Here is a 46,525-nt window from a genome sequence, read left to right as displayed (position 1 = left end):
GTCAAGTGACTCTGGAACTCCGCGATCGTTCCTTGGGCTATGCGTACATCCACCACCTGCCGACCGCGGCATGGTCGCCCTGGCCGCCAGCGGTAACCTCGCGCAGTTCGACGACATCCTTGCCTCGGCCGCGCCGAAGCTCGCCAGTCACGTCCAGGCCGGGCGTTCGGCGCAGACACCGGCCGCCTGGACGTCGCCCCCGACGCCCCGGCCTACGGTACGAAGCTGCGCTGGAGCGCGCCGAAGCTGGTCGCGGCCGCCCACGAGAAGGTGCGCGGCGCGAACGTCCGCACGCTGCACGCCCTGGCGCCCGCACGCGTGCAGGCTGACTCCGCCACGGCGGCCGCCGACCCGGCTGCGCTGACCGTGCCCGCCGCGCCGGTGCAGCGACGGACCCCGCCGGACGGCTACCGCCGTGCCAATTGAGGCGCACCGCCAGGCCGTCCGGCCGTCGAGGGTCGACTCGGCCATCGCGGAAGCGGTGAAGCGGCAGACCGCCACGATGCGGGAGCTGAGCCGCCGTGCGTTCCCCGAGCCGGACGTCGTCGCGGACGATGCGCCGGCCTCGATCGAGGCGACCCGGACACAGCACCGCCGCCAGGCCGCGGCCACCGAGGCCGCCGCCTGCGCCGGACCCGGCAAGAGCGCGCGGCCCGGGACTCCGGGACGCCGGCCTCCGTCCCCCGGTCGGCTGCACTGCGGCGAGGCCGCATCATCCGGGAGCAGCACACCTACAAGGTCCGCATCCCCGCGGGCATCAAGGACGGACGGAAGATTCGGATCCGCGAGCTCGGCGGCCTCGGTAAACACGGCGGTGCGCCACAAGACCTGTACGTCACCGTGCACGTCGACGGCCGATCCACCCCGCGGTATGGGCCAGCCTCGCGAGCAGCGGCCATGCCGTACCCATCTGCCCACCGACCGTACCACTGAGAAGTGAGGACACCGACCATGAGCGGTATCTACGACGACGGCGCCACCTACGGCACTGACCCCGACGCACAGACCACACCGACACACCCGCCGACCTAATCTACGCGACGGCGCCGCGTACGGCACCGACCGCGACGACAAGTGAGGAAACTGACCATGGCAGCGAACCCGCTCACAGCGCTCGTTCGTCGTCCTGGCTGCGGAGGAGCTGGCCTCGCTTGCCCTCCACCCCAGCCGCGCATATGAGACGTGAGGCTCCGCCAGGAGGCTGGCCGCGCACTCCGCATGATGGAGTCCGGCAACGTCGAGTCGGCCATCACACTACTGCGGCGCCTCTCCCTCAGCACCACCGATAAGGGAGGGAACCGACATACTCACCAGCTAGGCGGACAGTTGGCCGCACGGTCACCGAGCCCGTGCGGATCAGGGCCATTTGTCCGCACGGAGCCGTTTGGGTAGGCCCTGCACACCGGGCGTGGTCCGGCGCGCCGAGACCATCGCCGAACTCCGCAAGAAGCTGCGCGAGGCAAGGGAGCAGGCCGCAGCAGCGGATCGAGGGACCCGTCTTCGTCGAACACCACACCTCCGAGACGTTGATGACGGGGGACGGCGGTTCAGGCAGCACGCCTGAACCGGGGACGGCGGGTGCCTGCGGACAGAGCCAGCAGCTCATGCAGTGCGGTGCCGTTCTCCGCCCAGCGCCGGAGTCTGTCCCGGTCGACCCAGTGGACGCCGTGCCGGTCGCCCCAGGCCATGGCGTCCCGGGCGTGATCGGCACGGTGGGCCGGGCCGGCCGGGAATGTCGAGATCGCACGGATGCTGGGGGTCAGCGACGAGAGCGTGCGGCGGTGGAAACGGGTGTGGGAGGAAGGCGGCGTCGATGCCTTGCGGCGACGCCCGGCTACCGGTCGTCCGCCGAAACTGGACGACGTCCAGGTCGAGCAGGTGCGGATTCCGCTGGAGCGGGGCGCCTAGGCGCCTGGTTTCGAGGCTGATCTGTGGACGCTGGAGCGGGTCGGTCTGGTGGTCGAGCGGGTGACGGGAGTAGTCCTGTCGCGGGCGTCGGTCTGGCGCCTGCTGACCAGTCGGCTGGGATGGAGCCTGCAGCGGCCGGAGCGTCGGGCGGTAGAGCGGGACGAGTCCAATATCGCCCGGTGGATCGCCCATGAGTGGCCGCGCATCAAAAAGGGGCGATGAACAAACGTGCCTAGATCGTCTTCCTCGACGAATCAGGCGTCTCGCTGCTGCCCCAAATCCGACGCACTTACGCACCCCGCGGCCGCACTCCGCTTTTGCGGCACCGGCTGAACTGGAAGCGCGCCTCGATGGCCGCCGCTCTTGGCTACCACGCCGCCGAGCCCGACCGCGGGCCTCGCCTGTGCTTTCACCTCAAGCCCGGCAGCTATGACACCGTCCGAGATGCCCGACCTCTCCCCCATCGGCGCCGCATGGCTGGGCTCCAGTCTCTGCGCCCAGTACATCGTCCACCATCTCGGTGACCTTCACGAGGTGCCGGCGTTCTGGACCCGCGAAGCCACCGGGGAGGAATACGCACCCTGGCTGCTCTTCAGGCACAAGCACGACTACCTGCAGAACGTCGCCGATCGCTTCGCGGGACCAGGGAGCGCGCTCGGTCGCGCGTTCTGCGTCCCCTAGCCCGTCGTTCGATCAAGCGAGACTTATGAGCGAATTCTCCTGTTCCTCACGCTCGCCATGATGGAGATGTACGGGGTCACGGCGTGGCTGACCGCGGAGCAGGAGTACCAGGAGGTCGAGGGGTTCGTCCTGGCACGCAACCAGGCCATCCTGGCGAACTGGGTACGCGGGGAATCGTCTGGCGGGTCGCTACCACTAGCGCGCGACGGGAGGTGGCTCCCTATCAGGAGGTGATCGGCCACGTACGGGCCCACAGCCTGGTCGACGGGCCGACCCCGGCGGCGCGGCTGGCGGCCCTGGCCGACTACCTCGACCTGGACTGGGCCTGGCTGACCAGCCGGTGCCGCGGCCGCCTGGAGTACGGGTACATCGGGCCCGACAGTCTCGGCCGGATCTTCGACCAGCCGCCGTACCCGCACCTGGGGCGTGCCGCACACACGGTCGAGCCCGCGTTCCTGTGAGGTCCGGCAGCAGTGGGCCGCCGTAAGCTCGGTGGGCCTCCACTCCGCAGTGACCTGAAGGTTTACAGAAGCAGCCACACCAGCCTGCTGCGCGCGCATAGCCATACGCCCGACCTGCCTGAGCTACCTGAGCCACCTGAGCTACCTGATACGGTCTGGCAGGAGTCACGGCGCGGTTCGGTCCGGCTGATCCCCGCCACAGCCTCGTCGCCGACATGGTCGTTCGAGACGGCTCAGCCGTGCGGTGAGCATCACATGCACTCGCTGCCTCGGCATCACGTGCGGGGCACCTGATCAGGCGCCCCGCACATCGATCGTGAGTCAGCGGGCGGTCACCGTGAAGCTCTGTGCGGCCGAGCCGTCACAGGTGCGCTGGGTGAGCTGCGCACTGTTCGTGGCGGCGGTCGCCGCAGCCAGGCACTTGCCACTGTGGCGGGCGGTGAAGTGGTAGCGTCCGGCGGCTTCCTTCACGGGGAGCCACTGCTGGTTCTGGCCGCCTCCGTATGCCCACAGCTGGAGCGGCGCGTCATCAGCGATCGATACGTCGGTCACGTCGATGACCTGTTGCGGATTCGGGCGCACGCCGATGCGTCGGTATCCGCTGTCGGTCGCGGCGAGCCGGAACTGTTGAGCCTGGGTGTCGTTGCAGGTGTATTGCTGGATCGCGGTGCCGTTTGCGGTGGCGGCGGCGCGGGCGTCGACGCAGGTGCCGTTGCCGACGTTCTTCAGGGAGTACCAGGACGTCTCGGAGAGTGTGTCGTCCGGTGGGGTGGTGCCGTCGGCGCCGCCGAGCCATTTGAGCCCGTCCAGCAGGAACCGATTTTGGGTGGCGCTGGCGAACGTCGATGACGTGCGGGTGTTTGTGTCGTAGTTCATTGCGTTGTGACCGAAGTTCGCGTACAGCATCTTGTACTTCGTGTTGGTCCACAGGATTGGGTAGTAGCCGCTGTACCAGGACTGGTTGGGGTCGGTGCCCAGGGGGAAGCTGCTGGGGTCGATCGAGGCGAGGATCTTGATGTCCGGGTTCTGCCTCAGGTCGTTGGACCAGCTGTACCACTCGCTGACCGCCGAAGTGAATGTGGCGGGCAGGTTCGCGGTGGACGGGTGCGTTCGGTCCTCGACCTTGAGGGTCGCGGACGTCGGGCCCCAGGTGTTGGACTTGAAGTTGCCGCTGCCCAGGAACTGGTTGTGGTACCAGGACCAGCTCGCCGCGTCCGTGGTGAAGGCGGCGACGTGGAAGCCCATCCAGGCGCCGCCGCCGCGCATGTACTGCTCGAATCCGGCGCGCTGGGCGGCGGTCTGCGGCAGGTCGTCGAGGAACAGGACGACTTGGTAGGCGTTGACGCCACCGTTGGCGAGGAGGTTCCAGTCGTTGCTGGCGGTGTAGGTGAAGCCGTTGGCGGCCGCCTGCTTGGGCAGCCAGTCGTTGGCCTCCTTTTCGAAGTCGATGTGTGCCGCGTCCCATGTGCCGCTGTAGAGGCCGAGCACTTTGAAGGGAGTCACCGCGGTACCGGCGTGTGCGGAGGGCGGTGATGCGATTGCGAGGAGGGCCGCGAGTAGGAGGAGGATCCGCAGGGCGGTGCGGGCGCTTCTCGATCTGATGGTGTGCGTCGGGTGCATCTGCCGATCGGTCCCTTCGCTTCGGTTTACGGGTAGTCGGTGAGGTAGGCGACATTGCTGCTGGCGTTGGAGGGTCCTCCCGTGTTGTTGATGACGTGGCTGATGGTGCCTGTGCCGCCAAGCGAGACGGTGACCATGTCGTGGAACCTGACTGCTGTGGTGTTCGGCACCTCGAAGGCGTGGTCGGCGGCGACTGCGGGGTTGGTGCTGAAGTAGCAGTAGCTGCCGAGTCCCCACGCCTCGTGGCTGGTGACTGAGTCGGCGACCTTGTATGCGGGGTAGCCCTTGTTGCTGCCGTTCATCCAGGCGGCCTGGTTGGGCGGGTCGTAGGGCATTTCGTTCTGGAAGAAGTACGTTCGGCCGCCGTTGCCGTTCCAGAGGACCTGGGTCTTTTGGAAGTGCTCGACGAAGAGACCGTATGCGGTCACGTTGGCGCCGTTGACGACGAGGCCGGTGTCGGCGGTGTTGGTGGTCCAGCCGACGGTGCCGCCGTTGCCGTGGTCGGCCCGCCAGATCCATGTGTGGTCGATGATCGTGTTCGCGCTGTTGACTACAAGGGAGTTGGTGGCCTTGCCGATGGTGGCGCCGCCGATCCGGATGAAGAAGTCCGAGAGCTGGATCGGGTCGGCCGCGTGGTTCGTGGACGCTCCGTTCGGTCCGATCCGCACCAGCGTTTGGGAGTCGGTGGTGCCCGCGTCGATGAGCAGGCCGGCCAGCTGGATGCCTTCGACGTCGGCGGTGTTGATGGCGGTGATCCCGCCGTCCGGTACGAGGGTGGCGAGGCCCATGCCGAGGACGACCGTGTCGGGGCGCGTGATGTTCAGCGTCTGGTCGAGGTGGTAGACGCCCGGGGTGATTAAGAGGTTCTTCCCGGATGCGAGGGCTGCGTTCATGTCGGCGGCGGTGGCGCCTGGCTTGACGATGAAGAATTGGTCGAGTGGGAGTGACGTGCCCGCCGGTGTCTTTCCGCTCCATGTGGTGCCGGTGGCGTTGGCCCGCAGCGCGGGCACGAACACCTTGTAGGCGCCCGCCCCGTCCACGTAGAGGAACGGCTTCTCGCGGATCGTCGGAGTGCTCGCTACGTTGGTGTACGTGGGGAAGGACTGGGCGGGTGCGCCCTGGTCGCCGACGAAGACCATGTTCCAGTTCGAACCCGACCAGCTGCCCATCTGGGAGTTGCGGGTGAGGAACTGCTGCTGGGAGCCTGAGCGGATCTGCCCATCGACCTTGGTGTCGGAGATGAAGCCGCCGCTGGACCAGCCACCGTCGTCGAGCGCGAGGTTGCCGCGCACGTGCATGCGCCGGTACGGGGCGGCCTGCGAGACAGCCCAGCGGTCGGTGCCACCGGTCGGGTTGACCGACAGGTTCTCGGCCGCGCGCCAGAAGTTTTGCGTGGCGTTGCCCTGGAACCAGTCGGCCTCCGCGTGCACGGCGCCGTTGATGGTCACGTCGTCCGGGGAGAGGCCGAGGCCGGCGACCTGGGTGTAGAAGCCGACGTTGGCGTTGGCGCTGTAGGTGCCGGGTTTGAAGAGCAGGGCTTGGCGGGCCGAGCCGAACTGGTTGGTCTGCTGCTGGGCGAAGACCGCGTCCAGCTTCGACTGGATGCTGGATGCGGACATCGACGGGTCGAAGACCGTGACGTTCGGGCCGAGGTCCGGGGTGCCGGGCGGGTTCGTCGTGCCGCCGCCGAGTGTGAAGGACTGTGCGGCGGTGCCGTTGCAGGTGTACTGCGCGAGCTGCACGCTGTCCGCCGTGGAGGCGGCGGGGACGTCCAAACACTTGCCGCTGTTGCGGTTGACGAAGTGGTACGAGCCGTCGGCCTCGGCTACGGGCAGCCACTGCTGGTGGGCACCGCTTGAGTACGACCACAGTTGGACGGGCGCGGAGTCGGCGGTGGATACGTCGGTGACGTCCCACGCTTTTGTGGCATCGAGGTTGCTGTTGATGCGGTAGTAGCCGCCGCTGGTGGCCACTAACTGCCAGTTCTGGGCGGTGCTGGCGTTGCAGCTGTACTGCTGGACGGCGGTGCCGTTGGCGCTCGCGGCCGCGCGGGCGTCGACGCACTTGCCGCTGCCCTTGTTGATCACGGTCGTGTAGCTGGTCGGGATCGCGGCGGCCACGGTGGGCTGCGCGCTCGCCGGCGTCTGCACGGCGAACTCGATGCCCGTCGCGGTCGTCGCCATCAGCGCGACCGCGGTGAGGGCTCTCGGTATCCGGTGTCTGGGCGCGGATACGGGTGCAAATCTGAACACGGAGGTCTCCTGTAGGGGGTGGGCCGTCAGAGCAGTCGCGGCCGTCAGGGCCGTCAGCCCGTGTACTTGGCGAAGATGCCGGTGAACTGCCAGGCGCTCTGGGACACACCGGAGCAGGTGTCGTCGTTCGGATAGGCGCCGGAGCAGGGTCGGTCGCGGTTGGCCGACCAGAACGTGAGGCGCGCGAGGTGGTGCTGCTGCGCGTAGCCGAGGATGGACTGGAAGTCGGCGGGGCTGACGGTCTCGTGGTCGTCGGTGATGCCGTTCATGGACGAGATGCCCATGCCTCGGTACGCCTGGTCTTCGCTGTAGCCGTAGGCACTCTTGAGGGCGTTCTTGAGGCCCTCGGCCGCCTCAATCGTGAGCATCCCCATGTTCTGGCCCGCGCCGCCGAAGTCGAACGGCATGATCGTCCAGCTGTCCACGGTGAGACCGGAGTTCGCCGCTCGGTTGATCAGACTGGTGTCGGGCCCGGACTGGCCGGTGCCGATGGTGACGTACACCTTGAGGCCCGGGTTGTTGGCCTTGACCGTCTTGAGCGCGTCGACCGTGCGCTGCTGCACGGTCCCGTTGCTGTACGCGTCGGCCTCCAGGTCGATGTCGATGGCCTTGAGCCCATAGGCGTCGATGACCTTCTGGTACGCGTCGGCGAGCGCGGAGGAGCTGGCACAGGAGCTCTCCAACTTGTTGCCGCTGTAGCCACCGAACGAGGGGATGACGTCACCGCCGTTCGCCCGGATGGTGTTGACGGTCTGCTGGTCGACGCCGCCAGTGAGCGGACGGCCGCCGTCCCATTGCGGGTTGCAGGTGCCGTTGCTCAGGACGAAGGCGAGGGTGAACCACCTGACGCCGGTGGCGTTCATGATGGTGACCGGATTGGGCGGGCTGCCCCAGCCGTTGTAGAGGTAGGGGGCGACGGCCATCGGCGCGGCTGCGGGGGACGTACTGCCGCCGGTCGGCGCAGTCCATTTCTGGTTGGCGGCGCCGGTGCAGCTCCAGATCTGTATCGGGGTGCCGTTCGCCGAGGTGTTGCCGGTGACATCGGCGCACTTGCCGGACTGCTGGCCGACGAGGTCACGGGCGGCGGTAACGGTCCACTTCTGGTTGGCGCTGCCGGCGCAGTCCCATATCTGGAGTCTGGCTCCGTCGGTGGTCGAATTGCCCGTGACGTCCAGGCACTTGCCTAGGACGCGGATCAGGCCGTCGGTGCCGACGGTCCACTGCTGGGCGGCGGTGCCGTTGCAGTCATAGAGCTGGACGGCCGTGCCGTTGGCGGAATTGGCTCCCGCTACGTCGAGGCATTTGCCGCCGAGTCCGGTGATGGTGCCGGTGGCCGCGGCAGCGGGGGCCACGGCGAGTGCGCTCGCCGATCCGGCGAGCAGCGCGGTGGCGAGCACGGCACGCAGAGCGGTCTTGCGGGCGAGGACAGGTCTGGGCAGGGGGGACATGGGGGTTCACAGCCCTTCATGGAGGCCATCGGTGGGGGGCGAACGACGGGTGCACTCGTGAAGCTGCGGCGAACGGGAACCTAAAGGTCTGCACCAAAGTCGTCAAGAGATGAAACAAGATGGCCGCCATCGGATCAGCATTCGCGAGGACTTGAACACAGCTGAGCCCCAGGTGGGGCCCCTTAGGCTTCGACAGCACTTAATTCAAGTCTTGTTCAGAAGGGTGTTGTCACACTTCGTGCGCGCCGGGCGCCGACGACGCGCCCTGGCTTGGCCCGACCAGTACGCCTCCTCATCGTGGGATGCGTGAAGTGCTGCCTCTGGCAGCTGTCCGCGCTGGTGCGAGCAGGGGCAGGCCCGGTTACCCGTGAACAGGACATTTCCGCGGCTGTCGGATGATCTTGTGCCTGATGACTTGTGGGATCGTGTCGCTCCGCTGCTCCCGCCTCGCCCGCCGCGGCGTCGGCGGTATCCGGGCCGGGCTGCCGACGGATGACCACGCGGCTCTGCGCAGGATCGTCTACGTGCTACCACGGCTGTGACCTGGGCGGATGTGCCGGTCGAGACAATCGGCTGCAGCGGGGTGACGTGCTGGCGGCGCCTGCGGGACTGGACCGAGGCCGGTGTCTGGCCCCGTCTGCACGAGAACCTCCTCGCAGAACTCCGCAAGGCCGGACGGTTGGACATGGAGGACGCCGCGGTCGACGGCTCGCACGTCCAAGCCCTGAAAGGGGGCTCACACCGGACCTTCGCCGGTCGACCGCGGGCGCCGGGGCAAGCATCATGTGATCACCGACCGCCACGGAACGCCCCTTGCGGCGTCGTTGACCAGTGGAAATCATCATGACGTCACCCAGCTCATGCCCCTGCTGGACGCCATACCCCGCATCCGCGGCCTGGTGGGCAGGCCACGTCACCGACCACGGCGGCTGTTCGCCGACCGCGGCTACGACTACGACAAGTACCGGCGTCTCCTCCGCGCTCGCGGCATCACGCCGAAGATCGCCCGCAAGGGCACCGCCCACGGGTCCGGGGCGGCTTAACGAGCTCGTGCACGGTAGGCAGGGAGGCGTCGAGACATCGGTCGTTCTGATGTCAGGTCCGCGGTCTGCTGGTGGGACAGCAGACCGGCGATGGCCTGGATGGTGTGACTCATGTGCTCGCGACGGCCGAGGTGGCGGGTCAGAGCACGCCAGTTCTTCAGGTGGGCGATACCGTGCTCGATCCGGATCCGCCTCGAGGAGTGCGCCTTGCGCTGCCGCTCGTGCATCTCCTCGTACCAGTCCGGGGCGTTCTTCTTGAACTTGCGGTGCGGCGGGGTCACCACCCGGCCGCCGGTCTGCGCGCCCAGGCCCTGGTAGCCGGCATCCGCGAGGATCTCGGCTGCCGGGCCGCCCTCCAAGAGCCTGACCAGCCCTAACTGGCGGGCATGGGTGATGTCCGCGCAGCTGCCGTGCTGAGTCGGGCTGCAGAAGAGCACCCGGCCGTCGCCATCCGTGACGACCATGGTCTTGACCGCGTTCTGCTTGCTCTTGCCGGAGACGAACTTGTCCCGGTCTTTGCGTCTGGCAGCCGGCCGCCTGACTCGAATCTCGGTGCCGTCGATGATGCCGGTCTTCCCGCTGGCGCCGAGATGGTCGATGACCTCGGCGAGTGTCCGCAGCCGCACTCCGCGGCTGATGGTGCAGCCTCGCTCGGCCAGCAGAGGCCGCACCTCACCGATGGCCCGGGTGATGGTCGAGCGGTCGACGCCGAACCAGCAGGCCAGCACGTCGTGCGTGACGGCGTGACGGAGATGCACCAGCGTGGCTAGGAGACGGTCGACGAACACCAGCTGGTGCTTCGCGCCGGCACCCACCGCCCGCCTCCGTGGCCGGGACGCGAGCTTGGCCTGTTCGAGCACATCGACGAACGAGTGGAGCGGGCGACTCGACGGGCCGCAAAGGAGCCCTGACTGCCTACAGGGACTCAACCCTATTCAAGACATCTATGGATGGGGCCTGCGCGTCTCCGAAGCGTCCGGCCTGGACGTCGTGGACCTCTACCGGAACGCGAAGGCTCCCCAGTTCAGCAGCCGGCTCACGACCCGTCTGCGGAACATCGGCCTCCCGTCCGAAGCCGGACGATGCGCCGCCCTGCTCGACCTTTGCACACAGATGCCACCGGCCGTGCTGCAACGGCTGCTCGGTATCAGCCCTATGGCGGCCGTGTCGGCCGGCGCGGTCAGAATGGCCAAAGCAGCCGAGGTGGCCCGTCGATCGTGAGCTGCACGCTCTCGGCCGCCATCAGGCTTCAATGCGAAGCCACGTGTCGCCAGCGCGAAGCCATAGAAGACCGTCGCGACCCTGACAGCAGCGCATGACCACCCGTCCGGGCACTCGAATCTTGCGCCGCTCGGTCACACTCCAGGTATCACCATCCAACTCGGCTCGCACCAGTTCGGTTGAGCGCCGGTTGTGAACGCGCTTGGCCAGGACCGCTCGATGGTCGCGCACGGCGAACCCGTCCGGGTTACGTACGGGACGGGGCCAACTGGTCACCTCACCGGTCGACGGGGTGATCCGCGTCAAGAACGTGCCTCCCCGCCCACTGCCGGAACACCAGATCAGCCAGACCCGGTCCCCCTCGGTGGCAGCGGTGCATCCCTCCAAAGGAACATCAGGAAGGCGACCTCCCGGGGCCCAGATTGCCTGACCTTCGGCACTCCAGCTGGCAAGACCGGCCGCAGACTCCGGATGCCCTCCGTAGATGCCTTCGTCTCCGTAAGCCGTCCAGATCGACCCCCCGCGATCGGTCACCAGAGCAGGGATGTCGTCGCCGATGCAGAAGGTGGCCTCTTGGTCACCATTTTCCAGAGAGAACACCACGGCGTTCGGGCTCCACGTTCCCGACTCCTCCTTGCCCGCTCGACCGCTTGCTATGAGGATTCGGGACTCCGGGAGAAGAGCGATGTGGCTCGGCCTGACCGGGACGTCCTTGATCGGTCGACGTTGAAGCGACCCGTCAGCCTGGCGAATCACGAGCACCGCATCGAATGGGACCTGCGGGCCCCATCCCACCCATCCCTTTACGTAGCGGCTTCGGCGTAGGCACTGACGATGGACGAGTAGAACAGCCAGCTCCCCCGTCGGGCCAGCGGTCCACCACAGAGGGCGTCGTCCCGCCCAGAGGTCCGTTACGGACGGCTTCCAGACCCTCTGCACGTCGACTGTCGACATCACATCCCCCTGCTTTCAGCCGCAGCACCCGAACGTGAGTGCTGATGAGAGGAGTGTATTGATGCCAGGAACCGCCCCCGCGTCGTCCGACTGTCCCGCGGTGGGCTCACGAACGCTGTTCCGTACAGTCGAATATCCGAACCTGCCGATACTCGCGGAGAAGGCCGGCAAGTCCGGCTACATCAAGCACGCCACCGTCGTCCGCAAGGCCGGCGGCGAGGGCACCGAGCACCCCAAGGCCGTCCAGGACGTCTCCGGCCCCGGCACCGCGCTGATGGAGCTGGACCTTTTCTGCACTATCAGCTTGGCCAGCGCGGCAGGTGAGTGCAGCGGATCAGAAGTGCGTAGTGATCCCGAATGCCTCGCGGAGCTGGGCCATGTCGTGGCGATCCCGGTCGCTGAGCTCGTAGCCCTGGTGAAAGTAGACCTGCTGTTCAGCGGACAGGCAGGGAACGGTGCTGTGCTGAATTGTGCCGGTGACGAAGCAGGCCGCCGGATAGACGAACGGGCGCCCTGGTTCCAACGAAGCCTGGGTGGCACTTCCATCGGGTGTGAAGACCAAAGGATGCAGGTCGATTTCGCGTCCCGTCAAATCCGCGACGACGAAACGCACGGGGCGCCAGTCGAGCGATTCGGCGAAGCCGACTTCGGCAAGAGCCGCAACGACAGTCCGCTCTTGCTCATGGCGGTGCATAAGATCCAGGTCCCGGTGAGCGCGGGTCTGCCTCCCCAGCAGGGCATCGATGCCCCAGCCCCCACCGATCCAGACATCCGTGCCAGCCTTTCGGAGCGCGTCCAAGATCTCCAACACATCATCGCCAGTCACGGTCGGCATTCCTTTCGCTCTCCTGAGGCGGAGAGCCTATGGAGCCGTCCCCGTCCCGTGCATGGTGTTTTCGGCGGTGCCCGATGAACCAGATCGAGCAGGTCGCGACGCTGGCGACGTTCGGAGCGGTCTGGGCAGTCCTCGTTGTCGGCCACAACTTAGCGGACCATGTGTTCGGGCAGAGCTACAGCCAGGCGGCGACCAAGGGAGCGCAGTCAGTGGCCAAGGTCGCCGATGGCGTGAGCCCGCGGCGGGGCTGGGGCGCGTGCCTGGGGCATGTCGCCCAGTACCACCTGGTGATGGCCGTGGTGCTGGCCCTGGCCTGGGCAGTCCTTCCGCTCCAGACGTCCTGGACCGGCCTGGTGGCCGGGCTGGTCGTCTCGGCGGTGACCCATGCGTTCTTCGATCGCCGGTGGCCTGTGCGCTGGCTGTTGCAGCACACCGGCTCGCCGGACTTCGCGGAACTGGAGACGGCCGGGATGAACGGCATGTATCTGACCGATCAGGCCCTGCACCAGGCCGCCCTGCTGGTCTGATCACCCGGTTGTGATGGGCGCCGGGGATGCGGAAACCCGAGGTCGACCGGACCGCTTCCTTGGAAGCGGCGGGTCTGTTCCCGTTTAGGGCGACGAAGTTCGGTCCCGATCGCGGGGTGTGCAGGGCGAGGGCGGCGTTCAGTTCGGTCTCGCGGCGAAGCCGTTCAAATGCCGGCAGGAGCCGGCCGGCCCAGGCTCGCGGCAGCGGCCGGTCCTGTCCGGCGAGTGAGCGCAGCAGGAAGCAGAGGTCCATCGCGGGCGACAGTGCGAAGCGGCTGCGCAGCAGGTCCTCGACGGAGACTTCGAAGCGGAGCACCGCGTCATGCTACCGAAGGACGTCTGTTCCGATTCGTCCAGCGACGAATCATTGGTGAGCGGCGTGGGCGCACGGCGAGGCTGCGTGTCATGACCTCAACCGCCGAGCCCGCGCAGGGCAACCACCGTGCCACCTACCGGGAGGTGTTGGCCGAGCCACGGTTCCGGCTGCTCTTCTCGACCCGCACCGTGGCGATCACCGCGGACGCGCTGCGGATCACCACCTTCTCGGTTCTGGTCTTCTCGGCCACCGGCTCCGCGCTGCTGAGCGCACTGGCCTTCGGCATCGGCTTCATTCCGGAGCTGTTCGGCTCGTTGCTACTGGGCTCGCTGGCCGACCGGCTGCCGGCCCGCGCGCTCATCACCGGCGGCTACGCCTTGACGTGCGCCGCCGCACTGCTGCTCGCCCTGGTGCGGATGCCGATCGCGGCAAGCCTTGGTGTCGTGGCGCTGGTCGCCTTCGCCACACCGGTGTTTCACGGCGCGTTGAGTCGGCTGGTCGCGCAGTCACTGGACGGCGACGCCTATGTGCTGGGCCGTTCGCTGAACAACATCGCTGCCTCCGGCGCGCAATTGTTCGGTCTGGCGCTGGGAGGTGCGGCCGTCGCGGTACTCGGCCCGTGTCGGGCGCTCGCGGTCAGCGCCGCCTTCTACCTCGGCTGCGCGCTCGCAGTCCGCATCGGGCTGCCCCGGCTGCAGCCGGGAGAGTTCGGTGGCGCACCCGGCAGCGCTCGGGGCGATGACGGGGCGGTCCGGGCGAGCCTGCGCGGTGCCGGGCTGCTGCTGCGCGGACAGTCGGTGCGGCGGTTGATGCTGGCCCAGTGGCTGCCGTGCGCGTTCGTAGCGGGCGCGGAGGGTCTGATCGTCGCCTACGCGGGAGGACGCCACTTCGCGCCCGGCTGGTACGCGGTGCTGATGGGCTGTCTGCCGGTCGGCATGCTCGTCGGTGACCTTCTGGTGGGCCGACTCCTACGGCCGCCCACCCGGGAGCGACTGGTGGTCCCGTTGATTGCGCTGATGGGCCTGCCGCTGGTCGGCTTTGCTGCCGAGCCCGAAGTGGGTGTCTCGTCGTGTCTGCTGCTGCTCTGCGGCTTCGGATTCGCCTACAGTCTCGGCCTGCAACGGCCGTTCCTGGACGCCCTGCCGCCAGATGGGCAGGGCCAGGCCTTCGGTTTGCTCGGCTCCAGCAGCATGACGCTGCAGGGCGTCGGCCCGGCCTGCTTCGGCGTGGTGGCCGCAGGCATCGGAACAGGCGGCGCAATCGCCCTGGCGGGGGGTGCGGTGGCGCTTACCGCCGGCTGGATTCTCACCTGGCACCCGCCCACCCGGGTTCCCGTGGGCGCGGCACGGTGAGCCCCAGGTCGAGGCGCTTGTCCATGTCCAGGCGGAAGGTGCCGTACGGGTTGACGTTGGACCAGAACAGCGCGGTCAGCCCCGGCCGGTCCTCATCGCTCAGCTTGTGCTCCCCCAGCCAGTCAGCCGTGATGGTGTCCACGTCGGTGAGGCCCCGCTCGTAGACCCGCGGCTCATCCGGCCACTGCTCGGTCAGCTCCTTGACGCCGTCAGGCGGGAGCAAGTGGTGAAGGGACATTCCCCCTCCTCCTTGAATCCAGGGAGGTCACGGTGGACGGAAGGGGGCGCGGGGCGGCGGCCCCGATGGGGCAGGGCAGCTCCTGGTGGAACAGGTTGGGGCAGCACACCACGGAGTAGGACACGAGCATGCGCGACTGCGTCCAGTAGCCCCAGGTGACGTCTCCGCCGCGCGGGAGGGCGTCCAGGGCGCACATCGCCTTCCACTCCAGGGAGCACGCGTCCTTGCCGTCGTCGCGGACCAGGGGCGGCGCCTCGGCGTAGCGTGCCTGGAGCCAGGCCAGGGCGTCCTCTGAGCGGGACCAGGTGGCGGCCACCTGCCTGGGGCGCATCAGCCAGTGGCCGGTCATCATCGGAGGCAGCTTCTCCTCCAGGAAGGTCCGTGTCTGCGGGTCTTCCGAGCTCTCGCCCGGCCGCCGCCGGCCCTCCTGCTTGTACAGGTGCTGTCACCGTGACCGACGGCGCGCTACGAGCTGCTCCCGTCGGGTGGTGAGTGTGCAGAACGGAGCCCATGCTTCGCGGCCTCCCAATAGGCTCGATTCAGGGACACCACGACCGTAGGAAGTTCTAAGGGGGTCCTGAAGTGACCGCGAGTACGGGTGGTTCGACGACGAACCGCCGGGATTGGACCCCCATGCGGGCGAGCACTCGACAAACCCTGACCGCTAGGGTCTGTCGTCAAATGATCTTTGGTCGGGGATCATGGTCGGGTGATACGTCGCCATGAACTGTCGGATGCCGAGTGGGAGTTCGTCCGGCCGCTGCTGCCCGAGTCGCTGCGGGGCAGGAAGCGGTTGGACGACCGCACGGTGCTCAACGGGATCGTGTGGAAGTTCCGTACCGGGACCGCTTGGCGGGACGTGCCCGAGCGGTACGGCTCCTGGGCCACGCTGCACACCCGCTTCCGCCGGTGGGCCAAGGACGGCACCTTCGAGCGCATCCTCCGGGCCGCCCAGGCCAAGGCCGACGCGGCCGGGGACATCGAGTGGCTCGTGTCGGTCGACTCCACGATCGTCCGAGCCCACCAGCACGCGGCCGGAGCGCGAAAAGGGGGCTCCGCACCCCGGGACTCGGCCGGTCCGGAGGCGGCCTGACCAGCAAGATCCACCTGGCCTGCGATGCTCTGGGCCGACCGCTCGCCTTCACCGTCACCGGCGGGAATACCAACGACTGCACGCAGTTCACGGCCGTGATGAAGGCGATCCGGGTGCCCCGCCCGGGGCCGGGACGGCCCCGGGTCCGCCCCGACCACGTCATCGGCGACAAGGGCTACTGCTCCAAAGCCATACGCGGCTGGCTGCGGCGGCGGAACATCCGGCACACCATCCCGGAACGGTCCGACCAGATCCGCAACCGGCTCCGGCGCGGCAGCCGTGGCGGCCGTCCGCCGGCCTTCGACAAGCAGGTCTACAAGCGGCGCAACGTCGCCGAGCGGTGCTTCAACCGCCTCAAGCAGTGGCGCGGCATCGCCACCCGCTACGACAAGACCGCCGAGTCCTACCAAGCAGCCGTCACCCTCGCAGCCCTGCTGATGTGGGCGTGACATTTGACGACAACTCCTAGGGGTGTGGCAGGTCAAGTTCTCCCGGGCTCTCCGAAGCATGACTGGCTGCACCAAGACCTACGTCGTCCAGTTTGCCGAAGCCGAAGGCTTTGCGCACGTGCACTTCCACATCGTTCCGCGCATGGCAGATCTGCGACCAGAGCATCGTGGGCCGGGCATCTTCGAGCTGCTGCGGCGACCACAGCAGGAGCGAGTAACGGTCGACCAGGCAGACAAAATAGCCCACTCTCTTCGATTTCAACTTCATGGGCACCCGAACACTCAGTAACAGATCACGGAATGTGTGCCAGAACCACTACTGCTCGATGAAGCCATCCGACCTACGGAGTCTCGCGAGTGGCCGCTACTTGGCCATCGTTCGTGAGATTCGGCCACGAAATCTGAGCCCACAATTTGCAGGATCTCGCCACGTCCGACATGTCGATCTTTTGCGACCTGGGCTTTCTTGGTTGTCTCACGGCTGTGTCACCATGATCAGTCACAAGTCCGTGGCATTTCCTCGTCCGACACCGGGCAGGTCAGCGGCCGTCCAGCCCACCACCGCTGTTGGCTCATTCCAGGGTGCTCAGGGGCGCACGCGAATGACGGTCTTACCCTTGCGCCGCTCGGTCGGGTTGAGCGCAGGGACGGCGTCGTCGAGGGTCGCGACGGTTCCGATGTGCGTGCGAAGGCGCCCGTCCCGCACCCGGTCGACGATCTCCACCAGCTGACTCGGAACGGACTCGACGACGAAGTCGACCGCCAAGCCGTCGACAGGGCGAGCCTCAACAGGCCCGACCACCGACACCAGCGTCCCGCCAGGCCGGATGATTCTCGCCGAGCGCCTTTGGATGTCAGCGCCGATGACATCGAAGACCACGTCGACCCCGCCGATCTCGTCGAGATCCTCGGTGGCGAGGTCGAGGAACTCGTTCGCGCCGAAGTCGAGCGCCGCCTGGCGGTCCGCCGCCCGCCCGGTACCGATGACGTAGGCGCCGAACTCCCGGGCGAGCTGCGTAACCACAGACCCGACTGCGCCGGCGGCGCCGTGTGCGAGGACGCTCTGCCCCGCCTGAAGACGACCGTGCTGGAACAGACCTTGCCACGCGGTCAGGCCGGAGATCGGCAGGCTCGCACCCACCGTGAAGTCGACGTTCCCCGGCAGCGGCGCCAAGTTGCGTGCCTCCACGGCCGCGTACTCGGCCAGGGTTCCATCGCGGTGCCAGTCCGTGATCCCGAACACCCGCTGTCCCAGCGAGAGCCCCGTCGTGCCGTAGCCGAGGGAGGTGACCACTCCGGCGAACTCGTGGCCGATGATCGCTTGGGCTCGATCGCGACCGGCGCGATCGACCCACGTCGAGGGCCACTCCCACTCCGCGGGGACGAAGCCCGACGCATGGACTTCAACGACGACGTCGTTGATCGCCGGCGTCGGCTCAGGCCGCTCCGCGAGTGTGATCCCGGCTGCTTCCGCGGCCGGATCCGTCGCGACGATTGCCTTCACTGGTACCTCCGTATATCTCATGCTCGCCGGCTCTGTGCGCCGCCCAATCCATGGAGTGTGCTGATTAGGCCACAGAGGAACGGCAACAAGATGCGTCACCACAGATGGACGGACCCCTGAAACGCGTCGAGTCCAACCGGAGCTCGACGAGCACCACACACGCAGGGCAGCAACACCCACCCACGCGCTAGTCTCACGGCGATGTCGTATACGACATCGGTACGACACGGCTAGTGCGATTACGACATCAGCCGTAAGACCCAACAACATTCGAGCCTTACGTCTGGGCCATGTCGATGAAGCGGGAGTAGTGGCCCTGGAAGGCGACGGTGATCGTCGCGGTGGGACCGTTGCGGTGTTTGGCGACGATCAGGTCGGCTTCCCCTGCGCGAGGGGATTCCTTCTCGTGGGCGTCCTCGCGGTGGAGGAGGATGGCGACGTCTGCGGTGTCTTCGAGTGCGCCAGAGTCCCGCAGGTCGCTGAGCAGGGCTTTTTTGTCGGTGCGCTGTTCAGGGCCGCGGTTGAGGGTGGAGACGGCGAGGATGGGCAGGCGCAGCTCCTTAGCGAGGAGTTTCAGGCAGCGGGCGATCTCGCTCACCTCCTCGTACCGGGAGGAGAGTTGTCGGGTGCCGTAGGTCAGGAGCTGGACTGTGTCGATGGCGATGAGCTTGACGTCCTTGCGGGCGGCCAGGTAGCGGCAGTGGGCGCGCAGGTCGTGGATGTCGGCGTAGGAGCCGTCCTGGATGTAGAGGGGCGCGGCCTGGATGTCCGGCATCCGGCGGGCCATCCGGGTCCAGTCCTCGTCGGTGCAGGTGCCCGAGCGCATGTGGTGCAGGGGGACACGGGCTTCGGCGGACAGGATGCGCATGCCGACTTCGTGTCGGTCGGCTTCGAGAGTGAACAGGGCGCTGGGCAGGCCGTGTTTGATGCTTGCTGCGCGGAGGAAGTCGACGGCGAGGGTGGAGGTGCCCATGGCCGGGCGGGCGGCCAGCATGATGAGCTGGCCGGGGTGCAGGCCGCCGAGGAGAGTGTCGAGGTCGCTGAAGCCGGTGGGCACGCCGGGCAGGGGGTCCGTGCGGCTGCCTACGGCTTCGAGCCAGTCGAGGGTGCCTTCCATGACCTCGTCCAGCGGGCTGGCGGGCGGGAGCAGGGGGCGCCGGGTGGTCGCGGCGAAGATTTCCGCCTGGGCGATGTCGGCGACTCGTTGCGCGAAGCCGGGCTCGCAGTCGGTGGTCAGGTCTTCGATGTGGACGGCGGCGATCTTGGTGCGGCGCAGCATGGCTGCGTTGTGCACGCGTTCGGCTTCCGTCATCCATTTCCGGGTTGGTGGGGAGCCGTCGATGAGGGCGGTGATGTAGGGGGTGCCGCCGGCTTCCTCCAGCGTGCCCTCTTTGCTGAGGTGGGCGATGACCGAGATCGGGTCGGTGGGCTGCTCGCGTGCGTGCAGGTCGAGGATCGCGGTGTAGATGAGGGTGTGGGCGGGCCGGTAGAAGTCGTCGCCCGTGAGGACTGCCGCGATGTCGGCGATCGCGTCTTTCGACCGCAGCATCGCCGTGAGCACCGCTTTCTCAGCGGGCAGGTCGTGCGGGTCACGCGGTGTGGTGTCGGTGTGGGCGTCCTCGACGGTCAATCGGTCTTCCCCCGGGTTGTCGTGCCGCGGGTGCGGCGCGTGCTGCCTCGCCAGCGTAGCCATGGCGCGGGTGAGGTCCCCGCCGTGTTCGGCTCCGGTTCATCGACGTGGTGGAGCCGCTCCCGTGGCATGGCGCGATGTTGACGTTCCAGCGCCGCTTGGACGGCCGGGTCCGGCTGTGCTGCGGGCAGCGGTAGCAGGAGACCGGCGAGGGACGATGTGGGCGGCGGCATGCTTTCGTGCGGTGGGAAGAGGCCGGCAGGCAGTGGGGAGATGGTGCGCCTGACCAGGCGGATGGAGCGGACCGTGCCGGGGGTGAGACGGGCGTTGAGCGCGTCGGTGAGAGCGGGGGCCGGGAGACGGACCTGGGTGAGCCATGCCTTGGAGTCGGCAGCAAGGGTCAGGGTGCCGGTTTCGGCGTCTAAAGCAGCGGCGCGCACGTGACGAGCGACCTCGCCTGCCCCGGCTGGCCACTCCAGCAGCACACGGGGGCCGGCCTGGGGGAACAGAGCCTGCAGAACTTGGTCGAGGCGTGTCCCGGTTCGGTTTTGCCTGTCCGGCGGCGCACGGGCGTGCGTCTGCGGTGGGTGGCCGGGTCGGTGTAGCGGTGGCGACGGGCGTCTTCGCGTGCCTGCCGCAGTGCCACCATCGCCAGGTCTGTTCCGGGCGGGGTGCTGGCGACTGGCGGGTTGTTCACAGCTCGACGGTCCAGGACACCGGGGTGGGCGTGCCCCAGACCCGTATGACGTTGTGGTCGGTGTAGGCGTGCACCAGCCGGTAGGCGTCGGCCGGCTGCGGCCCTGTGAATAGCTGGTCGATGTACTGCTCGGCCTCGGTCCGGCTGGTGCGGGGGGTGCCGCACAGTTGCCAGGCGCGGCCGTTCCACATCTCCGGAAGCCACCGCCTGACCGGTTGCGGATCGTCGGCGCGGATCGCGTGGCGGGAGGGGACGCGAAGTGGTGGCGCTTCCTGGTCGTCCGGGTGATGGGTGCGTGTGCGGGGCAGTGTGCGCAGTCCGGCGCGGCGGCGGGTCTCGCACAGCAGACACAGATCGGCAGCGTCCGGGTCGACGGGGCCGCTTGGATGGTCCAGGCAGCGCGTGGTCGGCTTCGCCGTCTGGATCGCGTCGTCGACGAGCGTGCGGGCCCGCTGGAGGTCGCTGCGGATCTCGGACACATCCGTCACGGCGGCCGCATCTTCGAGGCGCTGCCCGTGTTCCCCGGTCAGGCGCAGCGCTCGGCCCAAGGCGACGAGCTGGGCGTGGTTCACCGGCTGTTGCCTCCTTCAATCACCTTCATCTTGACACGCGCTGAGCCGGTCAAGGCATGCGCCGCGGGCTGCGGGCCGCGGGCGAGCCTGAGCCGCATAGCGCGCCACAGTTCTCCCGCTCCGCGGCTGGTGTCGGGCTGACTGGCGTGCATTCCGGGACAGCAGGCGTCATGGCCGACTTTGGCGTTGCCGTAGTCGCGGTGGTGGGGGCCGGCCCAGGCGATGCCGCCGGAGAGGTGGAAGACCTCGGTGTCGGCGAAGTAGCGGGCGGGGAAATCGCCGGGGACCAGCGCGATCCACGCCCGCTCTGCGTCCGGTTCGTCGCCGGTGACCGCTCGCACGGCATCGGCTGTCGCCTGGGGCCGGTAGGTGGTCACTCCGTCGAACTCCACTGTGCGGTGGCGGTGCGTGGCCAGGGTGCATGCCGGGCACGGGACGGTCAGCCGCCGCCCCCATCCAGGGACGAGATCGTCACCTGGCCGCTGCTGAGGAGGAACGCTCACGACCGGTCAGCCTCCGATGCCGAAGAAGCCCGCAGGCCCGCGCGGGGCCGTCAACGAGCAGGCTACGGGCTGTGATCGCGATGTGGGCGGCGTTTCGAGGGGGATGCGTCTGCCGGCCGTTGGCGGCCTCACTCCACCACGGCGGTGGGCGCTCGCAGTCCCGGCACCGACGGACGTCTCGCGGGCGGCGGGGATACGCGGCGGCCACCGTCACGCACGTACACATCCCCCACGGCCGGGTCCGGGGCGCGCAGTTGGTCCTCACCAGCGCATGCCTACCGGGCATCGAGGAGCCGGGATGTGTAGGCGGGGCGAGGTGCGGCAGGACCAGAGTGAGGTGACGGGCCCGGGCGTCAACAGTGGTAGCGGGCGCTGCGGCGAACCCGAACGGGCCCGGGTATCGATGACAAGGCCGGTGGCGGTGGTGTACACCCCCGGCGCCGACGTCGACAGCCGCCAGCGCGACGTCGACCACCGGCCGCATGCGCCCGTACCGCTGCGGACGCCCGGGCCACTGCGCCACCGGGTCGACGTCGGCGCGCCCTGGGCACGAATCTCACTGCTTGGCTGCACCGAAGCAGCTGGGCGTCCCGGTGAAGAATCCATGTCGCCGATGTTGCCCACGAGTCCGCCGGCGCCAAAGCGCGCCCGGGGTGCCCGTGAGGGGCTGTTTATGCACGTCATGCGTACGCCACAACGACGTCTTATCCGCAGTCCAGCGCGGCTCAGCGCCGGCGCGGCGACGGCCCCGCGGCTTCCGGACCGGGCCGACCAGCGGCCAGCGGCCAGCGACGTCGGAACGGGCAGCGGGATCTGTTTGGCCCCGCGGGGGATGGCTGTGGGGCTGCCAGCTTTGCAGGTCGTCGGGCGAGCGGATGCCGGGCCGGTGAGATGTCCCCCTGGGACGGACTGCGATCGCCAGCCAGGTTCCGCGCCTTGGAAGGGCTGGGCTGGGCAGGGCCTTCAAGGCGGCGTCTGCTGTGGGCCCGCGGGCGGCCGGCGGGGAACTCATTGGTCGGTCCAGGCGCGGTGATGCCGCTGGGCGTGGCGGCCGGGGGCATCGCTCATGGCGTCGTAGCAGCGGGGGGCGCACGCCAGTCCCAGGCTGGCGCGCATCCAGTCCAGTTCCACGAACTCGTTCGGTGTGATGGTGGTCAAGCCGCAGTTGTCACAGTGCCGTACGCCTTGACCTGGGCACGGCAGTTCCACGGTCGGAATGGGGGCCGACGGTGCAGGTCGGCGGTGGGCGTCCCGGACCTCGCGCCAGTCGGTCCTGGCCCTGCCGGCGGACAAGGACACGGTGGTGGTCTCGCCGGCGTCGGCGTCCGCACCGTAGTCCCACCAGCCGTCGCTGACCTCCCACAACGAGCGCGTCGAGCCATCCGCCAGGCCGAGGTCGTGCCGAGCCAGGCGTACCCAGACCCCGCTGCCCTGGGGACCGAGCGGACTGCGGTGGTCGTCCGTCCATTCGTCCTCGGTGGTGTGGGTGCGTTGCCCTCGCCAGCGCTTCGGCGAGGTCACCGGGGACCGCCTCGGTGACAGCGGCCAGCAACTCCAGCGCCTTGCGACCCGCCTCTGTTACCGCAACCGCATCCTGGGCGATCACCTCCTCCACGGTGCGGACGCGCTCACCGTCGGCGCGCAGTTCATAGGCGCGCGCCGCGCCGATTCCGGCGTCGGCGAGGTATGCAGCCTCGGCGGCCGTCCAGCACCGGGCCGGGTCGGCCGTCGCGGCGAACGGCTGCCCGGCCAGGTCGAACCCCAGCCGGTCGAGGTTCCATCCGGCCTCGGCCCACTCGGCGGGTGAGCGGCCGGTCAGTGCGGCGGCATCGGCAGCGTCGCGCACCGCGAGGATGCGCAGCATCCGGTACAGGCGGTGCGGGGTGAACTCGGTGCCGGCGAACGCGGTGGCTGCGGCCTCGTTCGCGCCGATGGTGGCATAGGCGGCCTCCGACCGGCCGTAGGCCTGTGTGTATGCCTCCAGTGCCGTGCGCGGTCGCCGGTCAGCGGTAGAACGTACTCCGTGATGTGGGCCGGTTCCCGGCGGGCGACGTAGATGCTGCCGGCCTGCTCGTCCACGTGCAGGGAGTCAGCGAGGTGCTCGCCGGGGTAGTCCGTGGGTACCTCGTACAGGCCATGAGGCCACTTGCCGGGAATCGGGCCCAGACGTCCTTCGGCTGCGTCGGCCGGGGGCGGCGGGACCTCGTCGCCATGCCTCAGACCCAGCAGCCGCCAGCCCTGACGGCGCACCGCATCAGTGGGATCATCCGTGCTGACGGCCACCACGTCGTAGGCATCGGCCGGTTCCCCTGCAAGGGCTGCGCGAGGAACGCCTAGGCACTGTCCGGCGGATCGTGTGACTTTCCGACTGGCTGCTCGTTGGTTAGAGCATGAGTCGGGGGGATCTGACGAACCGCGAATGGTCGCGGCTCGAGCCGCATCTGCCGTCTGCGGGCGGTCGGGGAGGCCGGTGGAGCGACCATCGCAGAGTGATCAACGGGATCTTGTTCCGGGTCAGGACCGGTGTCCCGTGGCGTGACCTGCCGGAACGCTATGGGTCCTGGAAAACGGTCTATGAACGTCATCGCCGCTGGTCGGCGGACGGCACCTGGGACCGGGTCCTGCAGGCGGTCCAGGCCGACGCCGACCTTGCGGGGCGGATCGACTGGTCGATGGTGGGAGTCGACTCGACGTCCTGCCGGGCTCACCAGCACGCGGCCGGCGCCCGCAAGGCCAGGCCGCGGGTTCCGAAAAAAGGACGACGCCCCGGCACCACCGCCCCGATGAGGGACTCGGACGGTCCCGGGGCGGTCTGACCTTCAAGATCCACCTCGCCGGCGAGGGTGGCTGCCGTCCCATGGCCCTGCTGGTCACGCCGGGCCAGTGCGGTGATGCTCCGCAGATGATCGAGGTCCTGGACCGGATCCGGGTTCACCGGCCGCTGGGAGGACGGCCCCGGACCCGGCCCGCCCATGTCAGCGGCGACAAGGCCTACAGTGCCCGACGCAACCACCGCTACCTGCGAAGACGCAGGATCAAGCACACGATTCCCGAGCCGAAGGACCAGCGGGCCAACCGTCGGCGCAGAGGAAGCACGGGCGGCAGACCCGCCGGGTTCGACCGCGAGCGCTACCGACGTCGCAACGAGGTCGAGCGAACCATCAACCGGCTCAAGAACTCCCGCGCTGTCGCCACCCGTTACGACAAACGGGCCTACGTCTTCCACGGCACGGTCACCGCAGCAGCGATCCGCTTATGGCTCCGCACATGATCCGCCGGACAGTGCCTAGCACCCGCAGCACCGTGCCGGGCTCCCAGGTGATCCGCCGCCGGGCGGTCTCACCCTGCCCCTCCGTGCCCAGGAGCATCGCGCCGGCGACGACCTCGCAGTGCGTCAGGCGTGGGCTCGTCCAGGAGTGCTGATCGCCCGCATGAGCCAGCTCCACACCCGCCCACTCCAGCAGCAGCCGCCCCTCGGCGCGGACAGCGTCCAGGCGCACGTCCACGTCGACGTACTCGGTCGGCTCCAGCTCACGTCCGGTTCGGCCGCACACCGCATCCAGCACCTCCAGGAGCAGGTCACGGTACTCGGACGCCACATGGGGCGTCGCGCCGTCCCAGCGGTCGATCAGCAGCGGCTCGATCCGCTCGATCCACAGCCGATGAGTGCGCACCGAGCGCGGCACCGACACCCGTACGCCCGTCTCCACCGTGGCCAGCGGCGGCAGCCAGCATGGGTTCGCCGATGTACCACCGGCCCGAGGTCGGGAAGTGCCCGTGCCGGCATCTGAGGGCTGCCGGCACGATCACGCCGCGGAGGGATGTGGGGACTGGGGAGTGCGGCAGGTCTGCTGTGCTGAAACGGATGCGGGCTGGCGGGACGTACTCCCGTGTTCCCTCACCTCGTCACCCGCAGGCGGCGTGCGCGGTCCCCCGCCCACGGGAAACCGCACTCCAGGAAGAGCAAACCGGATCAAATCGCGCGCCGTGCCGTGAGCTCCGCCCGGCTGACTGCCATGCTGGTGTGCTGTGACGCCGCCGTGGCCGTGGGAGCAGCCTCGGGCGTCTGGACGGCTCTGGGTGAGCAGCGGTGTGAAAAAGGAGCGATTTTCCATGGCGAAGCGAGCACGTCCTTCCCGGCAGCAGCGTGTTACGGGTGAGGCAGCCCGGCGGGCCGCGGCGGTTCTTCGTCTCGCGCAGGTCCCCTCGTCGCGGCGCGCGGAGCCGGAGCCTGCCGGGGCCGGTTTTCCGGCGCCTGCGGGGCCGGTGGGCTGGGAGCGGCTCGAGGGCCCCGCGGAGGTGTCGGTGTGTGCTGCCGGGTGCCCGGTCTGCGCGGAAGCCGGCGAACGGTTCACCGCCATCCGTGCACAGTCGGTGGAGCAACGGCGCCGGTTCGACCAGCCCGACCGGTACCCCTACGCCGCGGGCAAGCACACGCTGCACCAGGCCACATGCCGTGAGATCGCGCAGTCGGTCGGCCACATCCAGGGAGACGATTCCATCTGGATGCAGGGCGCGCTGACACGTTTCGCTCACGACGGCACCCTCGACTCCGGGTGGGCGACGCACAAGCGGATGATGGAGCCTGGCGAGGCGGCGGCCTGGGTGGCTGAGCGTATCGGCCCGCGCGGCGGCATCCGCTACCGCCTGTGCCGGATCTGCACGCCCCAGCTGCCCGCGGCCGGCTGAACCGCCGCAGCCGGGCGCGGTGTTCGTCCCGCCATGCCCCGCCCGTTCACACACACGGTGTGTGGCACCGTGAACATGCCGGGCACTACCGGCGACGGTCACGCCACCAGGCGAGCCGGTGAGCGGACTTCTCGGGTGGGAAGTCCGGCTGAAGGGCGACGACGCCCAGGCCAGCACGATGCGGCCGAGCCCGCGCAGTCGTCGACTACGCCAGTACGGCCGCGACTGCGTCCTGGCTCGTCCAGTCCCCGTCGAAGAGCGCGGCGACCAGGCGGCCGTGCTCGTCGGGGAGTTGACCGGCGCGGTGCTTGGTGCGGGTCTTGGCGAGCCAGGCGCCGATCCTGACCGTGTCACCGTCGACGCGGATGCTATCGCGGGCGGCGGGGCCCCGGCCTTCGCGGTGGACGAAGAGTTCCAGGAGCTGGACGGTCTCTTGGAAGGTGCGGCGGGCGCGAGGGGCGGGGGCGAACGGGTTGGTGTCGGGCCATGTGTCGGGGTGGTCGTGGCCCGGTGGTCGGGTGTGGCCCGACCTTGCCGGTGGGTGGGTTAGGCCGTCGACTCCGAAAGACGGCAGCTGGCCGTGGGTTCGGTCCGTGGTGACCGGCAGGGGCAGGCTCGCCGGTGACGGTGCGATCCGGGGTGGGCGTGCGGGGGCATAGGGCGATGCGCCGAGGACCCCCCCCCCCCCCCGGACAATTCGCCTTCCGAATGAGAGGCCGCAGCCCCGTAGCGTTGCGTAATCGCGCCGAATGCCACCATGCCAGGGACAGAGCCGCCGCCGGCGGCCTGTCCGCCGGGCCGGGCGGGCTGTGCCGGCCCTTGGCCGCCCGGTCCGCCTCCGCCCGGCCGTGCCCGCGGTCCGGTCACCGTGCCGGGCTGCCGGGCCTGCCCAGACCCGCCACTCCGCCCGCCCCCGGCCGTCGTGTCGTTGCCCTTGCGCCCGGACGTGCCGCGCTGCGCCGTCGGGCAGCGCCCAGACCTCACCACGCCTCACAGAGTGTCGGTCCGGTCGTGCAACAGCCGCCGTCATCTGTCAAGTCCCGAGATGTAGCGGCATGACGCGGCAGAGCGGCGAGGGCTTACTTAAGGCATGGGTTCACACAGACCAGGTGACCCACTTCCTTCCTTCCGATCAAGGAGAACCGCCATGATCCGCACGTCTCGCACCCAGCGTCTCGCCCTGCTGACCGCCACGACCGCCCTGCTCTCCGGAGGAGGCCTCCTGTCCTCCAGCGCCTTTGCCGCTCCCGCGGCGCCGCACTCCGCTGCGGCCAGCACGGTCATGTCTCACAGTGATCGTGGTGGCGACGGTGACTGGCACAACCACAATGGTCATGACAATGACGACTGGAACAACCACAAGAACCACAAGCGTGGTGTCAAGACCAGGGAGACCACGACGGAAACCACCAGCGAGGTGGAAATCCGTCCGGACGGGACCAGGGTCTTCCGGCAGACCACGAAGAAGACGACGAAGGTGACCAGCAAGAAGGGTCTCCACAAGTCCAACAACGAGCTCCAAGGTTCGGTCAACGGTCGTCAGTAGCGGCCGATTGCCGCAGCCGGTGAACGGCTGGATCCGGGCCGACGGTCACCGACCGTCGGCCCGGAGTGCTGTGTGCCCGGCAGGCAGGAACCTGGCCGCTGAGGTAGTAGGCGGAGACGAAGTCCCGGCCGCCGGTGTCCATGTCGGTGTAGAGCCACCAGTGGTGGTACGCACTGCCGGAGCCCACCTGCGTACCCCAGACCTGAGAGGGAATCGAAATGTTCACGGGTTTCGACAGCAGCACTGGCACGGAGAGGTTGCTGCTGGGGGTGCGATGGCCGACGCCGTCGGGGTCTAGTGCTCCGACCGACGTACGCGTCCCCGACCGTCCGGACAAACGGATGGCCGGGGGTGAGCGTGACGCGGCAGGATGCTCCGCATGACGTTGCCTACCCCCGAGCTGCACACCGCCCGCCTGCGACTGCGGCCGTTCACCGACGCCGACGCGGCGCCGCTCTACGCGCTGCACAGCAGCGCCCACGTGCTGCGTTACTGGGACTCCCCGCCGTGGACCGAACCGGCCCGCGGCCAGCGCTTCATCGCGACCTGCCGGACGATCGAGGAGGAAGGCACGGGAGCGCGGGTGGCCGTCGACCGCGTCTCCGACGGCGCGTTCATCGGCTGGTGCGGCCTGACCAGCTGGAACCCGGACTTCCGCAGCGCCTCCCTGGGCTACGTCTTCGACGCCGCCGTGTGGGGCCACGGCTACGCCACGGAGACCGCGCACGCCGTCCTGCGGTGGGCGTTCGACACCCTGGACCTGAATCGCGTCCAGGCCGAGACCGACACCCGCAACGTGGCGTCCGCCCGGGTCCTGGAGAAGCTCGGCTTCGTCCGCGAGGGCACCCTCCGCGAGGACTGCGTCGTCAACGGCGACGTCTCCGACTCCTGGGTCTTCGGCCTCCTCCGCCGCGAGTGGCACCCGACGGCCACGCCGACGGCCACGCCGACGGCCGGCAGCTAGGACCGGGACCTGCCCGCCTTTCGGTCCGCAACCCCCACCAAGGTCACCGTGGACCGTTCCGGCGAGCTCAACGTCTTCGCTTGCCCCACCGATCCCGACCATCTGCACCGCTGGAGCATTCAGTAGCTCGTAGGGCCCGGCTGGCGCGGCAACATTCTCATCGGCGTGCGCGGGTGCTGTCGCTTCTCGCTTCTCGCTTCTCGTGAACATCGAACACGCCGCGGCCCGGGTGCCTCCCGAAGCACTGAACAACTGCTGCCGAAATCGGTGAACAAAGCCACGGCGGGGCCGGTGCGGCGAAGTGGAAGGTCAGGGTGAGCAGCGCGGTCCCTGCGGTGCCCCACCGGCACAGGGGCCGGCTGATGCTGTGCGAGTTGCATGGCGTCCTCTGCGGGGAGTGTGGAAATTCCGTCGCAGGTTGCGAACGAGCCAGTTCGGGCGTCTTGGACGAATCCGATGCGGCGCTTGCGGACTGCCCGGACCGGCCCGGCGGTTTCGCACCGCGCCCAGGCAGCCGCACGGCCGGAGCCGGGAGAGGTACTCCGAAGGGGACGGGGGCTGCGGCTGGTGGCGTGGCCGTACTCGTCGCGGGCCGCTGCGACGCGCTCTTGGCGGGTGGGGCCGCGGGTCGGTATTGCCTCGGGCGTCGGCGGCGGGCTTGGGGCCGCAGCCGGTGCCATGGGTGCGGTCTGCTCCAGCAAGCGGCAGGGGGTGCCCTGGGCGGCAGGGCCGTTGCGGGCGGTGTGGGCGCGCTCGGAGGGACAGGGAGCGATCAGCCGTTGGTGGTTGGCCTCACCGGTTGTCTGGGTGTCCAGGAGACGGAGAGTGGTGCTAAAGGAGCATGTCGAGAGCGTGGGTGTCCTGGGTTACTGAGGTTTTCGGGTTGTCGTCGGGGCGGTGACGGTTCATGATCCCTGCGGTATGCCGGTGGGATGCGGTATCCGGAGGGTGGGGGCCTGACCGCTGAGCGTCGGGCGTTTCGGGAGAGGATCCGGCTCCAGGCCGGCGAGCGTTTCGCGGCGGGTGAGAAGACCGCAGTGATCGCGAAGGACCTGCGGGTGAGTGTGCGGTCGGTGGAACGCCGGCGCCGGGCCTGGCGCGAGGGCGGCATGGAGGCTTTACGCTCCGTGGGCCCGGCCGACTCCCCAACCGTTACCGATGCCCAGTTCGCGGTGCTCGAGGAGGAACTCGGCTAGGGTCCGTCAGCGCACGGCTTCGACGATGAGCGTTGGACTCTGACCCGGGTCCAGACGGTGATCCGCCGTCGTCTGCGGCTGAGCCTGTCGGTGGCGACGGTGTGGCGGCTGATGAAGCGGCACGGCTGGTCCTGGCAGGCACCTGCCCGCCGTGCACTCGAACGCGACGAGTACGCGGTGGAGCTGTGGAAGAAGGAGGTGTGGCCGCGGGTATAAGTCTCGCGGCGGCGGCCGGGGCGTGGATCGTCTTCGAGGACGAGACAGGATTCGCGATGACTCCGCCCCGGGCTCGGACCTGGGGACGACGTGACCACACGCCCGTTATTCGCGTTCGGGGAAGATCCCGCCGCAGGACTTCGGTCGCCGCGCTGTGCTGCTACAAACCTGGCGAGAGCGCAGACTGATCTACCGGCCCCGTCAGCATCTGCTCCTGAAGGGAGCACGGAAGCGCTTCTCCTGGCAGGACTACCGAGACCTGCTGGTCAGGGCCCACATTCAGCTCGACGGTCCCATCGTGTTGGTTTGGGACAATCTCGACACCCACCTGGCAGCGTGCTTGAAAAGTACGAAACCGAGCATGACTGGCCCACCACCGTCCGTCTCCCCTCATACGCACCCGACCTGAACCCCGTCGAGGCCGTCTGGTCACTCGTGCGCAGGGCCATGGCCAACACTGCCTTCGACACACCCCACGACCTCGACCGCAAACTCCGCCGCGAGTCACGCAGGATCCAACTCCGGCCCCTCCTGACCAATGGCTGCCTCACCGCCACAGGCCTGGCTATCGACCCACTGACCCCACCCTGAAAACCTCAGTAACGAGGACTGCTGAGGTCGGCCGGCACCGTCTACCAAGTACGCCACGACGAACTACTTGAGTGGCTCCGGCACTGACCCCTGCTCGCGCGACACCGTCAAGCCTGGGGTGGGGGGTCGCCGGTGGGCGCGGACGGCGTCGGCCAGGCGCTGGCGAGGGTCGGGACGGACCCGGCAGAGCGGGACCGGCTCGCCCCACCGGCGGCCGAGCACGGCACGACCATCGCAGCCTGATGGAAGCCCTTGCGCAGCCAGCCGCGTGCGTGCGCAGCCTGCTGGGCTGAGCGGGGTGCCGCTCGCCAAGGCTGTCGGAAGTCACGTCAGCAGCCTGCTGGTGCCCGCAGCAGACGCTTATGGGAGAACCACACGCGGGGTGTGGGGCCCGACGGGCACCGCAAAAGGCTTCCGGCTCGGTGACCCCGGCGCGTTAAGGTCGGGACATGGCTTCCGGAGCAGGGGACGAGCAGGTGGGCCGTGGCACGGGCGAGGGGCGAGCCGGTGAGCGGGCCGGCACGGACCCGGCCCGCGGGGCGCAGCCACTGGAGAGCGAGATCGCTGCTGTCGTGGCCGCCGCCGGGGCCGCCGACGGCGAGGCCGTCCGCGTCGACAGCTGGATCTGGGCCGTCCGCCTCGTCAAGACCCGGTCCCTCGGCGCCGCCGCCTGCCGCGGCGGGCACGTGCACGTGAACGGAGAGCGGGTGAAGCCCGCCCGCTGCCTGCGCGCGGGTGACAAGGTACGGCTGCGGCACGAGGGCCGGGAACGCGTCGTGATCGTCAAGCACCTGATCCGCAAGCGGGTCGGAGCGACCGTGGCCGCCCAGTGCTACGTCGACAAGTCCCCACCGCCTCCGGCCCGGGACGCCGTCGCCCCCGCCGGCGTGCGTGACCGGGGCACCGGCCGCCCCACCAAACGGGACCGGCGCGAGCTGGACCGCCTCCGTGGTCTCGCGGCGGCCGGCCCCACGTTCTTCGCCTCCTTCACCGGAGGGAGCGGCCCCGACGGAGCCGGGGGCGGGAAGGGCTCCGACGGGCGCCGTGGCACCAGCGACCCGGACGGGCGTCGACGGTGACGGACAGCTCGGCGGAGGCGTTGCCGGCGATGTCGGTGACCGTGACGGGCGACTCGCCGGGGGCGTTGCCACGCGTCTGTTGATCCTCGGCAGGCCGACCGTCCCGGCGGAACGCGGGTGCGGCCACGGTCCGGTGGGTCAGGAGGCGGGTGGGGTCTGGTAGGTCGTGGTGAAGCTCACAGAATGGCTGGGCTCGTGGTGGTGGCGTAGGCGCCGGGCTGCCGCTCCATAGGGAGGCCTCGCGGGCCGGGGTCGGTGCAGGCCTTCCCGGCGCCCCCGTCACCACGACGGATCCATCGGTGGGCAGCGGCGCCGGTCTCAGAGTGAGTCTCATGGGCTAGAGAGGGCCAAGGCGTCAGCTGTCCGTGCAAGCCGCCCCCGCTTCTTGTGGGGCCCGGTACGAGCTGCTTACACGTCCGGGTTCCTGCGGGTGGTGCGCTTGCAGGTCGTTCTCGCGCACCGAGTGCGGCCTCCCGGCATCGTCGCGGTGCGCGTAGCGGTCCGTCGTGGCGGGGGCCCGGTCGGCCGCTGCGGGGAAAGTGTCTCCAAGGTGGCGCAGCCGCTCGGCTGTGAGATCAAGAGCTTCCCCGTCGGTGCGGGAGTCGCGCAGGGCCCGCAGTGCCGTCAGGTCGACTGCCTCCTGTCGGTCGGGTTTGGGCTCCTGGTCGTCGTGGTCTGGGTCGGCGTCCGGGGGTGCAAGCAGTTGCTCGGGCATCGCCGCCTGCTGGTGCCGGGTGACGTCGTACGCCGGCCGCGCGTCGCGGCGGTGGTGCGCAGCTTCTCGCGGACTGCGGCGCCGGCCAGGACAGCCCGCTCGTACTGCAGCGGGAGGCGGGGGATCTCCCACTCCTCCTGGTCCTGGTCCTGGTCCTGGTTCGCAGCCGGGGTTCGGGCGCAGGGGTGGGTGGGCGGTGCCGGGTGGGGATGTCGGACAGTGCCCACCGTGCGGTGTGGAAGCGGTGACCGGGCTCCAGACCGCGCACGGTTTTCGGTTCCCTGATGTCCAGGCCCAGCGGACGGGACCGAGCGTCGGGCACGTACGGCACCGGCACCAGAAGCCAAGGCGCCGTTCAAGGGGCCGCCCGCTCCATCACCGACCGGCTGGTGGACAAGTTCCTCACCAACCCGCCCGACTGGCTCAGAACCCTGTGGCACATGTTGCCGCGTCCATGGGAGCACTAGCCGCCTGGGCCGGGCAGGACGGTCCTGCTGCTCAAAGTCAGCGACGTCAGGTCTCGTCGGCGAGCGCGGTCGCCGTAGCGCCGGCCGTGAAGCCACGCAGCCGGTTCGGCATCGGACGCCGTCGGTAACTACGGTCACCACAGACGTGCCCGCGACGGGCCCGGCAACCCAGGCCGGGCCATGGAGGTCGGGTCACCCGGCGCGCTGGGTCGTCTCCCCGGCCTGAGCGGGTACGGCGGGCAGGGAGACGGTGCAGGAGGCGCAGCGTCGGGCCTGGGCGGGTACGGGGCTGAGGCATTCGGGGCAGTCCCGTTTGGGGGCTTGGACGTCTTGGTGCGGGGCGAGGCGTTCGTGGAGCTTGTTGATCGGGAGCACGACCAGGAAGTACAGGGCGCTGGCGAGGAGGAGGAAGCTGATCGCCGCGTTGACGAAGGCGCCGTAGGGGAACTCGGTGGCGCCTACGGTGAAGGTCTTGTGGCTCATGTTGCCGGTGGCGCCGGTGGCCAGCCCGACGAGTGGTGTCAGGAAGGCGCTGACGAAGCCGTTCACCACGGCGGTGAACGCTGCCCCGATGACGATGCCGACGGCCAGGTCGACCACGTTGCCGCGCAGGATGAAGCTGCGGAAGCCCTTCACCTTCTCACCCCTAAGGCGCTCTTGACGTCGACGGGCGGCACCGAAAGCGCGGTCACCCCTTCACCTCGGATGCCCTGCTACCCCTCACCCATGCCGGCTCCGCCGCGCGGCGCGGTGATGCACTGGTTCACCAAGTGGCGCGACGCCGGCAGACCATCCATGACCTGCTGCGCTGGCAGGTGCGGGAGAAGGCGCGGCGGAAGGCGGGTGTGATTTCGAGCGAGTGACTGCTCCGGCTCAGCCGGCAGACGGCCAAAGCCCCAGTTCAGCTACCAACGCCACGTGCATCAAGTACGCCATCGCGACCGGTCGCTCAGCCTGAGCTGCACCCGAGCAGAAACAGGCATCAGCTCACATACCGCACTCTAAGGCAGGCCCGGGACGAGGGGGTGCCCTCTCCCCCGTGCGCTGTGACCGCTGAGCGTTGGGTCAGCCGCTGGCGAGTATCGGGCCGGCCGGGGCAGAGAGTGTCTGGTGAGCGTGGGGGCAGGGCATGGCAGAAGTGGTTGTGGGAATGCGCATCCGGCGCAGGAGATCACGGGTGGTGCGCTTGCGCAGCGTGCTGCGCCAGGTCAGTCCCGGGTGGCGGGACCGTAGGTGTGACAGCGCACGGGTGCCCAGGCCGGTGCTGTGGAAGCGCTCGTCGATGACGACGGCGGAGATGACGCCCTGCGCGCAGTCAGTGCAGATCCGGTACCGGACCTGGCCGACGACCTGGCGGGTGTGCACGAGGAGCAGGCATTCGTCGCCCGGGCCGGGGTCGTTGGGGATGTGCGTGGACAGGAGATCGACTGCCCGGTAGGCGAGGACGCGACGGCGCAGGCGGCCGGTGCGCCGGCCTCGGCGTGAGTGCTTGGCGTCGTTGTGGCCGGGCGGCGATGTCTCGGCTGTGGGGGGCTGGCCGATGAGACTGCCGCTGGTGGGACGCGCATGTTGTCCGTGCATGACGTCTCGTGTGCCCGAACAGCCGACGGCCCATGCAGAGTCAGGGTGAGCGCTTGAGCGGCTTGGCTGTGCACGGTGCGTTTTAGGAGGCGAGCGTGGCCCACTCCCGGCCGTGGGCGAAGCCGCTGCAGATCTGCCAGAGGTTTTGCGCGAGGGCTTCTTTGCCGTCGAGGACGACTTCCTCCACGTACTTCAGCTGGGCTTGTGTGCTCCAGCGGCCGCGGACGCCGTTCGGGTCCAGGCCGTGCTGTGTCGCGAGGTCCCTGAGTTCCTGAACTCGTTCGTGGTGGGGTCTGCCTGAGGGCTGGAGACCGGACAGGTCCATGAACTCCTTGCCCTTGCTGACGTTCTCGTACGCCCGTTTGAGGCAGCGGCGTATCCGCTCCTGGCGGCTGCTGGGATCCAGAAGCCATAAGGCTTCGCCCGCGGCTTGGACTGCGGCCCGGAGCAGGCTGTAGGGCGCGTAGGAATGGATGACCTTGGCTTCGAAGAGCAGGACCTGGACCGCGCGCGGATGGTCTACCGCGTGCGTGAAGCATTGGTAGGCGGCGCTGGACACCCTGAGGGTGGGAACCTCGGCGTCATCTGCGCTCAGACTGCTGCCCGCCTCCACCACCGGTCTGGGCTCGCTCGTCGCCTTCTGCCACTGCTTGAGCCGGCGCAGAGCGCGAGCAGCGTGAGGCGGTACGGGCGGCTGGTCCTTGGGCATGTCTCATGGTCCCGTAGGAGTGAGTCCTTGCGTGTCGAATCGCGTCCGCGGGGCACCTGCGGTCCACCGTCACAGATTGACTTCCTGCGCCGTCAGGCCGGACAGCAGGCTACGCACGGTCGAGACCGGTCAGGGACTACGACCTGGGACCCGGACGCGGGGAAACGGTTCCCGACCTGCGGATCCTCACCGTCGCACCAGGACCGCGCGCCGACGGCTGGGCCTACATCACCGCGGGCTGCTGGTCGACGGTCGAGACCGACGGCCACGGCCTGGAATCGTCCTCACCGCGCCCGTCCGCGACGAGCGCTTCGCCGGGCTCTTGGCCATGACCGCCTACGACCACGCCGATCACCGCCTCGACCTCGAGCACAGCCTGCACATCGGGGAGCCGTGGCTGCCCGGGTCCCACTGCGACCACCTGTTGATCAGCCCCCTACCTCAACGGCCCCGGTCTGGAGAGATGCCCGCTGGCCAACGGACACCCCGCATTCTCTGGGTGCTGCCGGTGACGGCGGCCGAGAGTGGGTACCGCCGCACGCACGGTCACGAAGCCCTTGAACGGCTCTTCGACGAGTACGCGATCGTCCCGACCGACCCGCGGCGGCCGTCCGTCGTCTGAACCTCGCGGGCCCGGTCCCGGCATCGGCGACAGGGGCCCCGCTGCGCGGTCGAAGGCATGGAGGGGCCGTTACCGCGCACGGCGGTCCGCCGTTCACCCACAGAGCAGCGTCGCGGCGTCGCCCGCCGGCTCCTCCAAGAGGCGAGCAGGAAGAGGACGGGATGGGGATGTCCTCGTACGGGGTAGGCGAGCGGGACGACGCGGGGCGGTCCGGCGCGCTGCTCGAGGGAGGGTCAACGTATGCAATTCGACGACGATGCTGCTCTGGACACGTCCGAGGTCGAGGACGGGCGGGGAGGTGCGCTGGGCGGGATCCCGGGCGGCGGGAAGACCATCGGCGGGGGACTGGTCGGGCTCGTGGTGCTGGTCGCGTCCGTGCTCTTGGGTGTCGACCCCGGCATGTTCGGCTCGGGCAGCAGCGACACGTCCTCGTCCGGCAAGTCAGCCGCGGACCTCGCGGCGGACTGCCGGACCGGTGCCGACGCGAACCGCAAGGAGGAGTGCCGGATCGTCGCCGTGGTCGACAGCGTGCAGGCATTCTGGAAGCAGACGGAGACAGCCGCCGGCAAGCCCTACCAGCAGGCCCCGACGTTCCTGTTCACCGGCAGTGTGAACACCGGCTGTGGGAACGCGACTTCCGACGTCGGCCCCTTCTACTGCTCAGCCGATGACAAGGTCTATCTCGACCTCGGCTTCTTCAACGACCTGAGCAGCAAGTTCGGCGCCAAGGGCGGCTCGTTCGCCGAGGCCTACGTCATCGCGCACGAATACGGCCACCACTTCCAGGACCTCAGCGGAACGATCTCCCGTGGCAGCGGAAAGGGCCAGAACAGCGGCTCGGTGAAACTCGAGTTGCAGGCGGACTGCTACGCCGGAGTGTGGGCCCACCACGCCACCACCACCACCGAACCCAAGAGCGGTAAGCCATTGATCACCGACTTGACGAAGGACGACATCAACCGCGGGCTGGACGCAGCCGCCGCCGTCGGTGACGACCGTATCCAGCAGCGCTACCAGGGCAAGGTCACACCCGACACCTGGACCCACGGCTCCGCGAGCCAGCGCCAGCAATGGTTCTCCACCGGTTACCGCTCCGGCCGCGTCGCCAGCTGCAACACGTTCAGCTGACCACGCTGACAACCACGGCACGACGCCCGGCTGTGGGCCGCCGCTGGTGGGCAGATCGCGTATTGTGCCGCGCCGCGGGATGCCGCGCTGCGCTCTGCGCACCATACGCGTGCGCCTGTGCTGGGCCTGTTGCGCAAGTGTCCGGTGACTAGGCGCCTCGTGGATCGTGCCGGGCGTCGTCGCCCATGACCAGCGGCCAGCGGCGTTGGGACCGGGGCACCCCCGATGAGCTGTGACGGCGGCGGCTGGTGCCCCACGGCAGCCATGGGCCGCGGGGGCCGTGCTGCGAGGGCGTGCGAGACCGGGGGAACAGTCAGCGGGACACCGGGACGATGTGTAGGCGCGAGCCGGACGGGCGAAGTCCGGTGATGCACAGTTAGGCAGCGGCCAGGCTGGGGACAGCACTGCGGAGGACCGGCATACGCACCGGCGCGTCATCGGGCAGTTCGGTGGTGGCAGAGTGGCCGCATGTGCGCACTCCTGGGCCGCCGTCCACACCACCACGCCGCCCGGCCCTGTACCGCCCATCCCGCCGGGCGGTACCTGCTCACCCTGACCCCCAAGACGTACGCGGGCACCGGCGTCCAGGCCGTCCACCCCGACCAGTAGCCGACAGCCGCCCAGCGACAGACAACGGTCACACCACCCCGTCTGCACCGCCGACGGGATGCACCCCCGGAGCTTGCCAGTCGCCTTACCCCAGCGAAGGCCCGGCACCGTTCGGGGACTGTGACGACCGAAGCCGTCATCAGGCGCCGATCTTGATGATGTCGCCCCGCGCATCGAGCCCGTCCGCCACCGGATCGACACCAGCGTCGTGCCGGTCCCGGTCGCCGAGACGAACAGTCCCCGCGTCCCCGCACGCCGCAGGTCGCCCCGACCGACGATGTCAAAGCCGTGCTGGCGCGCACGCACGCAGACGAGGGTCGCGCAGCACTCGCTCATGCGCACGGCCGGAGAGGCCGGGGCTCGGCGGCGCAGGTGCGGGACGCGCCTGCTATCCGCTCCCGGCAAGGGAATCGTGATCGGTGAACGCACCACCGGTGAGTGGTGTGCTTCAGGTGATCGGCCAACGAGGCCCGCTGGCAGCGTCGTTGACCCACATGTACTGGGTGGTGCCGCCGTCCGTGACGGTCGTCCCGAAGTCGTACGGAGCAGGTCTGCCCAGCTCCAGCCAGGTGTCCCAGGCCGCTTCCAGTTCGTCGGCGGTGCTGTTGACCGAGATGGCCGTCCCTCTCACGGTGCGGCCGGCGTCTCCAGCGGTCTCGACTCGCTACTCCGGGCCAGTGACCGCCGGCAGCGCCTCGACGACGAAGAACAGGAAGCAGGGCTTGGTCGAAAGGTCGTCGAAGCCGTCGGGGAACAGTGCCCGGGCGGCTGGGTCAGGCTGCGGCTCGCTGATGACGGACAGACCAAAGCCAGCGGTGGTGAAAGCGTCGATCATCGCGTGCAACGGCTTCCGCCAGAGTCGCATCGGGGTGGACTGCCCGCCGAGCATCCAGTCGAAGGTGTAGCTCGTGGTCGCGAAGTAGTCGGGCCGAGGCTCCCGGAACGTGTACGCGGTGACCGGGTGGTCCACGGACACGATCAGCCGGCCGCCGGGCCTGAGTACTCGCCGGAACTCAGCCAGCGTCGGTCCCCAGTTCTCCAGGTAGTGCAGGACCAGCGACGCGACCACGTCGTCGAACGCACCGTCCTTGAACGGCAGGCGCTCGCCCAGGTCGGCCACGTGCAGGGCGACGTCATCACCGAGCCTCTGCCTGGCCAGTGCGAGCATCCCGGCGCTGGCATCGATCCCGGTGGCGACCGCGCCGCGGTCGCGCAGTGCGGCGGTCAGTGGGCCCGAGCCGCAGCCGGCGTCCAGAACTCGGTGGCCAGCCACGTCTCCGGCGAGGGCTAACATCGCGGGCCGTTCGTAGTACGCGTTCACGAGGTTGTTCTCGTTCTCCGCCGCGTACGCCTCGGCGAAACTGTCGTAGTCGTTCACCCGGGCCGGTTCCGCAGCATCGGCGAAGCTCTCGGGTATGCCGGTTGCGCGTTCCATCGTCGCAGCCTAGAGCCAGGCGGGCCCGCCGCACTGAATGGTGCGCGGTTGGAACACTGCCTGCCGTCCGGCGGGTGCCCCCGCGTGGGGTGTCGGCATGGACGCCGTGAGTCGGACGTCTGCATTCGAGACTGGCCTAGAACAGCGTGTCGGTGTCCTCGGTGGGCATCGGGGGCGGCGTGCGAGTGCGTCGGGTGCGCGCGGGCCGCGGGGCTTTCCCGAACAGCGCCTCTGTCCCGCACTCGTCGGGCACCGCAGGTACCGGCCGGCACACGGCTGCGTCGATCAGGTCGAGCGGGGCGCAGTCGTCGAAGTCGGCGCGCTTCATACGGGTCCAGTCGCGGCCCTGGGGTATGGCGGTCACGGGCGGTCTCCTGTCTGCGTCTGAGGCCGGACGCGGGCGGCGTGCCCCGGCGGCACGTTGGTTTCCAGGTCGCGTCGTGCGGCGGTTGCGTCGCACGGCGGTCCACACCGGTTGCTTCTGCGGTGGCGATTTCAGCCGCTGTCGTCCTCCTCGGTCCGTCCGTCACGGTTGTCGTCGCCCAAGGCGTCGGCTTGGGCTGTCTTTCCTTCTGCCCACACGACGGTGCCCGGGTCACGCACGTCGCCGAGGATGCGCGAGTGTGGTCTCTGGGCCAGGGCGGACGCCCACCTGGCGCGGGGCAGTCGCCCCCGCGTGCGACACCATCAAAGGCCCTTGCCGGGGCCGGCGCCGCGGCTCAGGTCGCTCCTCGGGTGCTCAGCGGCGGGCCCGGGCAGGATGCACGTAGAGGTGACGTGACCGCTCAGTCGGGGCCCGCAAGCAACGCCAAGCATCTCGCCAGCACACACCACACCGCCGGACCCAACCAGCCAACTGGTCAGCCCAGTTCAACGCCCCGGATGCCGATCAGAATGGAGGAACGCGACACGCGCCCCCTCCCCCGTCCTCGGGGAGTCCGAGGAGGCGCAGCGGGGTGCGTCGACTCCTTCTGAACCCGTACGGCCAAGCCCAGGGCTCGCTCCGACCGGCTCCTCCGCCGCGCCGGGGGCCGCGGCCGCCGGGCCGGCCCGGACAGCCGGGGAGGCGCCGTCACGGCTCGGGAAAGACAGGGCCGCAGCCCGGCACGAACGCGGCACGGCGACGTGGCGGACGGCTTCCGGCTGCCGGCGAGGTGACGGCGAGGCCGAGGCCGGGCGGCGTCGGTCATGCGCCTGCTCCTGTCATCGCGGCGAACAACTCGGCGGAGGTCGGCGAGAGGTGTCCACGCACGGACACTGGGTCCAACGCGCAGGCGACGAAACCCTGTTCGGAGCAGGAGGCCAGGAGGCGGGCCACGTCCGGGGCGAGGGCCGTCGCGTCCGCCCGGGGCAGTGAGAGGAGCGGCGAGGGTGGGGAGGCCGGGTCCGTGGTTCCGACGACTCCGCCGCCCGGCACACTCCCCGCGGCGATCACGACGAGTAGCGGGCGGCTCGAACCGCCGAGCCCCCGCGGTCCGGCCGTCGGCGGGTGCAGGGATGTCACTGGTGTGTCGTGGGCGATGGCGTACCCCATGACGCCCGGGCCCGGGTTGGTCGCGGCGTGGTCGAGGACCTCCAAAAGGTAGAGCGCCGACACGGACACGTCGGAGGTGACGCCGAGGGGGCCTGCTGCCCCGGGCTCCTGCCAGCGGGCCAGCAGGCCGACGTCGGCGGGGAGTCCCGGGTGGACGCGTACCTCCAGCGTGCGCGCGCCGAGCGGGTCGAGGCGGACCTCGGTACCGGCGCCCAGGTGGCGCGCCTGGTCCTGGAACCAGCCGAAGGCGCGGGCCGCCGCTGCCTCGGGCCCCGTGTCAGGTGACGACATTGACGGCCTCGCCTTCCAGGAATCCCCGCACGTTGCTCAGGACCTCGGCGAGGTTCTCGGTGCGGGAGCGCCGGGTGTACCAGGCCGTCCCGGGCGTGAGGAGCGTGTTGGGCACGTCGGCGAGCACCGGCACGAGATCGGCGGGTGTGTCGTCCAGGGCGACGCCTCCGAGTTCCCCGGCCACGTGCCGACGCGCGAGGGCACCGAGATCGATCGTCCCTGCCCGGGAGACGCTGACGACGATGGCGCCGACGCGGACGGAATCGATCAGCTCGGCCGACAGCAGGCCCCGCGTCGCGTCCGTGAACGGGACCTGGACGCAGATCACGTCACTGCGGCGGGCGAGCTCGGCGAGGTCCACGACCTCGATGCCGGGGACCGGCGAGCACCGGCTGTTGCTGCCCAGTACGCGCATGCCCAGCGCCCGCCCCCGGGCTGCGACGGCCTGCCCGATGCGCCCGGTGCCGACCAGGCCCAGCACCTGCTCGTGGGCCTCCCGGCCGAGGAACGGCACATAGCGGTGGCTGACCCCGGCCGCTCCCGCGCCGTGCGCGGGCAGGAGCCGGCGGCTCAGCGCGGCGACGCAGACGAGGACGTGCTCGGCCACGGCGGCGACCGAGTACCGCGGGCAGTGCGACACGCTGATGCCGAGGTCTGCGGCCGCCCGCAGATCGATCTGGTCGGTGGCCGACAGCATGGTGGCGATGTGCCGAACCGTCGGCGCGGCGCGCAGGATCTCCGCCGTCAGGCGGGTCCATTCCACCAGTACGACGTCCGCCTCCCGCAACCGCCGTACCGTCTCCTGCGGTCCCGGGCGGTCGAAGTGGACCTGAACGCTGCCGAGCCCGGAGAGGCAGGCCAGGAAGCCGGCCGTGATGTAGGTGGGCTCATCGAGGTAGATGATGCGCGCGGCACCGGCCGGGGTGACAGCGGTCATGCGGTGAACCCCGGAGTGGACAGGACGACGTCCCGTAGGTGGCCGCAGGCCGTGGCGAACCACTCAGGGGGCCTCGCCAGGGCGATCCGTATGAACCGGGCGCCGGCCTCGTGGTCGGCCCAGTGGAAGTGGTCGCCGGGCAGGACTCCGATCTGGGCGCGGCCGAGCGTGGCGACGACGTCCTCGCTGCGGATGCCCGGCCGGTTGATGCGCAGCCAGTCGACGCTCACGGTGCTGTCGGGGAACTCGGGGGTGAGGATCGTGCCGGCCAGGGCCCTGCGCAGGGCCTGACGGTTGCGCCGGATGGTCCTCCATACGGTGCGTTCCAGTCCCGCCTCCTGCGTGTCGCGGATGTAGGCGGTCAGCAGCCGCAGGATGAACGGGCTGACGTTGAGCAGGATGTCGTCGTGCAGTTCGAGCACGCCCGCGTACAGGTCCCGGCTCACGGCGAGGATGCTGCACTTGAGGTCCTGCGTCGGCCACGTCTTTCCGGAGTCCTCGACCACGAGGTAGCTGACGCCGGAATCCTCCAGGACCTCGTACTGGTCCCACAGGGGCGAGATGTCGAAGAAGCGGAACGTGCAGTCCAGGATGAGGATGCGGTGGTGTGCCACGCAGTGGTCGACGATCGCGCGGAACCGGTCGGGCGTGAGGTTGAAGCCCGTCGGATTGTTGGGCAGCGTGAGGAAGACGGCGTCGGCGTGCATCGCGTCCAGGGTTTCGTCCAGGGCCGCCGTGTTCCGCAGACGGTCCTCGCCGAGGGGGGTGAGGGCGACGTTCCTGCGCCGCAGGATGGTCGCGAGGTTGTCGAAGCAGGGCTGGAGCAGGGCCACGGACAGACCGCGGCTCGCCAGGTAGGTGGCGGCCAGGTCCGTGGAGAGGGAGGCCGAGTAGCACAGGAGCGTGCGGGGGTGCCCGATCGCGGAGTGCTGTCCGGCCAGGGAGTAGAAGGCCTGCTGGAACTCGCGCTCCGAGTCCGACTGGAACGCCTGCTCCGCGGCGTGGAAGAGCTCGGGGAGGCTTGCGACGATCTCCCGCTGGGTGGGGTTCTGTCCCTGGTGGGCGTGTCCGTCGGCGAGGTTGAACTTGGAGTTGAGTCCGATGTCCTCGTACCGGGTCAGGTTCGTGTAGCGGGTCTCGCTGGTCAATGTGTCTCCTGTCGAGGTGAGGGCGCTACCGCCACCCGTCCGTCTTCCTGCCTGCGGTGCACCGCGACCGGCCTCGGGTCGACCGGGCTCTCCGCACGGGGTTCGTGCCCGCCTGTCCGGGGGCGGCCCGGCAGGCCTCGGACGCGCCGTGCTTGCCCGTGGTCGGCCGGCTCGCCTGCCCCGCTCACCTGCCCGAAAGGTCCGGCTCTCCGGGGCGTCCCGCCCATGCTCCTTCGAGGTGGATGAGCCGTCTTTTGCCGGAGGCGAAGGGTGAGAAGTCGTCGGCACGCACGACCTCGACGTCCGGTCGCACGGTGCGGAACAGACCCGGCAGTTCCCTCACGAACTCGGCCACCACCGGGTTGCCTTCGACGGCCCCGGCCGGGTCGACCGGCTGGACGCGCAGCTGGATCCGGGCGGGCGCGACCTGGACGATCTGGTACTGCCGTACGTTCGACGCCTCCAGGACCAGGGTGCGGTCGCACAGGTTGAGCACGATGTCCGCGGGCACCGTACGGGACGGGCCGTCGCGCAGGTACTCGTCCTCGCGCCCCCTGAATTCGGTGATCGTCCGGAAGCGGGAGCCGCAACCGCAGCGCGTGTCGGTGTCGGACAGGCGGGCGATGTCGCCCTGGTCGTACCGGATGAAGGGCATGAGGAAGTTTCCGAGGGAGGTCCCGACGAGCCGTCCGAAGCCGTCCTGGTCGGCGTCGGTGACCTCGAGGTAGACACTGTCCTCGACGACGTGATAGCTGCGCTCGGGGCATTCGCAGGCGATCAGGGAGAGTTCCTCGGAGGAGTATTCGTCGAGAACCGGCACCCGGAACACCTCCGAGTACTTCACCCGCTCCTCCCTGCTGCTGCGCTCGGAGTTCGTGTATGCGGCCTCCAGGCCGAACGCGTCGAGTGCGACGTTCTCCGCGGCCAGCCGCTGGAGGTAACTCGGCAACGCGGCCATGAGCCGGGGCCGCAGCTCCGCGAGGTGTTCGAGCACCAGCCGGGGCGGGCAGTCCAGCGAGACCGTCACGAACGGGTAGCCGCCGGCGAGCGACGTGAACCGTTCGGCGACGAAATACACGCTGTAGCGCCAGTCGTCGGGCTTCAGCGGTCCGCTCAGGCCCATTTCGCAGTGGCGCATGTGCAGCAGCGTCCGGTAGTCCACGCTCGCGTTGTCCTGGTAGATCGTGATGTTGTATCCGCTCGATCCCGAGGTGCGTGCCGAATGCACGGTTCTGCCGTCGGCGTGGCCGGCCACCTCCTCCCCCATCCCCGCCTCGACGAGCATGCGTTTGTTCACCAGGGGTAATTTCTCGAAGTCCGACCAGGTGACCAGGTCTCCCGGTTCGAAACCGACGGCCGAGTAGAGCCGACGGTAGAACGGCACGGTGGCGAACGCCGAGTCCACGAGGCATCGCACCCTTTCCAGTTGCCAGGCCGCGCGCTCCTCGGGGGCCAATCGGTAGCGTCCTTGCAGTCGCTGTCGCTCGTGCTCCCACTTGCGCCGGAGCCGGAGCTGCGACCGGGGGTCCTCTTTCACGGCTCGCACGCTGCGGCGGATGTAGCGTGCGATGGCGTCGCTCGTACTCGCTTCGCCTTCCACATCGCGCCGTGTCACGTCAGTCATGCTGATTCACCACCGATTCCCTGAGGGTTTTGATGTGCTTTCCCGCGCGGGCGAAGCAAAAGGCCGTCACGCAGGTGGTGCCGATGCCGGCGCCGAGCCACAGGCCGTAGAAACCGAGCGGGGTGAACTCGGACAGGGCGGCGCCCGAGCCCAGCCCGAGGATCCAGTTCCCGGCGGCCACGACGGCGGTCGGCATCCGGGTGTCGCCGAGCCCCACCAGATAGCCCATCGGCATGGTCACCAGGGTGTCCGCGACGATGTAGGCGATCAGGAGGGGCAGCAGCGAGGAGAGGGTCGTCTGCGTTCCCCGGTCGTGGATGCCGAAGACGTCGCGCACGATGCCGTGGAAGCAGAGGGCCACGACCGAGGAGAGCACGAGGGAGTAGACCAGGCCTATCAGCAGCAGCGCGGTGCGCAGGTCGCGCAGCGCACGCCAGTCCTTTCCCTCGTGGGCCCACGCGGCCGCCGCCGTCGCCGCACTGGAGAACCCGAGGGCGAAGACGACGATCAGCGACTCCAGCCGCAGGGCCACGGCGTGGGCGGCGACGGCGTGGGCTCCGTGCCGGGCGACGAAGAACGCGAGGACGGGCAGGAACCCCTCGCCGAGGAGTATGCGAACCCCGATCCAGGCGCCCACCCGGCCCAGTTCGAGCAGCATGGGGGGCCTGGGGGCCGGTGAGCCTGCTCGGAGGTCCAGCTCGCGGAAGGTCCTGCCGCGCAGGAGGACGACGCCCACCAGTACCGACGCGAACATCCGCACGACGCTGCTGGCGAGCCCCGCCCCGAAGACCCCCAGCCCGGGGAACCGACCGACCCCGAAGATCATCGAGTACCCCAGGACGAGGTTCAGGGGCACCGCCGCCAGCATGATCCAGGTCGCCGGTTTCGGCCGGCCGACCCCGGTCATCAGGCAGCGCGCGTTGACGTACAGGAGGAAGAACGGCAGCCCCGCCGCCGCGCCGTTGTTGTAGTCCTGCGCGATGGCCGCGACGCCGGGGTTCTGGCCGATGAGGACGAGGATGTGCTCGGTGTTGAGGAGAACCACGATGCCGAGGGCGCCGGCGAGCAGCGCGAGCCAGGCCCCCTGCACCGCCCAGCCGCGCAACTCGTCCGCCGCACCCGCCTGGTGACTGGCCGCCACCTTCGGTGCTACGGCCGTGACGAGTCCGAGGCCGAAGAGCATGACGAGGCTGAACAGACTGACCGCGAGGGTGACTCCGGCCAGCGCCTCGGAACTGGACCTGGCCACCAGGGCGGCATCGGTGAACGATATGGAGATCTGCGCCATGTAGCCGACGGCGAGAGGAAGCCCCAGCGGCAGGATCCTCCCCACGACGCGTCTGACGGAACCCGTCCCCGTCGGTGCGCGGAACGTCGAGGTGTCACCGTATGGGACCACAGCGGCGGGTCCGGTCAGCCTCGGATGGTGCCGTCCGTGTGTCTGTCCCAGAACAGCGGACACGCCGTCGAATCCGGCCTCGGCCGGTTTTCACCACTCACGACGGCGTCCGTACTCACGCAGTCGTCGCCGTGCCCCCGCATTTCCGGAGATCCGTTCTCGGGATCTTCGTCGGAACATAAGGCACTGCCCCACGTCATGGCGCCCCCTGGGTCTTCGGCTGGTGGATACCGGTTTTCGAGTCTCCCCGAAGAGCGGGGCGCATCGCTAGGGCTGAGCGGCAAGTCGTCGCCCCGTGCGGGCCCTTTCACGTGCCGGAAAGTGCCCGGGGCGATTGCGGCACTTCCGTGATCTTGTGAGTGTGCAGGCCGCTGAGGTGTGAACGAGCCGTACGGCCGCCCCACGGATGAACCGATTTCGGCGCGGCCGCGGCGGAATGTCTCCAAGTTCCCTGTGAAAAAGGGAAACTGGAGTGCTGGGTGTTTTCCGTGATGTGCGAGGCAGGTAATCAGTGCTGCCGCGGTTTTCGGGGGCCGGGTAAGTTCGACTCGTGGGGTCCCGGGCCGCATCCTCCCGGAGGTTGGACGCGGGGGCAGTCTCGCCCCGTGACCCGGCCCGGCCTGACCGCCGGCCCCGCACGGTTCCGGACTAGAGCGTGTCTCTTTGGTCGGTTAGTCAGTTGATCTGATGTGTCCGTCCGATTAGTGATCAGTGATGCGATGTGGGACCGGATCGAGCCGT

The 46,525-nt window shown here is 69.2% G+C and carries 47 protein-coding genes and 4 pseudogenes; 22 read left to right on the top strand and 29 right to left on the bottom strand.

Annotated features, from left to right (window positions below; genetic code table 11):
- The first annotated feature begins 624 nt into the window (after window positions 1-624).
- Window positions 625-933, top strand: coding sequence for a DnaJ C-terminal domain-containing protein (locus AB0F03_RS34220; protein ID WP_361999410.1), 309 nt, complete (start codon window positions 625-627; stop codon window positions 931-933).
- 614 nt (window positions 934-1,547) lie between these two features.
- Here the strand turns inward: AB0F03_RS34220 and AB0F03_RS34215 are convergent.
- Window positions 1,548-1,697 (bottom strand): annotated as a pseudogene (locus AB0F03_RS34215) (restriction endonuclease); the annotation flags it as partial.
- Between the two features lie 52 nt (window positions 1,698-1,749).
- On the opposite strand from AB0F03_RS34215, the gene AB0F03_RS34210 reads away from it, so the two are divergent.
- From AB0F03_RS34210 to AB0F03_RS34195, 4 genes are all read left to right on the top strand, one after another.
- Window positions 1,750-1,908 (top strand): helix-turn-helix domain-containing protein, encoded by a 159-nt coding sequence (locus tag AB0F03_RS34210; RefSeq protein WP_361999400.1) that lies wholly within the window; start codon window positions 1,750-1,752, stop codon window positions 1,906-1,908.
- 21 nt (window positions 1,909-1,929) lie between these two features.
- Window positions 1,930-2,130: a winged helix-turn-helix domain-containing protein gene (locus AB0F03_RS34205; RefSeq protein WP_361999408.1), complete on the top strand. Its 201-nt coding sequence runs from the start codon at window positions 1,930-1,932 to the stop codon at window positions 2,128-2,130.
- A 222-nt stretch (window positions 2,131-2,352) separates the two neighbouring features.
- Window positions 2,353-2,589 (top strand): hypothetical protein, encoded by a 237-nt coding sequence (locus AB0F03_RS34200; RefSeq protein WP_361999397.1) that lies wholly within the window; start codon window positions 2,353-2,355, stop codon window positions 2,587-2,589.
- 212 nt (window positions 2,590-2,801) lie between these two features.
- Window positions 2,802-3,050 (top strand): hypothetical protein, encoded by a 249-nt coding sequence (locus AB0F03_RS34195; RefSeq protein WP_361999395.1) that lies wholly within the window; start codon window positions 2,802-2,804, stop codon window positions 3,048-3,050.
- 321 nt (window positions 3,051-3,371) lie between these two features.
- On the opposite strand, the gene AB0F03_RS34190 is transcribed toward AB0F03_RS34195, so the two are convergent.
- From AB0F03_RS34190 to AB0F03_RS34180, 3 genes are all read right to left on the bottom strand, one after another.
- Window positions 3,372-4,670, bottom strand: coding sequence for a ThuA domain-containing protein (locus AB0F03_RS34190; RefSeq protein WP_361999392.1), 1,299 nt, complete (start codon window positions 4,668-4,670; stop codon window positions 3,372-3,374).
- 26 nt (window positions 4,671-4,696) lie between these two features.
- Window positions 4,697-6,853 carry an RICIN domain-containing protein gene (locus AB0F03_RS34185; RefSeq protein WP_361999389.1) on the bottom strand — a complete coding sequence of 719 codons (2,157 nt, stop codon included), beginning with the start codon at window positions 6,851-6,853 and terminating at the stop codon, window positions 4,697-4,699.
- 122 nt (window positions 6,854-6,975) lie between these two features.
- Window positions 6,976-8,370, bottom strand: coding sequence for a lectin (locus AB0F03_RS34180; protein ID WP_361999386.1), 1,395 nt, complete (start codon window positions 8,368-8,370; stop codon window positions 6,976-6,978).
- A gap of 388 nt (window positions 8,371-8,758) precedes the next feature.
- On the opposite strand from AB0F03_RS34180, the pseudogene AB0F03_RS34175 reads away from it, so the two are divergent.
- Window positions 8,759-9,404 (top strand): annotated as a pseudogene (locus tag AB0F03_RS34175) (IS5 family transposase); the annotation flags it as partial.
- Window positions 9,405-9,409: 5 nt separating this feature from the next.
- On the opposite strand, the gene AB0F03_RS34170 reads toward AB0F03_RS34175, so the two are convergent.
- Window positions 9,410-10,228 (bottom strand): transposase family protein, encoded by an 819-nt coding sequence (locus AB0F03_RS34170; RefSeq protein WP_361999384.1) that lies wholly within the window; start codon window positions 10,226-10,228, stop codon window positions 9,410-9,412.
- A gap of 175 nt (window positions 10,229-10,403) precedes the next feature.
- On the opposite strand from AB0F03_RS34170, the gene AB0F03_RS34165 reads away from it, so the two are divergent.
- On the top strand, window positions 10,404-10,634 hold the full coding sequence (locus AB0F03_RS34165) for a hypothetical protein (protein ID WP_361999381.1): 231 nt from the start codon (window positions 10,404-10,406) through the stop codon (window positions 10,632-10,634).
- Window positions 10,635-10,655: 21 nt separating this feature from the next.
- On the opposite strand, the gene AB0F03_RS34160 is transcribed toward AB0F03_RS34165, so the two are convergent.
- Window positions 10,656-11,237, bottom strand: a complete 582-nt coding sequence (locus AB0F03_RS34160) for a hypothetical protein (protein WP_361999379.1) — start codon at window positions 11,235-11,237, stop codon at window positions 10,656-10,658.
- Between the two features lie 685 nt (window positions 11,238-11,922).
- Complete coding sequence (locus tag AB0F03_RS34155; protein WP_361999406.1) at window positions 11,923-12,414, bottom strand: amino acid transporter; 492 nt, start codon at window positions 12,412-12,414, stop codon at window positions 11,923-11,925.
- Window positions 12,415-12,497: 83 nt separating this feature from the next.
- Here AB0F03_RS34155 and AB0F03_RS34150 point away from each other — a divergent pair, with 83 nt between their 5' ends.
- On the top strand, window positions 12,498-12,950 hold the full coding sequence (locus AB0F03_RS34150; RefSeq protein WP_361999376.1) for a hypothetical protein: 453 nt from the start codon (window positions 12,498-12,500) through the stop codon (window positions 12,948-12,950).
- A 405-nt stretch (window positions 12,951-13,355) separates the two neighbouring features.
- The gene (locus tag AB0F03_RS34145; protein ID WP_361999373.1) at window positions 13,356-14,618 is read left to right on the top strand and encodes an MFS transporter; all 1,263 of its coding nucleotides are present in this window, start codon (window positions 13,356-13,358) and stop codon (window positions 14,616-14,618) included.
- Here AB0F03_RS34145 and AB0F03_RS34140 read toward each other — a convergent pair.
- Both AB0F03_RS34140 and AB0F03_RS34135 read right to left on the bottom strand, forming a co-directional pair.
- Window positions 14,572-14,856, bottom strand: a complete 285-nt coding sequence (locus AB0F03_RS34140; RefSeq protein WP_361999370.1) for a hypothetical protein — start codon at window positions 14,854-14,856, stop codon at window positions 14,572-14,574. The two genes, AB0F03_RS34145 and AB0F03_RS34140, sit on opposite strands and share 47 nt — an antisense overlap.
- The gene (locus AB0F03_RS34135; RefSeq protein ID WP_361999367.1) at window positions 14,828-15,208 is read right to left on the bottom strand and encodes a hypothetical protein; all 381 of its coding nucleotides are present in this window, start codon (window positions 15,206-15,208) and stop codon (window positions 14,828-14,830) included. The genes AB0F03_RS34140 and AB0F03_RS34135 overlap by 29 nt, the downstream gene beginning before the upstream one ends.
- A 360-nt stretch (window positions 15,209-15,568) precedes the next feature.
- Between AB0F03_RS34135 and AB0F03_RS34130 the strand changes: the two are divergent.
- Window positions 15,569-16,398 (top strand): annotated as a pseudogene (locus AB0F03_RS34130) (IS5 family transposase).
- Window positions 16,399-16,414: 16 nt separating this feature from the next.
- On the opposite strand, the gene AB0F03_RS34125 reads toward AB0F03_RS34130, so the two are convergent.
- The 7 genes from AB0F03_RS34125 to AB0F03_RS34095 all read right to left on the bottom strand — a co-directional run bounded on the left by AB0F03_RS34125 (window position 16,415) and on the right by AB0F03_RS34095 (window position 22,825).
- Entirely contained in the window at window positions 16,415-16,666 is a 252-nt protein-coding gene (locus AB0F03_RS34125; protein ID WP_361999365.1) for a hypothetical protein, read from the bottom strand.
- 318 nt (window positions 16,667-16,984) lie between these two features.
- The gene (locus AB0F03_RS34120; RefSeq protein ID WP_361999363.1) at window positions 16,985-17,902 is read right to left on the bottom strand and encodes an NADP-dependent oxidoreductase; all 918 of its coding nucleotides are present in this window, start codon (window positions 17,900-17,902) and stop codon (window positions 16,985-16,987) included.
- A 277-nt stretch (window positions 17,903-18,179) separates the two neighbouring features.
- Window positions 18,180-19,532 carry a replicative DNA helicase gene (locus tag AB0F03_RS34115; protein ID WP_361999361.1) on the bottom strand — a complete coding sequence of 451 codons (1,353 nt, stop codon included), beginning with the start codon at window positions 19,530-19,532 and terminating at the stop codon, window positions 18,180-18,182.
- Window positions 19,529-20,041 (bottom strand): DUF721 domain-containing protein, encoded by a 513-nt coding sequence (locus tag AB0F03_RS34110; protein ID WP_361999403.1) that lies wholly within the window; start codon window positions 20,039-20,041, stop codon window positions 19,529-19,531. The genes AB0F03_RS34115 and AB0F03_RS34110 overlap by 4 nt, the downstream gene beginning before the upstream one ends.
- 184 nt (window positions 20,042-20,225) lie before the next feature.
- Window positions 20,226-20,801 (bottom strand): hypothetical protein, encoded by a 576-nt coding sequence (locus AB0F03_RS34105; RefSeq protein WP_361999359.1) that lies wholly within the window; start codon window positions 20,799-20,801, stop codon window positions 20,226-20,228.
- Window positions 20,798-21,178 (bottom strand): hypothetical protein, encoded by a 381-nt coding sequence (locus AB0F03_RS34100; protein ID WP_361999356.1) that lies wholly within the window; start codon window positions 21,176-21,178, stop codon window positions 20,798-20,800. Before AB0F03_RS34100 ends, AB0F03_RS34105 begins: the two co-directional genes overlap by 4 nt.
- Before the next feature lie 1,134 nt (window positions 21,179-22,312).
- On the bottom strand, window positions 22,313-22,825 hold the full coding sequence (locus AB0F03_RS34095; RefSeq protein WP_361999353.1) for a hypothetical protein: 513 nt from the start codon (window positions 22,823-22,825) through the stop codon (window positions 22,313-22,315).
- 869 nt (window positions 22,826-23,694) lie between these two features.
- Here AB0F03_RS34095 and AB0F03_RS34090 point away from each other — a divergent pair.
- Window positions 23,695-24,575 (top strand): IS5 family transposase gene (locus tag AB0F03_RS34090; protein ID WP_361999350.1). Its coding sequence is split into 2 segments (ribosomal slippage): window positions 23,695-24,055 and window positions 24,055-24,575, totalling 882 coding nucleotides; the frame shifts between segments, so codons are not numbered across the junction.
- Here AB0F03_RS34090 and AB0F03_RS34085 read toward each other — a convergent pair.
- Entirely contained in the window at window positions 24,538-25,014 is a 477-nt protein-coding gene (locus tag AB0F03_RS34085; RefSeq protein WP_361999347.1) for a hypothetical protein, read from the bottom strand. The genes AB0F03_RS34090 and AB0F03_RS34085 overlap by 38 nt on opposite strands.
- 403 nt (window positions 25,015-25,417) lie before the next feature.
- Here AB0F03_RS34085 and AB0F03_RS34080 point away from each other — a divergent pair, with 403 nt between their 5' ends.
- The 8 genes and pseudogenes from AB0F03_RS34080 (at window position 25,418) to AB0F03_RS34045 (ending at window position 32,767) form a co-directional block, all read left to right on the top strand.
- Entirely contained in the window at window positions 25,418-25,993 is a 576-nt protein-coding gene (locus AB0F03_RS34080; protein ID WP_361999344.1) for a hypothetical protein, read from the top strand.
- Between the two features lie 1,147 nt (window positions 25,994-27,140).
- Window positions 27,141-27,539 (top strand): hypothetical protein, encoded by a 399-nt coding sequence (locus tag AB0F03_RS34075; protein ID WP_361999342.1) that lies wholly within the window; start codon window positions 27,141-27,143, stop codon window positions 27,537-27,539.
- Window positions 27,540-27,918: 379 nt separating this feature from the next.
- Window positions 27,919-28,503 (top strand): GNAT family protein, encoded by a 585-nt coding sequence (locus AB0F03_RS34070; protein ID WP_361999339.1) that lies wholly within the window; start codon window positions 27,919-27,921, stop codon window positions 28,501-28,503.
- A 932-nt stretch (window positions 28,504-29,435) separates the two neighbouring features.
- Window positions 29,436-29,699 (top strand): helix-turn-helix domain-containing protein, encoded by a 264-nt coding sequence (locus AB0F03_RS34065; RefSeq protein ID WP_361999336.1) that lies wholly within the window; start codon window positions 29,436-29,438, stop codon window positions 29,697-29,699.
- Between the two features lie 57 nt (window positions 29,700-29,756).
- Window positions 29,757-29,915, top strand: a complete 159-nt coding sequence (locus tag AB0F03_RS34060; RefSeq protein WP_361999334.1) for a winged helix-turn-helix domain-containing protein — start codon at window positions 29,757-29,759, stop codon at window positions 29,913-29,915.
- Between the two features lie 56 nt (window positions 29,916-29,971).
- A pseudogene (locus AB0F03_RS34055) lies at window positions 29,972-30,506 on the top strand (transposase).
- A 449-nt stretch (window positions 30,507-30,955) separates the two neighbouring features.
- The gene (locus AB0F03_RS34050; protein WP_361999332.1) at window positions 30,956-31,585 is read left to right on the top strand and encodes an RNA-binding S4 domain-containing protein; all 630 of its coding nucleotides are present in this window, start codon (window positions 30,956-30,958) and stop codon (window positions 31,583-31,585) included.
- Between the two features lie 999 nt (window positions 31,586-32,584).
- A complete protein-coding gene (locus AB0F03_RS34045; RefSeq protein WP_361999329.1) occupies window positions 32,585-32,767 on the top strand; it encodes a hypothetical protein in 183 nt (60 codons plus the stop codon).
- 192 nt (window positions 32,768-32,959) lie between these two features.
- On the opposite strand, the gene mscL is transcribed toward AB0F03_RS34045, so the two are convergent.
- The 4 genes from mscL to AB0F03_RS34025 form a co-directional block, all read right to left on the bottom strand.
- The gene (gene mscL, locus AB0F03_RS34040) at window positions 32,960-33,403 is read right to left on the bottom strand and encodes a large conductance mechanosensitive channel protein MscL (RefSeq protein ID WP_361999326.1); all 444 of its coding nucleotides are present in this window, start codon (window positions 33,401-33,403) and stop codon (window positions 32,960-32,962) included.
- A 429-nt stretch (window positions 33,404-33,832) separates the two neighbouring features.
- Complete coding sequence (locus AB0F03_RS34035; protein WP_361999323.1) at window positions 33,833-34,348, bottom strand: hypothetical protein; 516 nt, start codon at window positions 34,346-34,348, stop codon at window positions 33,833-33,835.
- An 82-nt stretch (window positions 34,349-34,430) separates the two neighbouring features.
- On the bottom strand, window positions 34,431-35,057 hold the full coding sequence (locus tag AB0F03_RS34030) for a hypothetical protein (protein ID WP_361999321.1): 627 nt from the start codon (window positions 35,055-35,057) through the stop codon (window positions 34,431-34,433).
- A gap of 223 nt (window positions 35,058-35,280) precedes the next feature.
- Window positions 35,281-35,430 carry a hypothetical protein gene (locus tag AB0F03_RS34025; RefSeq protein ID WP_361999320.1) on the bottom strand — a complete coding sequence of 50 codons (150 nt, stop codon included), beginning with the start codon at window positions 35,428-35,430 and terminating at the stop codon, window positions 35,281-35,283.
- 90 nt (window positions 35,431-35,520) lie between these two features.
- Here AB0F03_RS34025 and AB0F03_RS34020 point away from each other — a divergent pair, with 90 nt between their 5' ends.
- The 3 genes from AB0F03_RS34020 to AB0F03_RS34010 all read left to right on the top strand — a co-directional run bounded on the left by AB0F03_RS34020 (window position 35,521) and on the right by AB0F03_RS34010 (window position 37,416).
- Complete coding sequence (locus AB0F03_RS34020) at window positions 35,521-35,679, top strand: hypothetical protein (RefSeq protein WP_361999319.1); 159 nt, start codon at window positions 35,521-35,523, stop codon at window positions 35,677-35,679.
- Window positions 35,680-35,919: 240 nt separating this feature from the next.
- On the top strand, window positions 35,920-36,807 hold the full coding sequence (locus AB0F03_RS34015; protein WP_361999316.1) for a neutral zinc metallopeptidase: 888 nt from the start codon (window positions 35,920-35,922) through the stop codon (window positions 36,805-36,807).
- Window positions 36,808-37,275: 468 nt separating this feature from the next.
- Window positions 37,276-37,416, top strand: a complete 141-nt coding sequence (locus AB0F03_RS34010) for a hypothetical protein (protein WP_361999314.1) — start codon at window positions 37,276-37,278, stop codon at window positions 37,414-37,416.
- Window positions 37,417-37,864: 448 nt separating this feature from the next.
- Here the strand turns inward: AB0F03_RS34010 and AB0F03_RS34005 are convergent, their stop codons facing one another.
- The 8 genes from AB0F03_RS34005 to AB0F03_RS33970 form a co-directional block, all read right to left on the bottom strand.
- A complete protein-coding gene (locus AB0F03_RS34005) occupies window positions 37,865-38,047 on the bottom strand; it encodes a hypothetical protein (protein ID WP_361999311.1) in 183 nt (60 codons plus the stop codon).
- Window positions 38,048-38,080: 33 nt separating this feature from the next.
- Window positions 38,081-38,851 (bottom strand): class I SAM-dependent methyltransferase, encoded by a 771-nt coding sequence (locus tag AB0F03_RS34000; RefSeq protein ID WP_361999309.1) that lies wholly within the window; start codon window positions 38,849-38,851, stop codon window positions 38,081-38,083.
- Window positions 38,852-38,987: 136 nt separating this feature from the next.
- On the bottom strand, window positions 38,988-39,215 hold the full coding sequence (locus AB0F03_RS33995; protein ID WP_361999306.1) for a hypothetical protein: 228 nt from the start codon (window positions 39,213-39,215) through the stop codon (window positions 38,988-38,990).
- A gap of 822 nt (window positions 39,216-40,037) precedes the next feature.
- Complete coding sequence (locus AB0F03_RS33990) at window positions 40,038-40,676, bottom strand: hypothetical protein (protein WP_361999304.1); 639 nt, start codon at window positions 40,674-40,676, stop codon at window positions 40,038-40,040.
- Complete coding sequence (locus tag AB0F03_RS33985; RefSeq protein ID WP_361999302.1) at window positions 40,663-41,613, bottom strand: NAD(P)-dependent oxidoreductase; 951 nt, start codon at window positions 41,611-41,613, stop codon at window positions 40,663-40,665. The genes AB0F03_RS33990 and AB0F03_RS33985 overlap by 14 nt, the downstream gene beginning before the upstream one ends.
- Entirely contained in the window at window positions 41,610-42,761 is a 1,152-nt protein-coding gene (locus AB0F03_RS33980; RefSeq protein WP_361999300.1) for a pyridoxal phosphate-dependent aminotransferase, read from the bottom strand. Before AB0F03_RS33980 ends, AB0F03_RS33985 begins: the two co-directional genes overlap by 4 nt.
- Window positions 42,762-42,945: 184 nt before the next feature.
- Window positions 42,946-44,298: a hypothetical protein gene (locus AB0F03_RS33975; protein WP_361999298.1), complete on the bottom strand. Its 1,353-nt coding sequence runs from the start codon at window positions 44,296-44,298 to the stop codon at window positions 42,946-42,948.
- A 79-nt stretch (window positions 44,299-44,377) separates the two neighbouring features.
- Window positions 44,378-45,718: an MATE family efflux transporter gene (locus AB0F03_RS33970; protein ID WP_361999295.1), complete on the bottom strand. Its 1,341-nt coding sequence runs from the start codon at window positions 45,716-45,718 to the stop codon at window positions 44,378-44,380.
- Window positions 45,719-46,525 lie beyond the last annotated feature (807 nt).

It is taken from the genome of Streptomyces sp. NPDC028722 (assembly GCF_040637655.1).
In the GTDB taxonomy this organism is placed as follows: domain Bacteria; phylum Actinomycetota; class Actinomycetes; order Streptomycetales; family Streptomycetaceae; genus Streptomyces.
The sequence above is the reverse complement of the archived record's forward strand: the minus strand, read 5'-3'. Positions and strand labels throughout refer to the sequence as shown.

Excerpts from the sequence above, each read along its gene's own strand:
- AB0F03_RS34015 (WP_361999316.1), top strand. The coding sequence starts at position 35,920 with ATGCAATTCGACGACGATGCTGCTCTGGACACGTCCGAGGTCGAGGAC.
- AB0F03_RS34000 (WP_361999309.1), bottom strand. The coding sequence starts at position 38,851 with ATGGAACGCGCAACCGGCATACCCGAGAGCTTCGCCGATGCTGCGGAA.
- AB0F03_RS34050 (WP_361999332.1), top strand. The coding sequence starts at position 30,956 with ATGGCTTCCGGAGCAGGGGACGAGCAGGTGGGCCGTGGCACGGGCGAG.
- AB0F03_RS34010 (WP_361999314.1), top strand. The coding sequence starts at position 37,276 with ATGTGCGCACTCCTGGGCCGCCGTCCACACCACCACGCCGCCCGGCCC.
- AB0F03_RS34070 (WP_361999339.1), top strand. The coding sequence starts at position 27,919 with ATGACGTTGCCTACCCCCGAGCTGCACACCGCCCGCCTGCGACTGCGG.
- AB0F03_RS34135 (WP_361999367.1), bottom strand. The coding sequence starts at position 15,208 with ATGATGACCGGCCACTGGCTGATGCGCCCCAGGCAGGTGGCCGCCACC.
- AB0F03_RS34150 (WP_361999376.1), top strand. The coding sequence starts at position 12,498 with ATGAACCAGATCGAGCAGGTCGCGACGCTGGCGACGTTCGGAGCGGTC.
- AB0F03_RS34125 (WP_361999365.1), bottom strand. The coding sequence starts at position 16,666 with ATGAAGTTGAAATCGAAGAGAGTGGGCTATTTTGTCTGCCTGGTCGAC.
- AB0F03_RS34080 (WP_361999344.1), top strand. The coding sequence starts at position 25,418 with ATGGCGAAGCGAGCACGTCCTTCCCGGCAGCAGCGTGTTACGGGTGAG.
- AB0F03_RS34035 (WP_361999323.1), bottom strand. The coding sequence starts at position 34,348 with ATGCACGGACAACATGCGCGTCCCACCAGCGGCAGTCTCATCGGCCAG.
- AB0F03_RS34185 (WP_361999389.1), bottom strand. The coding sequence starts at position 6,853 with ATGGCGACGACCGCGACGGGCATCGAGTTCGCCGTGCAGACGCCGGCG.
- AB0F03_RS34030 (WP_361999321.1), bottom strand. The coding sequence starts at position 35,057 with ATGCCCAAGGACCAGCCGCCCGTACCGCCTCACGCTGCTCGCGCTCTG.
- AB0F03_RS34180 (WP_361999386.1), bottom strand. The coding sequence starts at position 8,370 with ATGTCCCCCCTGCCCAGACCTGTCCTCGCCCGCAAGACCGCTCTGCGT.
- AB0F03_RS33985 (WP_361999302.1), bottom strand. The coding sequence starts at position 41,613 with ATGACCGCTGTCACCCCGGCCGGTGCCGCGCGCATCATCTACCTCGAT.
- AB0F03_RS34075 (WP_361999342.1), top strand. The coding sequence starts at position 27,141 with ATGATCCGCACGTCTCGCACCCAGCGTCTCGCCCTGCTGACCGCCACG.
- AB0F03_RS34145 (WP_361999373.1), top strand. The coding sequence starts at position 13,356 with ATGACCTCAACCGCCGAGCCCGCGCAGGGCAACCACCGTGCCACCTAC.
- AB0F03_RS34140 (WP_361999370.1), bottom strand. The coding sequence starts at position 14,856 with ATGTCCCTTCACCACTTGCTCCCGCCTGACGGCGTCAAGGAGCTGACC.
- AB0F03_RS34045 (WP_361999329.1), top strand. The coding sequence starts at position 32,585 with ATGTCCAGGCCCAGCGGACGGGACCGAGCGTCGGGCACGTACGGCACC.
- AB0F03_RS34210 (WP_361999400.1), top strand. The coding sequence starts at position 1,750 with ATGCTGGGGGTCAGCGACGAGAGCGTGCGGCGGTGGAAACGGGTGTGG.
- AB0F03_RS33990 (WP_361999304.1), bottom strand. The coding sequence starts at position 40,676 with ATGTCGTCACCTGACACGGGGCCCGAGGCAGCGGCGGCCCGCGCCTTC.
- AB0F03_RS34200 (WP_361999397.1), top strand. The coding sequence starts at position 2,353 with ATGCCCGACCTCTCCCCCATCGGCGCCGCATGGCTGGGCTCCAGTCTC.
- AB0F03_RS34190 (WP_361999392.1), bottom strand. The coding sequence starts at position 4,670 with ATGCACCCGACGCACACCATCAGATCGAGAAGCGCCCGCACCGCCCTG.
- AB0F03_RS34065 (WP_361999336.1), top strand. The coding sequence starts at position 29,436 with ATGCGGTATCCGGAGGGTGGGGGCCTGACCGCTGAGCGTCGGGCGTTT.
- AB0F03_RS34020 (WP_361999319.1), top strand. The coding sequence starts at position 35,521 with ATGCCCGCTGGCCAACGGACACCCCGCATTCTCTGGGTGCTGCCGGTG.